This is a genomic window from Paenibacillus sp. 2TAB26 (assembly GCF_052115145.1).
In the GTDB taxonomy this organism is placed as follows: domain Bacteria; phylum Bacillota; class Bacilli; order Paenibacillales; family Paenibacillaceae; genus Pristimantibacillus.
On record NZ_JBFRGC010000021.1, the window covers coordinates 1 to 57,671 of the forward strand.

General features: G+C 44.0%; 35 protein-coding genes and 1 pseudogene (1 of these 36 running past the window's edge). 5 read left to right on the forward strand and 31 right to left on the reverse strand.

The genetic code is table 11. The features are described from left to right. Nucleotides 1-19: 19 nt before the first annotated feature. From AB4Z50_RS22905 to AB4Z50_RS22945, 9 genes are all read right to left on the reverse strand, one after another. A complete protein-coding gene (locus AB4Z50_RS22905; RefSeq protein WP_441882557.1) occupies nucleotides 20-3,148 on the reverse strand; it encodes a hypothetical protein in 3,129 nt (1,042 codons plus the stop codon). Between the two features lie 102 nt (nucleotides 3,149-3,250). Next, entirely contained in the window at nucleotides 3,251-4,309 is a 1,059-nt protein-coding gene (locus tag AB4Z50_RS22910; protein ID WP_441882559.1) for a dienelactone hydrolase family protein, read from the reverse strand. A 13-nt stretch (nucleotides 4,310-4,322) separates the two neighbouring features. Continuing rightward, entirely contained in the window at nucleotides 4,323-6,806 is a 2,484-nt protein-coding gene (locus AB4Z50_RS22915; protein ID WP_441882561.1) for a glycoside hydrolase family 38 C-terminal domain-containing protein, read from the reverse strand. Between the two features lies 1 nt (nucleotide 6,807). Then, nucleotides 6,808-7,806: a zinc-binding dehydrogenase gene (locus tag AB4Z50_RS22920; protein ID WP_441882563.1), complete on the reverse strand. Its 999-nt coding sequence runs from the start codon at nucleotides 7,804-7,806 to the stop codon at nucleotides 6,808-6,810. Nucleotides 7,807-7,837: 31 nt separating this feature from the next. Then, the gene (locus tag AB4Z50_RS22925) at nucleotides 7,838-8,791 is read right to left on the reverse strand and encodes a zinc-dependent alcohol dehydrogenase (RefSeq protein WP_441882565.1); all 954 of its coding nucleotides are present in this window, start codon (nucleotides 8,789-8,791) and stop codon (nucleotides 7,838-7,840) included. Nucleotides 8,792-8,800: 9 nt separating this feature from the next. After that, nucleotides 8,801-9,811: an SGNH/GDSL hydrolase family protein gene (locus tag AB4Z50_RS22930; protein WP_441882567.1), complete on the reverse strand. Its 1,011-nt coding sequence runs from the start codon at nucleotides 9,809-9,811 to the stop codon at nucleotides 8,801-8,803. A gap of 22 nt (nucleotides 9,812-9,833) precedes the next feature. Beyond that, complete coding sequence (locus AB4Z50_RS22935; protein WP_441882569.1) at nucleotides 9,834-10,652, reverse strand: carbohydrate ABC transporter permease; 819 nt, start codon at nucleotides 10,650-10,652, stop codon at nucleotides 9,834-9,836. 5 nt (nucleotides 10,653-10,657) lie between these two features. Further along, on the reverse strand, nucleotides 10,658-11,527 hold the full coding sequence (locus AB4Z50_RS22940; RefSeq protein WP_441882571.1) for a carbohydrate ABC transporter permease: 870 nt from the start codon (nucleotides 11,525-11,527) through the stop codon (nucleotides 10,658-10,660). 89 nt (nucleotides 11,528-11,616) lie between these two features. Next, nucleotides 11,617-12,993: an ABC transporter substrate-binding protein gene (locus tag AB4Z50_RS22945; RefSeq protein ID WP_441882573.1), complete on the reverse strand. Its 1,377-nt coding sequence runs from the start codon at nucleotides 12,991-12,993 to the stop codon at nucleotides 11,617-11,619. Nucleotides 12,994-13,150: 157 nt separating this feature from the next. Between AB4Z50_RS22945 and AB4Z50_RS22950 the strand changes: the two genes are divergently transcribed. Together AB4Z50_RS22950 and AB4Z50_RS22955 are read left to right on the forward strand one after the other, a co-directional pair. Then, a complete protein-coding gene (locus tag AB4Z50_RS22950) occupies nucleotides 13,151-14,956 on the forward strand; it encodes a sensor histidine kinase (protein WP_441882577.1) in 1,806 nt (601 codons plus the stop codon). A gap of 40 nt (nucleotides 14,957-14,996) precedes the next feature. Next, nucleotides 14,997-16,550, forward strand: coding sequence for a response regulator (locus tag AB4Z50_RS22955; RefSeq protein WP_441882579.1), 1,554 nt, complete (start codon nucleotides 14,997-14,999; stop codon nucleotides 16,548-16,550). Nucleotides 16,551-16,692: 142 nt separating this feature from the next. Here AB4Z50_RS22955 and AB4Z50_RS22960 read toward each other — a convergent pair whose 3' ends face one another. The 18 genes from AB4Z50_RS22960 to AB4Z50_RS23045 all read right to left on the reverse strand — a co-directional run bounded on the left by AB4Z50_RS22960 (nucleotide 16,693) and on the right by AB4Z50_RS23045 (nucleotide 47,818). Beyond that, a complete protein-coding gene (locus AB4Z50_RS22960) occupies nucleotides 16,693-21,660 on the reverse strand; it encodes an FN3 associated domain-containing protein (protein ID WP_441882581.1) in 4,968 nt (1,655 codons plus the stop codon). A 5-nt stretch (nucleotides 21,661-21,665) separates the two neighbouring features. Beyond that, nucleotides 21,666-23,981: a helix-turn-helix domain-containing protein gene (locus AB4Z50_RS22965; protein ID WP_441882583.1), complete on the reverse strand. Its 2,316-nt coding sequence runs from the start codon at nucleotides 23,979-23,981 to the stop codon at nucleotides 21,666-21,668. A gap of 64 nt (nucleotides 23,982-24,045) precedes the next feature. Continuing rightward, a complete protein-coding gene (locus AB4Z50_RS22970) occupies nucleotides 24,046-25,602 on the reverse strand; it encodes an extracellular solute-binding protein (RefSeq protein ID WP_441882585.1) in 1,557 nt (518 codons plus the stop codon). Nucleotides 25,603-25,658: 56 nt separating this feature from the next. Then, complete coding sequence (locus AB4Z50_RS22975) at nucleotides 25,659-26,534, reverse strand: carbohydrate ABC transporter permease (RefSeq protein ID WP_441882587.1); 876 nt, start codon at nucleotides 26,532-26,534, stop codon at nucleotides 25,659-25,661. Between the two features lie 19 nt (nucleotides 26,535-26,553). Further along, complete coding sequence (locus AB4Z50_RS22980; protein WP_441882589.1) at nucleotides 26,554-27,447, reverse strand: ABC transporter permease; 894 nt, start codon at nucleotides 27,445-27,447, stop codon at nucleotides 26,554-26,556. After that, nucleotides 27,444-28,505: an alpha/beta hydrolase family protein gene (locus AB4Z50_RS22985; protein ID WP_441882591.1), complete on the reverse strand. Its 1,062-nt coding sequence runs from the start codon at nucleotides 28,503-28,505 to the stop codon at nucleotides 27,444-27,446. Before AB4Z50_RS22985 ends, AB4Z50_RS22980 begins: the two co-directional genes overlap by 4 nt. 495 nt (nucleotides 28,506-29,000) lie before the next feature. After that, nucleotides 29,001-31,391, reverse strand: a complete 2,391-nt coding sequence (locus tag AB4Z50_RS22990; protein WP_441882593.1) for an S-layer homology domain-containing protein — start codon at nucleotides 31,389-31,391, stop codon at nucleotides 29,001-29,003. Nucleotides 31,392-31,435: 44 nt separating this feature from the next. Next, the gene (locus AB4Z50_RS22995) at nucleotides 31,436-33,058 is read right to left on the reverse strand and encodes an extracellular solute-binding protein (protein WP_441882595.1); all 1,623 of its coding nucleotides are present in this window, start codon (nucleotides 33,056-33,058) and stop codon (nucleotides 31,436-31,438) included. A 31-nt stretch (nucleotides 33,059-33,089) separates the two neighbouring features. Beyond that, entirely contained in the window at nucleotides 33,090-33,980 is an 891-nt protein-coding gene (locus tag AB4Z50_RS23000) for a carbohydrate ABC transporter permease (protein ID WP_441882597.1), read from the reverse strand. A gap of 33 nt (nucleotides 33,981-34,013) precedes the next feature. Further along, the gene (locus tag AB4Z50_RS23005; RefSeq protein ID WP_339204838.1) at nucleotides 34,014-34,940 is read right to left on the reverse strand and encodes an ABC transporter permease; all 927 of its coding nucleotides are present in this window, start codon (nucleotides 34,938-34,940) and stop codon (nucleotides 34,014-34,016) included. 256 nt (nucleotides 34,941-35,196) lie between these two features. Beyond that, entirely contained in the window at nucleotides 35,197-36,189 is a 993-nt protein-coding gene (locus AB4Z50_RS23010; protein ID WP_441882599.1) for an N-acetylglucosamine kinase, read from the reverse strand. A gap of 18 nt (nucleotides 36,190-36,207) precedes the next feature. Then, entirely contained in the window at nucleotides 36,208-37,212 is a 1,005-nt protein-coding gene (locus AB4Z50_RS23015; protein ID WP_339204840.1) for a LacI family DNA-binding transcriptional regulator, read from the reverse strand. A 130-nt stretch (nucleotides 37,213-37,342) separates the two neighbouring features. Beyond that, a complete protein-coding gene (locus tag AB4Z50_RS23020) occupies nucleotides 37,343-39,571 on the reverse strand; it encodes a family 10 glycosylhydrolase (protein ID WP_441882602.1) in 2,229 nt (742 codons plus the stop codon). A gap of 503 nt (nucleotides 39,572-40,074) precedes the next feature. Then, entirely contained in the window at nucleotides 40,075-41,289 is a 1,215-nt protein-coding gene (fdhA, locus tag AB4Z50_RS23025) for a formaldehyde dehydrogenase, glutathione-independent (RefSeq protein WP_339204842.1), read from the reverse strand. A 91-nt stretch (nucleotides 41,290-41,380) separates the two neighbouring features. Then, on the reverse strand, nucleotides 41,381-42,313 hold the full coding sequence (locus AB4Z50_RS23030; protein WP_441882604.1) for a hypothetical protein: 933 nt from the start codon (nucleotides 42,311-42,313) through the stop codon (nucleotides 41,381-41,383). A 371-nt stretch (nucleotides 42,314-42,684) separates the two neighbouring features. Beyond that, complete coding sequence (locus AB4Z50_RS23035) at nucleotides 42,685-43,710, reverse strand: S-layer homology domain-containing protein (protein WP_441882606.1); 1,026 nt, start codon at nucleotides 43,708-43,710, stop codon at nucleotides 42,685-42,687. Nucleotides 43,711-43,943: 233 nt separating this feature from the next. Continuing rightward, complete coding sequence (locus AB4Z50_RS23040; protein ID WP_441882608.1) at nucleotides 43,944-45,218, reverse strand: Gfo/Idh/MocA family protein; 1,275 nt, start codon at nucleotides 45,216-45,218, stop codon at nucleotides 43,944-43,946. Between the two features lie 209 nt (nucleotides 45,219-45,427). Next, complete coding sequence (locus tag AB4Z50_RS23045; RefSeq protein ID WP_441882610.1) at nucleotides 45,428-47,818, reverse strand: AraC family transcriptional regulator; 2,391 nt, start codon at nucleotides 47,816-47,818, stop codon at nucleotides 45,428-45,430. Nucleotides 47,819-48,055: 237 nt separating this feature from the next. On the opposite strand from AB4Z50_RS23045, the gene AB4Z50_RS23050 reads away from it, so the two are divergent. From AB4Z50_RS23050 to AB4Z50_RS23060, 3 genes are read left to right on the forward strand one after another with little or no spacing between them, the layout of a single operon-like run. Then, a complete protein-coding gene (locus tag AB4Z50_RS23050) occupies nucleotides 48,056-49,009 on the forward strand; it encodes an ABC transporter permease (RefSeq protein ID WP_441882612.1) in 954 nt (317 codons plus the stop codon). Between the two features lie 52 nt (nucleotides 49,010-49,061). Further along, the gene (locus tag AB4Z50_RS23055; RefSeq protein WP_256710832.1) at nucleotides 49,062-49,928 is read left to right on the forward strand and encodes a carbohydrate ABC transporter permease; all 867 of its coding nucleotides are present in this window, start codon (nucleotides 49,062-49,064) and stop codon (nucleotides 49,926-49,928) included. A 49-nt stretch (nucleotides 49,929-49,977) separates the two neighbouring features. Beyond that, nucleotides 49,978-51,576: an ABC transporter substrate-binding protein gene (locus tag AB4Z50_RS23060; protein WP_441882615.1), complete on the forward strand. Its 1,599-nt coding sequence runs from the start codon at nucleotides 49,978-49,980 to the stop codon at nucleotides 51,574-51,576. A gap of 64 nt (nucleotides 51,577-51,640) precedes the next feature. On the opposite strand, the gene AB4Z50_RS23065 is transcribed toward AB4Z50_RS23060, so the two are convergent. The 4 genes and pseudogenes from AB4Z50_RS23065 to AB4Z50_RS23080 all read right to left on the reverse strand — a co-directional run. Beyond that, nucleotides 51,641-53,131, reverse strand: a complete 1,491-nt coding sequence (locus AB4Z50_RS23065; protein WP_441882617.1) for an arylsulfatase — start codon at nucleotides 53,129-53,131, stop codon at nucleotides 51,641-51,643. Nucleotides 53,132-53,461: 330 nt separating this feature from the next. Continuing rightward, nucleotides 53,462-55,441 (reverse strand): glycoside hydrolase family 2 protein, encoded by a 1,980-nt coding sequence (locus AB4Z50_RS23070; protein WP_441882750.1) that lies wholly within the window; start codon nucleotides 55,439-55,441, stop codon nucleotides 53,462-53,464. 48 nt (nucleotides 55,442-55,489) lie between these two features. Beyond that, nucleotides 55,490-55,879, reverse strand: a pseudogene (locus AB4Z50_RS23075) (sugar-binding domain-containing protein); the annotation flags it as partial. 70 nt (nucleotides 55,880-55,949) lie between these two features. After that, nucleotides 55,950-57,671 carry the 3' portion of a glycoside hydrolase family 35 protein gene (locus tag AB4Z50_RS23080; RefSeq protein ID WP_441882619.1) on the reverse strand. It continues 51 nt past the right edge of the window, so the window shows 1,722 of its 1,773 coding nt (coding positions 52-1,773); its start codon lies off the right edge, out of view — the gene reads right to left on this strand; the stop codon is at nucleotides 55,950-55,952.

The following is a 57,671-nucleotide window of genomic DNA, read 5'->3' on the forward strand; positions in this document are numbered from 1 at the left end:
GGTATAACCCGATCTTTCTCTAGGTATAACCCGATCTTTCTCTAATTAGATATTCATTATCGCCGTAGATCTCGCCTCCAACGCCAGCAAACCCTCCAGTCTGCTTATCATTAATAAAGTATTTCCTTGTAGTTCCAGAAAGCTTAAATACAACGGGTACATCAACGACATTTGTAATCGCATCTGAAAATCTCATGAGATAGTCGTTATAGGAACCCTCTCTGAAATCGACAAAATCATCCCATAAAACGCCGCGATAAGCATCCGCTGCATACGTAGAACCTGGATTTCCCTTGTCTACCAAATACAATTGGTTGTTCCAAGCAGCCGATCCTTCTCCCCGTACAATGGGCACTAAACGCGCCGCTGTTTCATAAGATTCAACAGGACTGCTCATTTTCCAAGCCTCATTTAAGGCATCCAATGTGTTATATTTCTGTTTTAACCAATCTACAAATTGTGAACTATAGATGGGGGAGTCAAACAGATAACCTTCATCTCCGTTGTATATTCCTGATTCGTTCGTAACAGGATCAACAAACAGTCTGAAATTGGGACCCCAGGTGACCTTGCTAAGCGTGTCTACCATACTATTAATAATCAAATCTCCTGCATCCCAAATATTCCTTAAAGTATGGCCAGAGTACTTAACCTTAGGTGTAAAATAAACGGTATAGGCCGTTTGGTTCGCACTCGGAAGAACAACATTTGCATGCAGCTCGAGCGTAGCTGAATCCACTTTGCGAATATTCTCTTCACCGGATTGAATAACCTCGCCTGTCGTCGGATTCATGACCACATACAGCGCCGACATCGCATCCACATAACCTGAAATTTGAAACGTGGGTACCGTTAAGGTGACTTCTCCGCTATCCACGATATTCTCTTTCTTCAGCACGCCCGCTCCTTCATAGGCTCTAGGCATATAAGCGGAAAGGGTCAACCCTTGGGCTCCTTGTACCTGCAGGCCATAAGTAAAGCCTTCCTGGTCTAAGTAATCCAGCATTTTTTGCCATGCCCATGCCGGAACCTCCATGACAGCCGTATTGATATACATATCCATTGCCCCATGTGCCTTCATATATTGCAGTACTTCAACATCCTTATCCCAATTTGCTTTATTGATTGCAGGATCTGTTTTGGAGTAAAAGAGCAAATAATCCGAAGTAAACATACCACCGATCGGTACGAATGGTTTACCATCCCAAATCATCGTATGCGACTGGTTAGCATACCAGAAATGAGATTGTCCCAGCTTTTCATCGGTAAAAGTACCGTGTGTTAATGGCTTGTAGTCCGTATTGGACGCAGCGACTGTCACTTCAACTTGCCCCGCTGTTTCCTGCTCTGCTTGCAATTTGTGGAGACCCCATGCCACAGTATAGCTGTCAGCAGGCACTCCTTCAGGCAGTGTAAAACTAAACGATGCCTGAGCTTCCACATTAGCCTGGAGCTCGGAAGTATTCACAGCTGCAATCTCGGCAACATACCAAAGCACATCGCCCTTATAAAGGCTTAAATATCCCGTCGTATCAAAATCTACGGCTTGATTCAAAGCATACGTTACATTTCCTGCATAGGATCTAGGGCTGGCTTGGTTCGGCTGAACCTGCAGATTAGCTATCGTTGCCTTTAGCATCGGCACCGCAGCATTCGTTTCTTCTTGTTCAATATTCAAATGGCCTACTTTAACCGACTTCTCGCCATTAACTGCATTATCGTAAGAAATATCTACAATGCCGGTACGGATTTCGTTTTTTCCTTTTGGAGCATTAAACGGAACCGTTAATTGAATCGTTTCCGTATGCTCCTCACCAGCCGTCCAAGATGTTTTATTAAACTCTTTAACCGCCCTTGATACAACTTCCCCCTCATATACTAATTCAACGAAGAAGCTAAGGCTTGCATTGACTGGGGCAATGGCTTTATTCGTAACCGTAACGCCTACTTGCTCTTCTCGATTCACCAACGATTTATCTAACGCGCCTGTTACGTATTCATATTTAACGGCTGCCTTATCAAAAGGTTTGCTTAATCCATTCGGCTGCCACCCCCAAAGGGCAGGCACAACGGCGATTGCATCGATGCCATGATTATACAAACCGTCGCTTGCTCCTTGTCTTGGCGTATTCGTTAAAAACGTGAAGTCATGCTGTCCTTGGCTCAGATCCGCGCTGCTTAATTTGTGCCAATAGAAAGGCATGCCCTCAGCAACAAAGATGGAGCCGTCCGTCACAACAGGCGGGGTTGTATAGGAGCCCTCGTCCAGCTTCCAGTTCCAAGGAGACATCCAAATGCTCAGCCCCGTAGCTAACGCCCAGATATCATAGCTTCCTGTTTCTGGTATATCCACTTGATACTGCGCAGTTGCCGAGGTACCTGGTGTATTGGTTTGCAGCAAGAGATAAGTGCCTCCGCTTGCCTGTGACTCAGCCGCTCCATGATAACCCCCTTGTGCAGAATGAGCGTTTTCTCCTTCCATCCATAAATAATTTTCTTCGTCTGACGGTTCAGGTACAATGGGAGCCGTTGGTTTACTCAGACCATCCGGCTGCCATTCCCAATCAACAGGTACGACGGCGATCGCATCGATGCCTTGATTATATAGACTATCGTTCGCCCCCTGCCGAGGAGCGTTTGTTAAAAATGCTAGGTTGTGCTGCCCCTGAGTCAGCTCGGTGCTATCTAGTTGATGCCAATAAAAGGGCATCCCCTCCGAAGCGAAGACAGCTCCCTCCGTGACAACGGGAGGTGAATGATATATGCCTTCGTCCAGCTTCCAGCTATAAGCGGACATCCAAAGACTCATACCTGTCGCCAGCACCCATATATCGTAGCTTCCGGTTTCTGGTATATCGACTTGATACTCCGCAGTCGCTGATGTATCGGGCGTATTCGTATGCAAGGCGAGGTATTTCCCTCCGCTTGCCTGCGATTCATCATTCCGATAATAACCCCCTGGAGAAACAGATAAATAATCTTCCCCTTCTGTCCACAAGTAAGCATCCGCCCCTGAAGAAGTATCCCTTAAAGTACTTTCGTTTGAAGCTGCGCCATTCGATATGACCGGTAAGCTTGAAAATAATAAGAGAAAGACAATCGTCCATGTCATCCCCTTTTTAAAAGCCTTAAACCTCTTGCTCCTCATGATTAAAACCCCTCTCCTTTTATTAAAGCGCTTTCATTAACCATGATATGATTTCAGCCCCATACGGTAAATGGAGGATTCGAAAGTTGCAGGGGGAATATTTCACATTCGGACCGCTTGGCAAAACCACTCCATTGCTCTATCGTTAATATCCAGCTCATGAGCTCCATCAACTACTTCTCTCGACAATCGATGCATGATATTCAGCTGCCCATAAGGCACGGCTAGTTTATCAAGCTCTTTAAGCGCATGTGCATAGTGGAACAGTTCATCCTTTTTACCCACCTCAATATGCAGAAATCGCGGACAAATTAATCCTGCTATTTCTGCGTCTAGAAACTTATTGCCAGCATTAAACCAAGTAAAATCAGACCAATCATACCTAAAGCGATCGTTGAAAAAGCAGGATGAATACGCCGCCTTAATACGAGTATCCGCTGCTGCTGTAAAGAGGGTATAAAACCCGCCATAGGATAAACCAATCATACCGACTTGGTCAGCGGCGATATCATTCCGTGATAATAAATAATCCAAGCTCCGCTGAATTTTATAGATTTCCACCGCAGCAATAGAGCTGCCCACCTGCTTTAATTGTCTATCGATAGACGCCCTGTCATACGGAGGACCGTATTCCCCTTCCTTCCAGAGCAGAAGCTGTGGCGCAAATACAGCGATGTTCCTTTGAAGTACTCTTCGCGTCATATCATGATAGTTCGTGGGACCATAGAAACTGGAACATAATTCCGGCGTGCCTTCTCCTCCATGCTGTGAAATCACGAGAGGAAAAGGCCCCTCCGTCAGTGGCAGGAATAACAGGCCGTACGTCGTCAGACCATATTCCCCTTCAACCATAACCCTGTAAATTTTGCTTAAACGATCTTGGGCAACCCATTCAACCCGAGCAATAGGTATTGATGAATCTAGCGCTGGATCACTCAGCGGCCATCCTAACATCGCTTTGAATTTCTCACGATAGGGTTCTAGTCCCGCTTCGTACGTATCTATCGATGAGGTATCCGGGCGGAAGAACTCCGCCCGATTCTGATTCCCAGTTGCACGCATTCGCTTGATGAGATGATCGAGTTCGATCTTTTGTTTCTCACGATACCAGTTTCCGATATCTGGATCTTCTCCATATAAGTCGTTCTTAGAACCGCTCATTCCATCACAGCTCCTATTCTTCTGACTCCATCATGCTTACTTCTGACAGTATTTTGTCTGTCACGTTTAATTTGAACGTTTTAATTTCAAACTTTCCTAGTGTGATTACCTGCTTCATATTCAATGAAGGAATGTGAAGCTCTGTCGTTCTGCTTTGGCCCGTCGGTTCAAACAAACGAATGATATAATCCTCGGATCGTTCCGCTTTCTTGAATGCCGTTACTAGAATGCTCGAATCACTCAGGATCAGAGATGACTCTGGTCGTTGTCCGGTTCCAGGAGGGAAGAAGGAGAGCGCAAATGGCTTTTCGTTAACCGTAAGCGCATCGCGATCCACAGTCGTCAGAAGCTCTGAAGCTTTTCCCGCGTTAAACCAGAAACGGTACACTCTTTCTCCTTGGTCGATTCGATTGGAATAACGATCCTGCGGCATGATCGTTCGATCATGAATCGGATGCCCTGTGTAGCCTGGAGAGCGAAGCAACGAAAGACGCATCTCCCCATTGGCATAATCAGAACCGTACGTTCCATCATTCATTTCGATCATCACAAAATCATTTTCTTGATCATGGACAGCTGTCCATTTTTGGGCGACAACCTCTTTACCATCTGAAGGCAGATCATCCATACCATACGCCACTTGACCCTGATATTTTGCTTGCTCATAAGGGGTCGGAACGGAAAGCTTCAGCATTTTGCTTTTCTCGTTCCAATGCACGCGGAGCTGCACTTCAATAAGAGTACCGCTCTTAGGCAATTTATAGGTTTGCGCGACAAAAGAATCATGATAGTGAAAGATAGCTTCTATGACTGTCCTCACTTCTCCGTCTTCAATAACACGCACAGACTCCAGCATCTGCTCCGTCACCCCAGAGAACTGTGTCCCTTCACTCGCGGACATTAATGCAAACACGCCTGCCACTTGGCGAAAGCTTTGTACGTTCATTCCCCAAGCATCATCATCGTCTTCGATAACTAAGGGCATGAATGCTCCAGGTTTTACCGCATCAATTCCATGCACCCGATAACGATCTATTAATCCGGTTTTACAGTTAACAATCACCTCCATTTCTTCGTTTTGAAACGTTATGCGATGATTGTGAGTTTTAAGTTCCAGCTCGGGTTTTCTCGGTAAAACTTCCAATTGAACATCAAAACGATTCATTTGGCCTGGAGCGAGAACGGCCTGAAATACGGTACGTTTACGCCAATCCAAATTAAGGTTGCTCTGCTCCTTTTCCGCCTGTGATGGAAGACGAACTCCCTCTTGATAGACAACAGGAAGTGAGAACTCATCGTTCCAGTTCTGATCGGATAATTGAAACTCGCATTCCACGATGGTTGAGATAGGGTACGGGTGCGGATTATAAACCAAAATAGGAATCTCGCCTTCATCCGCTTTGCGTTGTCCCTTGGCAAGCGCAAAGAAGGTTTTGGCTTTCAATCGAGAAATGATTTCGAGTCCATGATCAACTAAACGCAAGGAAGCCTCCTCTACGGGTTGAATAGAAGAACCCGGAAGCACATCATGGAATTCCGTGACCATGAGATCACATAAAGCTTCATGAATGTCATCATAGGGATAGCTCGTTAGACTCAGAAGAGCAGCGTGCGAAGCCATCTTTTCCAACATATAAATTTCATTTTCCAACAGCCGGTGCTTTTGTTTAATCCGGATTTGTGAAGTGTAGCATCCAACCGCCCATGGATTAATATCCGATTTATGATGAAGAAGCTCTATACCACTCTCTTTTAATTCTTGGAAATAAGCTTCCGGGGTGGAATGCAGGATTTGAGTATCCTGGCTGGATGAAATCAACTCCTGCAGTTGAACGAGATCCAATCTGGATGGCCCTCCGCCATGATTGCCAATTCCCCAGAGTAAGGAAGCAACAGGGTTATGCTGTTTTTTCTCCAGCCACTCCTTCACTTTATGATCGGCCTGACCTTTGGGGGAATTGTACATCTCAAGCGCACGATGCCCAATAATCTCTGAACCATCATAGCCAGTCCAAATGAAATCCTCTCCAGGCAGCTCACAGTTAACCGGATCAGGACGACAAAATAGGTAGGAATCGAAGCCCGATTTTTTCATAATTTGTACAAGTCCCCGCGTATGTCCAAACGGATCGAAATTAATTGCGGTCGTGGGGTAGGAATCGAATTTTTCTTTGAAATAGAGTCGACCGAGGAGCATCTGGCGAACAAAAGATTCACCTGATGGCATATTACAATCTGGCTGCAAGTACCACCCGCCCATGATATGCCATTTTCCCTCCCGAACAAGCTTCTGAATACGCACGAATAACTCGGGCTCGTACTCCTCTACCCATTTGTACAGCGTAACCTCGTTATGGTTGAAAATAAATCCATCAAAGATCTCACACAGTTCAGCGGCAACTCGGAAGGTAGAAATAGCCTCTGCGGCTCCCTCCTCCCACTCCCAAAGCCATACCGGGTCCAGATGGGCATTGCAGATGAGATGAAAATTTTGCATGTTAAAGCCCCCTATCCCAGTTCAAAACCACACCCAGACAGGGTTTATTTTTATCCAAAATTAGTTTCCAAGCCTCTGTAGCTTGCTCCGCTGGAAACTGATGCGTGATGAGTGTTTCTGTCTGCAGCCAGCCTTCTTCTATTCCACGAATCGTTGCATTCATTCTTTCGTTATCCCATCCCGAAGGATTGTGAAGAGTAACTTCTTTCTCCCGCAGAGATTGGATATCAATTCTGCCATCTGTCCCTAGGAACCCGGCGGAGACCAGATGTCCGTTATGACGCAAGTAGGGAAGACATTCATAAACCGCGGCGAGCGAGCCTACCGTATCCACAATAATGGAAAGATCGGCATGCAGTGAAGAAAGCTGCCCGCTTACGTCGTTCTTGGACGTATTAATCGCGAGTGCCTCATCCGGGAGAAGCGCTAACCGCTCCTCATGTCGGCCCAGCACGGCAACCTTAGCCCCCCGGTGAATTAAGGTTTGAGCTGCCCACTGGCCGACAAGACCGTCGCCAATAACGACGGCCTGATCCCCTTCCTTCACCGGTGGCCGAGAGCCGCAATTATAGCCAACTTGTGTAAGCACAAGCCCAGCAAACGCCACAGGGCTCATCCCGTCTGGAATTTTCCATACTTGGTTAACGTCCGTTACCGCTGGGCTGACATGGCCTCCTTCACTAAATGCCATTCCCTTTACTTTGCTTACCGTGGCAAATACGCGCTCACCTGCTTGAAACCCCTCTACCTGATCACCCAACGCTCTAATTTTACCGACCTTTTGATAGCCGTTGATCTGTGGAAATGGCAAAGCATCACCCTCAAGGTATGGGACTTCTCCCGCGATTCGTTCGCCCTTTAGGAAGGAAGATTCCGTTCCAATACTAATCCAAGAATGCTCCACGTCGATGACGATATCACGACTCCCTAGCTCAGGAACGGTTACCTCTTGATATTCAACCTTGCCTTTATCAACGAATACAACACCATAGCCTTTCATTGCCAGATCCCCTCCGCCTTGTATATTGGACTTAAATATCGAAATCGGTTTGTGGATAAAAATATACCTTAATCGCTTCCTGCTTATTTAATAAATCAACGGCTTCCTGATACCGATCAAACGTATAATGATGAGTTTGCAAACATTCCATGTTTAATTTCTTATTTCCCACCAGGTCGATTAGCAGCTCATGATCCCTTGGACCAACATTGCGGTATTTATAAGATTCCAGCTTCATTCCCTTGTACCACAGATGCTCCGGATACTTCACTTCTCCGCGAAGAACACCAAATATAACGATATGTTCATCTACGTACTCAATCAGATTTTGCACAGAAGCGGCCGCCCCGACACAATCGTAGCCTAAATCGAATTGTTGACCCTGCAGCTCATCGACAAGGCAAGTCTCGCCAAGTCCAAGCTCTCGAACCTGTCGTACTCGCGTTTCATTAATATCTACTCCGATAACACGTGAAGCCCCCCATAGGCGCGCCACCTGAATGGCCAGCATTCCCGCAGGTCCTAGACCGGACACGACGATAGATTTGCCCCGCAGATCGCCAAATTGCATGATTCCAATTACTACACATTTCAATAGTTCAAGCGATACTGCTTGTTTATCAGAGATATGATCTGGCAGTTTGATGAGCTCCTCTTCACGGAAGCATAAATACTGCGCATAAGCCCCGTTACCATCCAAATGCTCAAGGGCAGCCACACGGTCCCCCACATTCAGCGTACGCACGCTTTTTCCCACCGATTTGACTACGCCAGCCAGCTCATGTCCCGGAAACCCCGGGGGTAATGGGTAATTGGGAGATTCATTATAATTAAACATATTGCGGCCAGCCAGCATATTCATATCCCAGCGAGGACAAGTTGACACCAGTCTTATCTCTACCAATACCTGATCATCAAAAGGTACCGGAATTTCATGTTCTAAGATGGTATACGTATTCGCTCCTGTAATTTGCAAAGCTTTCATAAGACAGCATCACCCTTCTATTAGATGTTCAAATGCCTGATAATAAAGCCAATGCCCATAATCATTCGGATGATTAATATTGTTGAGCAGAAGGCTCTCTGGCGTTTTTCCTGCTCGTAATTCTTGTTTCCAAATCTCATTCACATCTGCAACGCCGATATCATATTCCTTCCCCAAGCGACGAAGAACTTCAGCGTATCCATCCATTAGCCCACTCGTATATTTCCACAAGGGATTTGGCTCGCAAGGCGTAACAAGCACAATATCTGTTTCACAGCTACGCATCTTAGATTCTATAATCGTTCGAATACTACTCTCGTAAATAGCATAAGGTACTGCCACTTCTCCCTCGAATAGATTCTGATCATTCATCCCGTACCCTATCGTTAGAAGATCGGGTTGATTAGACACAATATCCTGCTCTATGCGGGCTGCGCCTCCCGTGCTTGTCTCTCCTCCGATTGCTTTATTAACAACGCGAAGGTTTCCACTCGAGCTTATAGCAGATAGCCGATGCGCAAAACGTTGATAAAAAGTATAGCTATCCTCACTTGCCTCTCCGCCTTCGCTAATGCTGTCACCAAAAACCACATAAACAGCTTCTTGTCCGGCATTAAGCTTTTTCATCGTGTTTTTTAATAAACGACTAGCCCCCAAGCTCATTCCGGCATTTAATTGATGTTGATGTTGCTCCCTCTCATATTCGTAGTCTATAAATACAGTGAAACTGCGATTACTGTATTCCTCAAACAAATGATGATCGAAGTTCAGGTTTTGAAAGAATACATGGTCAGCCCAATCCCGTATACTGCTTGCGACCGTTCTTGCAATCAGCCCAGTTTCATAATCAACAATAAAATCCTTTCCTTCTTTATAACTAACCGACTTCACATGCTCGGAATTCGTATGTGTTCTTAAGCTCAAGCTTCCTTTGACGATCGGGTGGAATCGCAGCTGCTGCTTTTCTTGCCCCACAAAAACGAGTGACTCCGCTGTTTGTTTCACGTTATGCACTGACATTTAGCAAACCTCACCCTCCCATTTAACTTTTCACTGCCCCTGCCGTTAAGCCTTCAACGATGTACTTTTGCAAGAATAGATACAATAGAATGACCGGCATGGATACCATAACCAAGTCAGCAAAAACCAGATTCCAATCCGAGGAATGCTGACCAAAGAAAAAGTATACGGTCAAGCTTAAGGTGAAGCGGCTCGCCGTATTTAAGAAATAAAACGGGGTAGTGAAGTCATTCCATACCGACATAAATGCAATAATTAGGACGCTGGCGCTTACCGGCTTCAGCAATGGGAAAATAATCTTCCAAAACAATCCGTAAGGGCTAACTCCGTCAATCATTGCGGCTTCATCCAATTCTCTTGGAATGCTATGAAAAAAACCGATGTATACGTAGGTTAGAAAAGCATAATTCCCAGCAATATAAAGCAAAATCACGCCTAAATAAGTACGAACCAGATGCAAATCAAACATCAGCATATACGTCGTAATAATGGAGGAAGGCAATATTAAGCCGGCAATAATAACCGTTTGCAGCAGCCTGCTCACCCGGTTATCTCTCCGTTGAATGAAATAAGCGGACAGTGAACAGAAAATAACGATAAAGAATACACTAATGACGGTTAAAATCGTTGTATTCCATAATGCCTGAGGAATCTTGGCATTTACGAACACATCTGAATAGTTATGCCATAGGTTCCATTTCGTCGGGAAGGATAATCCTAAATCTGAAGCCTCCGCCTGTGTTTTGAAGGAGTTCACAACGACCAAGTAGATAGGAATGGCGATGATACAGCTAATGAACACAGATAGAGCTTCCCATAATGTTTTACGCAATACTCGCATTCCACTCACCCTCTGTTGTCTTTATTTAGATATTTGTTCGTTATGGATACAAGGACGAGAATGATCACAAACAATAACAAGCTAGCGGCAGTCGCTTCCCCATTTCTTCCTTGCGAGAAACTTTTGTAGATCATTGTGTTAATTACGCTAGAAGCATTCCCTGGACCGCCTCCAGTAAGCGCATAAACGATATCGAATACTTTTAATCCGCCAATGAGCGAAATAATAATGTTGGTATTCACAACGGGGAGAATCATCGGGAATATAATATGCCTCTTCTGCTCCCAATTTGTTGCTCCGTCAATCTTGGCGGCTTCAATCATCTCTTTCGGAATGGTCTGAAGTGCTGCCAGAAACAAGATGACCGTTAATCCCGTCCACTTCCATATTTCAACAAAGGAGATGGAATACATCACGATATGGCTATTTGTAAGCCATTGTTGGGTTAGAAAACCAAGATGAAGGTTCTCCAATAACACATTGATAAACCCCCGGCTCGGGTGAAATAGGGCTGTAAATGCCAGTGATACTGCAATCGGGCTTAGTATGACGGGAAAGAAAAGGGCAGAGCGCAAGAAATTTGTACTTCTTAGCTTTTGGTTTACAAAGTTAGCTAATATAAACCCAAGTCCGACTTTACCGACTGTTGTGACCACTGTGAAAATAAAAGTATTCTTAAATGCAATAGAATTGCTCGAATCATCAAATAGGGATATGAAATTTTCAAATCCAACGAGCCGTGTGTAATGAAAGGTGGCGTCTAGATTCGTGAAGGCATAGAAAAAATTTGAAATCGCTGGCCACACGAAAAAGATTAAAAATATACAAAGTCCTGGAGCTAGCATTGAGTACCTGTAGTAATGACGCTTCAGCATTTATTTGCCCTCCAAAAAAGAGAGAGAGTTTCTCTATTTCAGAAACACTCTCCAAATTTGCTTTTCATATCGACTATTTCTAGCAAGCTTTACTTGAAGTTCGGATCATCCTTAGCTTTAGCGTTCTTCACTAATTCTTTCTGTTCCGCTTCTTGCACCTGCTCTGGGGTTTTCGCGCCTGCTACTAAATCCTGCAGGAATGCTGGATAATCCCCGTATCCATAGGCAGGGATGCCTTCGCTAGGATTAACGCCGGTTGGAGCAGCTTTTCCTTCCTCTCCAAACTTCTGTGCATCAAGCTCAGCAGGTGTCAGAAGTGTATTCGTAACTCCCTTGATGGCTGGTATACCGCCTTCTGCGCCGAAATAAATATTTTGAGTCTCAACGGATTCAAAGTAGTTGACGAATTTTTGAGCCGCCTCTTGATTGCTTCCTTTCACGACATACATAGCATTAGGCGCATATACCCCAGCAACGTCCTTGCCCCCACCATTAAAGGGAATAAGGAATGCTCCAATATCATTCGTTTGTTCAGGGTATTTGGCCGCAATATCGGTCATGACCCATGTAGCCATTGGATACATAGCTGCACCCCCATTTGCCAATGCCTTCTGTGCATTATCATAAGTATCCGATAAATAATCTTTGTTTACATACTTCTTATCAACAACTTCCTTAAGGAAAGTCATCCCCTGTCTTTGAGCATCAAAATTAGAAAACGTAGCTTTATTGGAAAATACTTTGTTTGTTAATTCCTGAAGGCCAGCCTGCGCCGCACCGGACTGATGGGTTGGAATTTGCAATGTCCAAGCATCTTTGGCGGACAAGTATACTGGGACTTTGCCTGCCTTGCTGATTACTTCAGAAGCAGCCCAGAACTCATCCATCGTCGTTGGAATTTGTAAGCTCAAGCTTTCAAAAACCTTTTTGTTAAACAGCATAACCGCCATATTAGATCCGCCGTAAGGAGCCGCATAAAATGTTCCAGCCGAGTCGAATGCACCTGTCCAAACCTTCTTATCGAAGTTAGCCATCCAAGGCTGATCCTCCTGTGAAACGAACTGCTCTTCCGGTTTCCCTAAGCCGTAGCCCTCATTAACGCCTCCATAGAAGAACAACAGATCTGGCTTATCATTCGTGGCAAACCGGGTTTTGATTAAATTATCCCCATCTGCGCCCTCAGGAAGCTTCTCAATCTCTAAAGTGATTCCGACCTTCTCTGCAGAGTCCTTCAGAACCGCTTCCATACCGCCCTTTAACCAACTCGTATGCATAAGTGCCTTTAGAGTAATCTTTTCTGGCGGTGCTGATGGTGAAACATTTTCCGAGGTTGGAGCTGCACTGGCTTCTGACGGCGTATCCGTTGAATTACTGTTGCTATTCGTTCCTGCACAAGCTGCTAAAACAAGCATGGTAAGAACCGTTACTATCCATAACAGCGTTCTCTTTGTGGTGAGACCCCTCATGTTCATTCCTCCAAATTTGTGATGTAAATGCTTACAAAACCAATGTTATGTTTTTTGCTTCTTATCGTAAATGGCGAATTTGAAAGTACTAGGGGAAATATTTCACACTGGGCAAGGCTGCATTTTTAATGTGTTATACTTAACGGGGAGGTCGTCTATGCTGTCTTTCAAAAATTTACAAACGAAATTATATGTGACTTATTCGCTTGTCCTCATCGTCATTGCACTCATTATCAGCACTCCGATGTATGTATATTTGAAAAATAATATTGAAACCAATTTAAAAGAAAATGTGGACAAGCTTGTAAGCGGTTACTCCAATGCTCTGGATGTTTATTCCACCATTAATAACAACGTAACCACCCAGCTATATATTAATCGTGACAATTCCAGCTATACTGCCGTCCAATATTTAAGCTCTATCGCCTATCTCAAAAATACGAGTCCCACCGAAACGTTACAGTCCGAAAAGGCCATTCAAAACTCCCTTTACTTGAATGCTGCCGTCTATCAAACGATTCATAGGATTAATTTGTTTACGTCAAAAGGTGACTTCTACTCAACTAACGAAGCTGACGTAGATATTATGCAAACCATCCTTGCGAATGATGGATTTAAGAATGTTCAAGCTGCGAAGGGCTCTTCCTTATTGAATTTTTCGGAGAAGGACAGATGGCTATCCCGTGATTCCGAAGCCGTCTTTTCATTTCTGCGTCAGATCAGCTGGGACTCGCATCCCGTTGGTTTTCTTGAAATCCAATTCAAAGCTTCGGATTTATTGCATGTAGAGGAATTAGATTCGAAGCAGGATAAAGAAATTATGATTGTACAAGCGGACCAGGTTCTTTATTCGTCTACACCTCCCTCATCCAACAAACTAGCCTCGATCCTTAAACAGGTTGGCAATGGGAATACAGGGAACGGCTTCATAACGAATGAAAAGGGGACTAATGATTTCTATATGTATCAGACCTCTGAGAAAACAGGCATAACGATTGTAGCCATTATTCCAAAGTCGCAACTTTTTGCGCCATTGCTCTTATTTCGTAATGTCACGATCATAAGCGTTCTACTCCTTATTGCGATCTCGGTTTTTGTTTACTTTATTCTCGCCAAAATTTTAACGCATCCTCTTAAAAAGCTAAAAAAAGCGATTGATTCTATTAATTTAGGTGAGACCAATCAAGCCTTTATTGAAAATAAATTTCATATGGGTGAAATCGAAATTATTAACCGTTCCTTTCTAGCCTTGAACCAGCGTTTACAAGATAGTCTTGAGGAGACTGTTCAATTCCGAACCTTGCAAATGCAAGCTAAATTCGATGTGCTACAAGCTCATATCAATCCTCATTTTTTATTTAATATGTTAGGTGTCATTACTGTTTTATCAGATAGAGGCCAGCAAAAGGCTGTATCGGACACAAGTAGAAAACTATCTCAATTTTTACGATATTCGATTTCTTCCGGCTCGTCGATCACAACCGTAAGTGAGGAGCTAGAATTTGCACAGCATTATTTGGATTTATTAAAATCTCGCTATCAACACCGGCTACATTATGATATAGAAGTTCCTGAATGGCTTTTAAATATTCAAATCCCCAAATTAATGATTCAGCCTATTATAGAAAACGCCATTCAGCATGGTTTATCGGATAGCGATAAGCAATTGAAAATTCAAATTATCGGTAAAATAATCGGAAATAAGTGGGAGATACGAATCAGTGATAATGGTGTCGGGTTTGACCCTGCTTCATTGGAAACGTTGAAGCACAACATTCAAGGCTATCTTGAACGCATTCAAAATAATCAAACATTAAACGAGCCTATTTCAATTGGAGGAATGGGCCTAGTGAATACGATTGCTAGACTTCAGCTCATGTTCAAGGAGCAATATCAATTCTCCTTCGGCAATAACGAGGATTGCGGAGCCTATGTATGTTTCCATGGCTACATCAAACTTTAACATAAGTTCCCTAACGTATCATGTAATGGAGGCGGCTGCCATGAGGATTATGATTGTTGATGATGAACCCTTCTACATGGATCATCTTAAAGAAGTAATTGAAAACAGCGACTTTAGCAAAAGAGAGCAGACCCAGATTGTCGCCCAATGTATTAGCGCTAGCCAGGCACTGGAAGCCATACCGACCGTTCAACCCCATTTAATCTTTACCGACATCAAGATGCAGCTCATGAACGGGATCGAGTTTGCAGCCATCATTCGGCAAAATTGGCCTCATACCATTGTCGTAATCGTGAGCGGTTACTCTTCCTTTGAATATGCCCGGGATGCCATTCGGGCCAATGTGGAGGATTACCTCGTCAAGCCGGTTGATCCTACAATCATCGAACAATTATTAGATAAGACGAATACACGCATTAGCTTGGATACCTATCTTCAGCAGCAATCTTTATTAAATGAATTGCTCGAAAACAAGAGTATAGAGGAAAGTATCCAAACCACTTTACAGCAGTGCTTTCCATTCTCTAGCTATTATGTGTTTTGCTTTAATAAGCCTACATTTTCACAAGATAAAGCTCGTTGTCCCACTCTGACGGAGCAAGAAATCCAAAACAAACTATCTTCGAATCCTTTATTGCTAAAGAAAGAGAAGGCTTGGATCGTTTCAAGAAATGATTTCAAAAGGGGATTTATTATCCTCGGATTATATCAATGCGGCGACCAGAGGATTAAACAACTTGCTGAGGAAATTGTACTGATGATCGGCGGTTCAGGCAGTCACCCTTCCATCGCCGTTAGCAGAAGCTTTAACGATATCAGGCAGCTTCACCAGGTTGCGAACCATCTTCACGATGAGCTGTACCATCAACTGGTCATTGGACAATCCAAGACGATCTTTTTATCTGAGCAACAACCCGCTTTAGAAAAACTCAATCTGCTCCTAAGCAGCACCGATGAGAAGAAAATTGTTATTGCGGTGGATAAAAAGGATTGGAAGCTGTTAAAAAAAATGATCTTCCATTGGTTTGAGCAGTGGGAGGAGCACTCCTGTCCGAACCTCTATATACAAAGAAATGGCAAGCAAATGGTTCAATGGTTAGAAAAGCATTTCCGCACATTAGAACCCCTCACAAGTATCACAACGGAGAAAGAAATGGAGGAAATCATTGAATCCGCCTACTCCTATTCAAATGCTGCTGAGGATATCTGGAACTTGCTATCGCATATTTTCCGATTTGAAGACCATGACCCCGCCAGTAACAAAGGAGTCCGATTAATTGAACAAATCTCCGACTATTTATCCGCGAATTTGAGCGAAACGATTTCAATGACTCATATTATGGATCGATTTCAAATTTCGAGCACCCATTTAGGAAATCTATTTCGAAAGCATCATGGAGAAACCTTTGTCGAATATTTAACTACTCTCCGCATTAATAAAGCGAAGGAGCTCATGCGAATTCATCCTGAGATGCCTCTAAAAGAAATTTCTGAAATTACAGGTTATACAGATCGGCACTATTTCACCAAAGTATTTAAGCTCGTTACAGGTAAATCCCCTACAGATTATAAAGATCAGCTCCTTCAGGAATAGGAGTTCGAGGCTTATTGATTTTTGTCCCTAATGAATTTTATAAATAAATAATAAGAGAGACTCCAAGGCATCTGCTGCCTTGAAGTCTCTCTTCAATAACTATTTATACCTGAATATTCCTGAGGGGGTTTGCTGCCGACATTTAGCTATGAACAACAAGTGAGGTGAGCGCAAGTTCCACCTCCGTATCGCCCACTGCCACTACATGTATTTCTCCATAACCGCTTGTCGGCCTAAACGCAAATGATTTTACCGCCGAGCCTAGTTCCGGTTGTATAAGCTCAACGCTTCCAACAGCCTCAACTCCTTGCAAAAACACCGTATATTCGCCTGGAGTTGGGAATCGGAGTCGCAGGCTCATTTGATCCGACTGAACATCAAGCAGCTCGATATCAGCCAAAGCGCTTATTCGAATATCATGCGTTCCGATTTGTACCTTCTTCGTTACCGGATTTGTACGTTCTCCCATAAGCAGGCTAAGAAGTTCAGCACCTTGGTAATTTGGGTATAGGTAGTCTGAGGTTTCCCATTTCAGCAAACTTGCAGCATCATACAAGTGGGTAGGGTAACGGCTATCGGCTGCAGTCGTTTGTCTTGACCCGCTGACGGATAAGCCTTCGCTAATTTTACGGTAGTCCATTCCGCCCGCTTCCAAATATTCCTCCCATAAATCAGATGCCTTCATAGATTCATAAAGCTCCATTAAGGCTATCCCGTAATCATGACCAGACCACTGGACTGGCCGTCCGAACCAAGTAGAAGGAAGCGGCATACCGTTGCTTCGATATATGGATTGCCCAAAGGAAGCGATCGCCGAATATTCCATAAATGTATGGCTGCCAAAAAAACCTCCGTTGCCGTCAGCCTTCTCTATGCCATAACTTCCGTCACTCCATAGATAAATGAAAGGCAGTCCTCTTCCCGCCCACAGCTTCGCATTTTCCAAGTATTTCTCTTCGCTCGTCAGTGTGTATGCTTCCACATTGGCTCTTACTGCAAGTGCCGCCGTTCCCAGCTCAGGAATCATATTTCTCAGCTCCCATGACTGCGAGCCTCTAGGCATCGTAAAGCTGTCATTCATATAATTCAAGCCGGCAAGGCCATAAGTTGTCGCATTTTCATTGCCAGTCAGCCGAGCATGTCTAAGCATTTTGAACAAAAATTCGGCATTTGATCCCGCCGTTACGTCCGATAATTGGCCGATAAAAGGACTCGTTGGAAATCCTTTGCGTTTAATGAAGGTTTCGTAATCCCAATAGATGCCCTCCGTTACATCAGCGGGATTTACGAGCTTCGCCGTTGAGATCAAGGAATCTACATTGACGCCTTGCATAGCCTCCATCGTTTTTGCGGTTATTCCTTCCAGATAGAAAGGAAGAATGTAGCCATAAGCAGAATAATTGCTGCCTAACCCAACCATTGCTGTTTGAACCCGCTGCTTCGCGATGTTTTGGTAGGAGGCGGCGGCGTATTTATTCAATAGGGCATATGGTGTAATAAATGCAGATGTAATCATTGGCGTCGCCGCAGGCCCGATACGATTCATCCATTTATGATCAGAGGGCGACCATAGATTCTCAAAGCTGGTCAGAATAGCTTCGCTTTCCTGCTGCATCGTTCCATGTGCGTAGGGGAGCGGCTCTGCAAGTCCGTGCTCCTGCGTCCACTCTTCAATGGTCGCGGACATTTCCGTCCCTTCCTTAACAAACAATTGCGATTGGAGCGTTAGTGCTTGGTTAGCGCCTAACAAGTAAGAATGCCGGATCGGATTTTCATTATTGGCGCTAGCTGTTGTTTTATCGTAAAAGGTCGGGATGCCGGTTGCAAACGTCGCATTTTCATTGCCCCCTTTAAAGATCGAAGGAATAAATAAGCTTAGTTTGGTAGAAATCGTGTCTTCGCCTCGTTCAAGGCGATTGGGTATGCCAAAAAATGCGGACGGTTGATCATTTATACCGTCCCATTTTTGCCTGGCATCCCACATTAATCCGAACATCAGCTCACCTTTTCGAACGGCCATTAACGGCACCGTAATTTTGCGCGGATGAGGAACATAACGATAAGCGTCTACATTATCGATGACAGCATCGGTACTCGAGGACTGATTATTATTGATCATATCGTCCAGCCACTCCAGACCAGGAAACAGCGCTTCGTTAATATAATCGCCCTGCACATCCGTCATTGAACGAATGACCCCGTAGTTCGGATCGAGCGCTGGAACACCTGCTTCGCCAAGAAGCAGCGTTGGCCCAATAATGGCTGCAATATTCCTTGCCTGATTCGATTGCAGCATGTGCTCCAATTCCAGATTCCCTGAGGCAGTCTCTTCAACTTGAATCGTTCCTGACCATAATGCCCCATCGGAAGCCTCGAAGGATATTGGGAAGCTGGAGCCCGCAGCACCGCTTGCATAGAGCTCCTTTACTATAAGCTCGTCATCTATTATTTCTTGAACGCTTCCAAGAGAAGGCATAACGGCGATTCTACTCCATACGCCATCGCGTTTCGCCTCCAGCCAGCCGAAGCCGTAGCCCTCCAAACCAGTATGGCTCGGAGCTGGGAAGACCAATCGCCTCTCTCCGTTTCCGATAATGACGTCACTTTGCTGTCCACTGCCGGGCAGTGTTGCTGGCAAGCTGAATATGCGGGATAAGCCTCTCGTCGTTTCGATGCCATTTCCTTTTACCGAAAAAGCGATTGCGCCAGCCCCTGTATCCAGCACATTGACATTATAGACAATTTGTGCGGACTCCCCTGCCGATAGCGCAGTGAGATCAAAACCTGATACTGGCGTTATTTCAAGAAAATCCGGAGCGCTTAGCTGCAAGTCAAGTCCCGCTATGCTGGCGCCAATATTTTCGATTTCAGCTTTTATGACAAACTGATCGCCCGGCGATACGATTTCGTGGACCGAGGTTTGAAACGTAGTCAACCGAATTTCAGGAGAAAGATCTTGCTTGCGCAACAGCTTGATTTCCTTGACTACAATCTCAATGCCGTCCTTCATGCTCGGATAGGTGGCCATCGGATCGATTCGAAGCTTAGTGATGTTCCCCGTCCAGCCTGCATGCTCGCCCATATCTATCAAATAATTTTGGAATTCCGGAATCTCTGCAGCGGTGTTGCGAAACGATATTTTTCTGGATTCGCTCAGCCTGTCTGTATCTGCTCCCGTATCCGTCCCGAAATAAATAGCAGCATTGGCGGTGTGGTTCACCTTCATCGTTATGCTGACATAACGGTATTCAGATGGAATATTTGGATAACCTGCGCTGTTCGGTTCCAAATAGAATGTTGGATTCGATGTAGAAGCCCCGATCGGCTCATCTGTTGTAAATAGATGAACACCCTCCGAATTCCGATAAACTTGATTCACATCAATGTGATTCGCCCAAACGCCTGTATCCGAATTCACATCCCAGCCGAGCAGATTCGACCAAGGGGCAGCCGGCTTGCCATAAAGCCCATCCTGCTCCTCCGCGAACAGCAGGGCGCCGCTTGTGAAATCCCAATCGGTAACCTGATTTGCAAGCAGTGGAACTTTCGTATACTTTGCAGAAGCAGCAGCTCCCGTTATTTTCCCCCTTACTGCCTTTACCTTCATATACGTTGATTCCGTTACGGTCAGCCCGACTGTTGAAGCAGCAACAGCTATTCCATTTAACGCCGTATCCGTAGCCGAATCATAAAGCGGCTCCGTTCCATCCGTTGTGTAGATCAGCGAATCTGCGAACGACGATTGTATAGAAATGGTCTGAGAATTATGAAATATAGCTGAATTCGTTAGAGAAACCGGATTTACTCCTGTTGTATACGTTACTTGCTTCTGGTCTTTGAWCACACCATCTAACAGTGCGATAGCTTTCAACGTGGTGGTAGCATTAATTACGATCGAATCATTAAATATAATATCGCCTTCGATCAAAGTACCGTGGGTAAAGCTTGGCTCCGAACCGTCCAGCGTATATCGGATTTGATCGGCTCCAATGACGGAAATTTCAACCTGCTTGGTTTGTCCGAAAAAAGTATCGCCGCTGGATACCTTCAATTGGGTCTCTAGCGGAGCCCCTACAAAGACGGTTCCGCTTTTGTACATCGTAATCTCCGTATCCACATTCGTTCTGCTGCTCGTATAGACGGGTGTAAGCTTAACTCTGTAATCCTTCCCTGCATGTAAACCGTCAACAAAAATATATTGATCTCTCGGTCCCGTATATTCGACGGACTGCGGGCTTCCATTGTCGGTTACATTTTGATAAGTGATTTTAAACTTGGAAACGCTTTCATTTAAAGCGGGAATAAAGAGATAAAAGCCGTTTGTATCGCCTGCCAGTCCTAAGACCTCACGCTCTGCTTCAGGCGTTAAGCGGTTAAATAGAAAATTATCCATGGTGAATCCGACATTGGCATTGGCAAATACACCAACGAATCCTGGCAGTGCCTCGGAGGATCGAATGACATCGACAATAGGCGTTGCAGAACCATTCAAATAAGTAAGAACACGGTCGCCATCAACAACCTGCTTCACGCGAAACGTTTCCCATGGTAATACATCGCGGTTTAACGACGGTACGCCATAATCCTTTATCGCCCGGAACTTCCCGCTACCCGTATTGGCAATAGAGGTGCTCCCTTCAAAAAAGTTCATTTTTGCATCATAGCTGATATGAGTCTTCAGCTGCGAGTCCCAGCCATCGCTCCAAGCCTGCTTTTGAAACTGGATACCGGCCTGTTTATTCAGCTCCCTATGCGTAACCGTCATATCAAAGGAAATCTCAAAATCGTCGTATTTATGAGTAGGGTTGCCGTTGAAACCATAATCAAATACACCTACGGTTGAAGCTTCTACTGGCCCAACAGCAAGCTGCCCGCCACTCAAGGCTACATGTGCTGTATCTCCTGAGAACTTGAAGGCAGAGCTGCTTCCGTCATGATAAATTCCGTTTTGCAGCATACCGGCTTGAAAATCCAGTAAAAAGGTGGAACCCTCTCGAATGACGGCGTCATTCGAGCTTGCTTCCGCAGTTAAAGGCTTGCTTGCCAAGCCGGCTGGCAATAGCAGAATAACCGTCATAAGGACGGCAAAATACTTCTTAATCCTAATCATATCAATCACTCCTGTCTCTGATTTTTTTCTCGATATTGCCCTGGCGTTATGCCTTCTTGCTTGCGGAAATATCGAATAAAATTTTGCGAATTATTGTATCGCAGCCGTTCGGCAATCTCCAAAATTTTCAAATCGGTATCAACCAGCAGCTTCTTGGCTAACTGCAAACGGAAATTCGATAAATAATCGCTGAAATTGAGACCTACCTCCTTGCGAAATACACCACGGATATAATCCGGATGATAGCCGATTCGAGATGCGCATAATTCTAATGAAAGATCCGTTTCAGCTTCTTCGTGGATCATAGCGAGCATTTGATCGGAAATTTTGGCATATTGATTTCTACGTTTCTTCTCTAGTACATTCATCATCGGATAAATAAGAATTTGGCTAAACCATTGCTCCATTTCCTTAATCGTCTTGAGCTGATACAACTGGTCGATTAATGACTTTTCTCCATCATAGAGAGAGTCTATCGGCTCACCCAGGCTTTGCGCCATTCGAACTAAATCCAACAGGAAGGATGTCAAAGGAACAAAATATTCTCTATGCCCTACCTTCTCATTGAAAATGTCTTGAAGATACTTATGAAGCAGCTGGTCAGCCTGAGCATAATCAGCAAGCTTGATTGCATCCAGCAGCTCTTGTTTAATCCCATCCGGAATATGCGAGAGGATCGTTCCCTCCGGCTCGACATCCATAATATGAATAATGCAGCTAGGACCCATGCGTATCGTATATTTAAGCGCCTCGGTTGCATCCTGATAGGCCCATGGAGCTGATTCAACCGTTGGATAAAAACGGCTAATTCCTACACTTACTTTCAAGCCTAGAAACTGCTCAATCTTTTCTCTAGTCTCATCGGCATACGCATTGATTTTAAGCTTGAATAATTCCTCAGACGTCTCATTACTGCCGATCAGTGTAACCTGTGTGCGCTGCATAACGACAGGCTTCAGCCTTTCGCTTTCATTCAAAACCTCGCCGGCAATATTGTTTATAGCAAATAACAACAGCTCTTCATCTCTATTCTCATACCGGGTTCCCTCAAGCGTATCAATCTGGATCGCCATGACGCCAATATAATGCCAATTACGGTTTGACGTTATCGCATCCATTCGCTCCGTCATTTCTTGGGCCCTCACTTCTCCCTGATAAAGCTTGATCATGAACAGCTCATCAACATAGCGCTGCTGACCTTCGACAATGCCGGAGAGACGATTTTTCGCATACAGCATTTCATAGACCTGGCTGTCAATATATTGGAACTCATCACTGCTGCGCTTGACCGTTGATCCTTCTTCCTTCTCAGCAAGAAAGCGGTAAAGACGGCTGATCGGGCTGTACATTTTTCTAGACCCCAGCAAGGCAACAAACAATGTACCTACAAAAATCAGCAAACATGCCGTGTAGGTATACCATTTAATGACCTTGGAATCCTTCGTAATGAGATTCACCGATGAAATGGATACATAGGTCCAGTTATTATAGGAGGATTTGCGGAAATTGACGCCCATATCGGTATTTATCTTCGCATGGTTATCGCCAACCGCCTCTGCCGTGGCAAACATAAACTGCAGCTCTTTCTTATCGCGAAAATCCTGCCCGATTTGTTCTTCATTGCTGTGTGCGATGACAATCCCGTCATGATCGAGAATCATCACCTCGCCAAGCTCATTGTTATTGGTCAACAATTTCGTAATCTCTTTATTCATAAATTTGATGATGATTAATCCCGAGGGGCTTTGTGCATGCAGCGGCAGCTTTTTGACCAAATGAACCTGCTTTCCCCCGTCAGCAGTCGTCCAAAAGCTTGACTTGTCAACCTTGGCGTAGTTATGAATCATTTCCTTTTGATTAAGTGCTTCCAGCCGCAGAACCTCCGTGCTGTTGTCGATCACCCATCCGTTGTTGAAGCTGACGAGCCATATGTCATTTATACCGAGCTCGAAGCTTTGCAGCTTATGTAAGCCTTGAAGCAAATCATTCACAGTTTCGAATTGATTAGCAGTCAACGGCATATTTAAAGCTGAGCTCACAAGAGATGAATTCATAAATTGAACAGCAGATAAGTCCGCCATCTTCAAAAGCTGCTCAACACTTTGCTGTGTTTGTTCCAAATTCAGACGATTGGCCTTGGTTACTTTATCTTGAATAATCTCGGAGGACTTATAATAAGAAAGAACGCCAAGAACGATGACAGGAAGAGTTCCCAGCAGCATGTTGAATAGAAATAATCTCGTTAAAAATTTCGGCAGCCGGTTTCCTAAAATAAGTAAAACCTCCATATTTTCAAATAACTTAAGGAATTCACCCTTCATAAAGCGGTGAACCCCCATCTCGTTATTGTAGATTAACTATTCAGGAATGGCTACGAATCTACCATTATTTCTGTACAGCGCTGTATTGCTCTGTCAATTCCTGAATAGCTTGGTCTCCCCCGCTTTTACGCCATGACTCTACCGCTTTTTGCCAAGCGCTCTCATCGATTTCGCCCATAATGAATTTCACTCTGGCATCGGTAAGAATTTTGGTCATTTCGGGTCCCTTCTCAGCCAAGGTCGTCGATTGAAAGGCTTCTACTGGATTCGGAACTACAATTTCAACATTGTCTTTAAACATTTGTTTGTATTTTTTTACGATTGGCGCATCCTCGCCTGCTGTCACTAAAGCACCGTCATCGTAACGAATTTGGTTAATCGAATTGATATCTGTCTCATAGGCTTTGCCATCGGTACGAACCGGTACTCCGTTATCTTGCTTGTAGTGCTTGCCCTCAATTCCCCATTCAAATAAATTTTGAATTTTCTCATCAGACAGCTTATCCAGGAAAGCAAGAATGTTTTTAAGCTCTTCCTCGGTTTTTACGCTCGTTTTCGGGAACATATACAAACCGTTATATCCGCCGTTGAACAGCATCTGACGTTCGCCCGCTGGACCGCTGATTCTGCTAATTACATCAAGCTCTGCATTTGGATTTACTTTGATTAAATCATTAAAACCACTGTTCACATCATCTAGTGCGCTAATAATCAACCCGGCATTTCCTTGATTCATCGCTTCTACGCGCTTTGTACCCGGAGTAATCGCAAAGTCCTGATTGATCAGCTTCTCCTCATACAACCGTTTATAAAACTTGAGCACATCCAAGTATTCACTCTTGAAAAAATCAGGAACAACCTTGCCGTCCTCAATGCCATACATATTGTATCCGCCATGCCAAGCGAGCAGCGCTTGGAAACCGTTCATGCCTCTGCCCTCGTACATCCCAAACGTATCGTTTTTGCCATTCTTATCAGGATCTTGCGTAGCAAAAGCTTTAATCACATTGTAGAAATCATCGATTGTTTTAGGAGCTTCCAATCCTACCGCATCCAGCCAATCCTTGCGCAAAATGATGCCTTCGCGCGCCACGGGACGGCTGCGGAATACACCGTATGTCTTGCCTTCTATGGCGATGTTGTCAAGCACAAGCGGATTCAGCTTGCTCAAATTTGGATAATCTTTAAGGTACGAACCAATTTCCCAGAACATGCCAGACTTTGCTGCGTTAATGATGCTTGGGCTTTTGTTACCCGTTATCATCATAATTTGCGGCAGCTCGCCGCCGGCAATGGTCGCATTGATTTTATCCGTATAAGCAGAGTTAGGAACCCATGTAATATCAAGCTTCGTCCCGGTATATTCCTCAATGAACTTAATCGCTTCATTATCCGCTTTTGGCGGCTCAACCGAATAATATTGATTAATCATGGACAGTTTGATCGGTGCAGCAGGCTTAGCCGTTTCCTCTGGTACCGATGTAGATGCCTCCGATAATGACTCCTTCGCACTGTTTGTGCCTTTGCCGGCTCCCTGACTGCAACCAGCCAATAGGACCGCTGATAGAATGATAGCACCACCAAAACTCATAGCAACTTGTAAGCGATTCCAACCCTTCATTTAAAAATCCTCCCCTTGCTCTCATAGTTTTATATTAAATGACGACGCATCATACGTCATCCTTTAACCGAACCCAATAGAACCCCTTTGGCAAAATGCTTCTGTAAAAATGGATAGACTATTAGAATCGGAAGCGTCGATACCGTTATCACAGCCATCTTGACGGACTGCGCCGGAATCGCAAGCGATTCGCTCATCTGGCTTGCGTCGCCAATGCCGCCTTCCGCCATAATAACGACCTGTCTTAACAAAATCTGAATCGGCCATTTAGCCGTATCATTAATGTAGAGAATGGCCGTGAAAAAGGAGTTCCAATGCCCTACCGCGTAAAACAACGAGAAGGTAGCAATTGCCGGCAATGAAAGCGGAAGCACGATTTTAATTAATATTCCTATATCATTGCATCCATCGATTTTTGCTGCTTCCTCAATTCCATCAGGCATCTGCTGGAAAAAGTTTTTTAGTATAATGAGATTGAATGCGCTGATCGCACCCGGAAGCAGTAAAGCCCACAGCGAGTTCATTAAGCCTAATGCCTTCACAACCAGAAAGGCTGGAATCATCCCTCCGCTAAACAGCATCGAGAAAATGATCAACAGCATAATCGATTTTCTTCCATGCAGTTCTTTTCGCGATAGCGGATAGGCCATTAAAGACGTAAATATGATGTTGATCGCTGTCCCCGCCAATGTAATGAAGATCGTATTGAGCAAGCTGCGTACAATTGTATTTGTCGAGAAGATGTACATGTACGCATCTAATGAAAATTTCTTTGGAAAAAACACGACACCGCGCCTGGCAAATTCCTCTGATGATAGAAAGGAATTAAAAACAATATATAAAAACGGCAGCATAGCGAGTACGGCAAACAAAATCAAAGCCGTAATATTGACAATATCAAATAACCGCCCGCCAACAGTTCGATCTTTCATGCTAATTCACATCCTTCTTCTAATAAATGCCTTCTTCCCCAGCCTTCTTAGCGAGGGCATTTGTTCCAAGCACAAGAATCAACCCAATGACGGATTTAAACAGTCCTACAGCCGTGCTGTAGCTGAATTGTCCTTGATTAATGCCGGTCGTATAGACATAAGTATCGAATACCTCGCCAACCTCTCGATTTAAAGCATTAAGCATTAATATAATTTGTTCGAAGCCCGTATCCATAAAGTCTCCCAGCCGCAAAATCAACAAAATGATGATCGTGCCGCGTATAGCTGGCAACGTAATATGCCATAGCTGTCGAATGCGTCCTGCTCCATCGATTTTTGCCGCTTCATACAATCCGGGATCAACCCCTGCCAATGCAGCCAAAAATATGATTGTCCCCCAGCCCGTTTCTTTCCAGATAATCTCCGTCATGATCATCGAGCGGAACCACTCAGCGCTAAGAAGGAAATTGATTTTCTCTCCGCCCATTTTCACGATAAGCTCATTGATCACGCCACCCTCAACCGTAAATAAAATGTAGAAAACACCGACTACAACTACCCACGAAAAAAAATGGGGAATATAAATCAAAGTTTGTACAAACCGCTTGAAAAATTCCTTTCTAACCTCATTCAGCATGAGTGCTACAATAATCGGCAGCGGAAAGAAAAACAGTAGATTATACATAGCCAGCACAACTGTATTCCAAAATAGCAGACCAAAGGTTGGTTCGTTGAACAGTCGGATAAAATGCTTCAGTCCGACCCATTCGCTTTTCCAAAAGCCCAGATAAGGCTGGTAGTCTTGAAATGAGATCAACACACCCCACATTGGAAAATATTTAAACAAAATAAAATAAACAAGCCCAGGCAACAACATGAGATATAGCCAGCGATCACGAATTAATATTTTCATGCCAATCCTCCCCAAAAATCCTTCTTGCGCTTAGAGTCATCCCGATGGTAGATCGAATAACCTGACTTTGCTCCCGCAACATCGAACACCTTACTATTCAAGTCATATTGCAAGACCGCCACCTCGTTCAAATCTTGCAGCACTACTGCGAATTTTTTCGTGACGAGATATCCCGCTACGATGAATAAACCCTTATCCGGAATCTCAATTGGGACAGCATTACGTATACGGTTAACCTCGCTTTGCTCCTGCATTTGAACAAGCTGATCGCTTGAAGCATTTCCCCAGTGCTCCCTTGTGCCTACCCCCGCCAGTTCCAAATAATGAACCTTCCTTGATAGTCCGAGCTCTTGAATCCGTTTCATATAGATCCGCGCATGCTCCACCGGCACACGAATATCTTTATCGCCATGAGCAATAAACAACGGGGTAAGCAAATTTTCGGCCAGCGCCAAGCCGCTACGTGATTGATAAGCCTCCGGATTATGCTTGGGAGGAAACCCTATCCATACATCCAATTCATCGCGGAATTCTCCAATCTCATCCTGCTCATACCAAAGCGCATAATCCGAAATGCCGCACATTGCCGTAGCTGCGGCAAAAAAATCCGGAAACTTTGCGATTATAGCATAAGCGTTCCCGCCTCCGCCGCTTCCACCCTCGAAATAGACCAACTGAGAATTACTAATGTATTCTTGATAATGGTCTTGCACAAACCGGACTGCATCTATTACATCGAGCAGCTCCCACCCATTGCAGTCAGGGCGGCCATCAGAGAAAGCTCTCCCTCGCATATCAACCTCGACCACAAGATAGTTACCACCCCCGTAAGGCTCTTCCCTATGTTCGAAGGGTGGGATGCTCATATGCCATCCATGTGTCGTGACTAAAATAGGCGAAGGCTCTGTAGGCTTTAATATTCTCATCGCCAGGCGAAGACCAGGCTCCTTGGATGACGGGTAATAAATAAAATCACAATAGGGTGAATATTTATTAAAGCGTTCATCATGGCTTTGGCGTTTTTCTATAATCCGATCCTCATACTTCTCTAAGGTCATGCTGCTTGTGCTCCCTTCAAATGCGGTTTAATTATTCCAAGCTTATCGAGCTGTACAATTACCGTCTATAATCATCGCCGAGCGAGTTGGCTTAACCTTGCACACATAATCTTTAGCGAGTCACCATAATCATTGACGGAGATAGCCGAGAAAGGGCAGCTACATCAGTCATTTCAATATTTTCGAGCCCCCCGCTTTGCATGTAAAATCAAAAAAAATAAGCCTCGGATTCCACTTTGATTGTGGTTTCTGAGGCTTATTCTTTCAGCTCCTTGCGACCGAACAGGCATTGTTTTCCCATTTTCGTCAGAGCCTCACTATTTATAAGGAATAAGGCAGTCATTCCATACTAAAAAACCGACTGCTCTATGTCGGTTTCTTAGTCGTAGCGAAGCGAATACTCGACTAGCTGCAGATTTTCACCAATTTTATTTTGAGTGATACCGTTGTAAAGGGCTTGCCAAGATACTCGCAAACCCTTTTTGCAAAATTATACTAATTCTTACTTTCTTCATCACCGGCGATAACCTGAACATTAGTGTATACTGCCTTATTATCACTTGTACTAGCTGGATTGCTTAGTGCCAAGCCTATATAGACAACATCATTCATAATCGTTTCAAAACTGCTGACTACCGTCCAGTCCACTCCATTATTTGAAATTGAACCGGTAAATACATTGCCGCTGCGATTCAGCTTAAGCCACAATGGCGGACTACCAACCATCGTCTGATCGACGGTGCCTCCCCCCTCATTTTCCCGATATTGAAAGGTGGCTCCATTAACTGGCGTAACCATCATGTCTACATGCTTAGCGTCCACGTCCAGCGTCTCACGAATCATCAAGCCTGCTTTGGCCCACTCACTCATTTCTTCCATCACAGTCACTTGCGCTATAATCCATCCATCCCCATGCAGTGGCTTATAAATATAATTTAATAGATCGTTATTTCCCCAAATATCGGTTGAACTTCCTGTTAAGGTGAATGTCTCGTCCGCCGCATCATAGGATGCATCGCCAGACTTCAAACCGATATTTCTAGCTTTCCAAGGCTGTGGAAGAACAGCATCATAATCATGCTCCACAGGCGGCTCCCAGCCTGCAGTTGGCCAAGCTCTTCTCGCATCGATTGCCTTAAGCACATTCCAATCCCAAGCGCCATAATTAAAGTAAGAGAGATGTGTAATAGCAGGAAAGTTCTCTCGAATTCCGCCATACACCGCTTGATATTCGTCATCCGTCCAATTGTCATCGAGCGTCGGCACGATAGCTACTCCAGAACCAACAAGGAACGATGTATCGGATAAAATTCCGTTCTCGTCATACACCCATTCCTCATTGAATCCCCAATCATCGAAATAAGCCATCGGAGCGACAAAATTTACTGCATCCTTGAACTTCGAAGCATTCTGGCCAACCTCAACGAATTCCGGAGGCAAAATGAAAACGCCCAGCTCCATACCCGCTTTAATCTCATCGATATCCTCACGAACATCCTGCACATAGCCGCCGATTTGATCCGTTCTCCATTCATTCCATTCATTCCTGCGAGTAGAATCTTCATCAAAGTTAATATCCAGCGGCGAATATCCGTATATGCTCTCGTATAGGTTAACCGTGTAGCTGCTTACATCCATATTGTAATTATCGAATCTCAACCAATCGAGAACCACGCCATCTATATCATAATTGCTTACGACCTCTTCAATAATCGAGCGCTCATAAGCTTGAACATCGGGATGGATCGGGTTGACGAAATACTCGCTGCCATTCGAGCCTGTATAAGGAACTACAATACCGTCAACTAAAGCGTGCATCTGCCAGCTTGGATCCTTATGAAAAGCTGCCTGATCATGGAACTGAGGAATCCATGCACGAACCTCGATACCCTTCTGATGCGCCTGCGTGATCACTTGCGAAAGAGCATCAAAGCTCTCATAGCCATCGGCTATGGGGGCGATCGCACTGTTGTAAAATACATGGCCTGAAGGCACTTCATCGTCTTCGTCTTGCTTGACACTCATATTAATAATATCCACATTGTACTTAACGGCTTGCTCAACAAAGTCCGCTACATCACTTGCACTCCGAAACTGGTTAACCGTTCGTACCGTAATCTCGGTTTTGAACGGCGTGTTCTCTTCTTCAACTGGCGAGGTTACTCCCCCGTTGCCGTTGCCTCCATTATTGCCGCCGCTATTGCCGCTTCCGTTATTGCCGTTTCCACCAACATTCCCGTTTTCCGGTTTGATGGGAAGCTGGCTTAATTTAACTTGCAGCGAGCGATCCAGGATAACCACCAACTCCGCACGTGTCAATGGATTCAAAGGCTTAAATGTGTTTGCAGAATTATAGCCGCGCATTATACCTTGAATGACCACATTGCCAATTGCTTCCTTGGCCCATTCGGCAAATTGTTCACTATCCGAAAACTCCATCATCGCAGCATTTTTATCCACTTGCAATTGAAGCAGCCGATTTATAACAACAGCCGCTTGCTGCCTTGTAATGAACTCTCTCGGCGCGAATTGCTTTGCACTCTTGCCGCTGATATAACCAGCTGCGACAGCCTTTGCAACATCTTGATAAAACCAACTATGCTTAGGCACATCCTGGAAGGTCAGCTCGGATTCATTCGTGAATTGAAAGGATCGATTAACAAGCGCTACAAATTCGGCTCTTGTTAAAAGCTGATCCGGCTGAATTGAACCATCCCCGTAGCCTTTCAACCAACCCTTATCCATCCATTCTGTTAATTCCTTATTAGCCCAATGATCGACAATATCCCGTTCCGATTCTGCCTCCGCTGCAAAGCTAAATGAAGTGAATAACATACTAAAAATAAGCATTAATGCAACGATCCTATATGATTTTAAATGACTCATACTCCGGCCCCCCTATTGTAGAACTGGGTTACACCTTGCTCCACTCAATATTCGGCATTAATTTTCTTAACATTCGCCTGCCATTTCTCGGTTTTAAATTCGAGCAGCCGCTTCAGTCCTGCTTTTTCTGCGTCATTTGATGTTTTCTCTAAGATGGATGCGACCTCATCATCAGATTTAGCAAACACCATATTTGCAAAGGCTACTGTGAAAATATCAGAGATTTGCTGTGAGATAATGCCGAGCTCTGAATCAGGCAGCGGATCCACATTGACGAATTCGGTAATGTCCTTTGATGTCTCCCAAGTGACAGAGCTTTGCGCTATCGTCTCCCATGATCTTAGCTTCTCCGACAAGGCCATCTCCAAGCTTACCTTGGCTTTATCGATGAAGGTCGTGTTGCCCGCCCAGTTGAAATCTTCAAATTTCCTCATCGTTTCCGAACGCTTATTGACGTCCCCATTTTTATAGTTTTCATTCGGAATTGGAGATCCATCCTCATTTTGCTCATCCCAATAAAGGCCTTGCGGTCCGAAGAATAGAACCTTCTGTCCTTCAGGTCCTGTAAGCCAGTCATAATAAGCGAAGATTGCTTCGGGATCTTTGGCTTCAGTCGTAATAACGTTGACATTCCATCCTAAGCTTTCAAATCCACTCACAAAAATATTCTTTTTGTCCAATCCAGCTTTATGAATCGGCCAAATAATTTCGTAACCACCGTCTGGTTTAACCTTAGTCAATTCACGATGCCCTTCTGCTCCGTAAGTTGTAATATTCGATTCGACCATAACAGCCACTCGGCCTGTGTTTACTTTTTCTTTGACTGCATCCTGGGTTTGTGTAATAGCATCTTGGGTAATCACTCTCTCTCGGAATAGCTTGCTAATATACTTCATCGTTTCCTGAAATGCAGAGTCCTCATAGATCGAGACTAGCTTGTCGCCTTCCGGATAACCCCTCATACCGATGAATTTGCTAGTTACACCTTCTTTGAAGCCTCCGTACAACAATTCCAAGCCGGCGCCCTTCTCCCCAACTTCAAGCGGTACAACATCTGGGTACGTGTCTCTGACTTTAATTAAGTAATTGTATAGATCATCGAATGTTTCCAGCTTCGGTCTGCCAAGTTCATTATAAATTTCTATGTTTACCATCCATCCGCCGTTCCCAAAGGTTCCCGATGTATACCAATTTGGAATTTGATAGATTTTCCCATCCTCGGAACGAAGTAGATTGAGCGTAGATTCCTTCACATACTTTTTGAAATTGGGATACTTATCGTAATACTCATCAAGCGCCACAAGCTTTCGTGCTTGAACCAAGCGGTCAACTGTCGCACCGCGATCAGTAAATATGACATCTGGCAAATCGTCAGAGACAATCATCGTGTTCAGCTTCTCCACCGATGCGCCGCCAGATTGAATCGGCTTAACGGTAACTTTCTTGTTGTCCAAAATCCATTTGGTCGCTTCGTTATCCGCCCAAGGTGCCGTCGTTAACCAATCATAATGACCATAAAATGAAAACGTTACCGGCTTTGGACCGTCGTTTCCTCCGGAATTATCCGGGTTGTTCGATACTTGCGGCCCATTGTTGTTGTTTGAACAAGCAGCCAGAAAAACCATCAGGACAATCAATAACGACACCCATCTCAATCTTGTATTCATTTTTTCCCCTACCTTCTTTTTTTTATTGGGACTATCCCTTTATCGAACCGATCAATACCCCTTTGACAAAATATTTCTGCAGGAAAGGGTAGGTCAGAATGATGGGAATAGTAGCAACCATCATCGTAGCCATCAGAAGAGACTTTGTCGTTATGCTTCGGTTTCTGTTGATATGTTCCATTGCGATTGCATTGCCGGACGACATTTCTGTCATAATATTCGAATTCATAATTTGCCTTAATAAGGTCTGAATGGGCAATAGCTCATCCTTGGAAATATAAATGGCTCCGGTAAACCAATCATTCCAATGCCCCACCGCCGTAAATAATCCAATGGTAGCTATAATTGGACCCGAAATAGGCACAACAATTCGAAAGAAGATTCCGTAATTGCTGCATCCATCGATCTTCGCGGATTCTTCCAGTCCGTCGGGAAGCGCGGAGAAAAAGGTACGGAAAATGATCATATGATAAACACTGATCAATCCCGGAATAATCATGACCCAGAACGTGTTCATCAATCCAAGGTTTCGCACCAGCAGGAAGGTCGGAATTAATCCGCCGCTGAAAAACATCGTCACAATGAAGAAAATCATATAGTAATTCCTTAGCTGTAGATCTCTCTTAGACATCCCGTATGCCAGCAGCGACGTAACGAATACGGACAGAATCGTGCCGATCACTGTACGCATCACCGAGATCCAGAAGGAATTCAACAATCGAGTATCCTTGAATACAACATTATAATTTTCAAGTGTAAATGCCCTCGGCCAGATCGTAACTCCGCCAAGTGCCGTATCTCTTCCTTCATTAAAGGAAATAACTAGAGAGTTCCAGAAAGGATAGAACATCACGATCCCCAAAATGACCAGGCTCGCATATATCAAACTCTGAAATACTTTATCACCCGTGCTTAGCCTCATGCTTGCATTCCCCCCTTTATATTGCAAAATGAATTACCAAAGACTAACTCCCGCCCTGCGTGCCACTCTATTGGCTATTAGCAGTAAAACTACACTAATAATAGATTTGAACAAACCAACAGCTGTCGCGTAAGAGAACCGTGAATTTTGAATGCCTACTCGATAAACATAGGTATCTATGACATCTGAATATTCTCTGAGAATTGGATTGGAGGCTAGCAATAGAATATCTTCAAATCCAGCACTAAGGATCCCGCCAATGGCCAAAATCATGAAGATGATAATAACCGGGGTTATACATGGAAGCGTCACTAAATACATTTGCTTAAATCGGCTTGCTCCATCAATAGATGCAGCTTCATACAGCGTCGGATCTACTCCTGCAATGGCGGCTAGGTATACAATGCTTGCAAACCCAACCTCCTTCCACACGTTGACGCTTACTAGAATCGACCAGAAGTACTCAGGGATGGATAGAAAATTTATGGGATGCTCTATGAGATCCAGTTTTGCGAGAAGAATGTTCACTGTACCGTTATCAACCGATAACAATGAGACGACGAATCCGGATACGATGACCCAGGATAAAAAATAAGGCAGGTAACTGACCGTTTGAATGATGCGCTTAAACGCCATATTTCGAATCTCATTAAGCATGAGAGCCAAAATAATCGGTGCTGGGAAAGAAATGAGCAGCTTTAAAAAACTGATAGCTATCGTGTTGCGCAGCACATTAAAAAATTCCGGAGCATTAAAAAATAGCCGAAAATTAGTCCATCCCACCCACCGACTATCCCAAATCCCTGCGAAAATGTCATATTGCTGAAAAGCCATTAATACCCCATACATCGGAATATAACTGAATACAAATACGAAAATGATTCCGGGCAAAACCATAGATTGAAGATCCCATTGTTTCATAAATAGGCTGCGTCTAGTTGGCTTTGAGTTGATTTTCATTCGCCTTTTGCTCCTTTGCCAAGATTAAATAAATCAGATAACATAGGTATTTAATATCTCTTGAGTTGCTAGTTTGAACCGCTGCTACCTGCTGCTGTAGCAACTCATCCTTCCTATAGGAATAGTTCTAACAATGGAATGGAACCGCTTTCAGTATACGAAAAATTCAATGACACCAATTCTGATAAAGAGCATAACTGGCATGATGCGATTACAGATAATTCCCACTCACTATAATTATTTTTTACATCGTTTTTTAAACATTTTGAATATTTCGAATATTTTTTAGCTTAAATTCGGTTAAGTTATTCATAATATCGGGTGATACCTCCTCACCACTGCTCTCCATGGCTAGAATGAGAGCACCAACCGCCGGCTCCGTATGTAAAATAGTAATCGAACAACGCGGCGCTGCTTGCTTAACCTTTCGTTCAATAATACTCCGCAGCAGCCCGTCCTGATCGCCGCGTGTCAATATACTGCCTGCCAAGACAATATCGAATTTCTCCTCGTTCATGGCTAATCGATTGATAGTTGCTGCGGCCGCTAAACCCAATTCTTCGCCCTGCTTTATCAAGATACGCCTAGCTACTTCATCCCCTTGCTGCACGGCATCGAACAACAATTTTGCAACTTCGACAGGCAAATAGTTGGAGTAATCAAGGAAATTATCCCTTAACGCCTCAACGCTTTCATACCCTAATTTATTTATCAGCAAATTCGATAAGCTCGTTTCTTCCTCTCTTCCCTCCCAGGCACGCATTACACTGCGGAATACCTCTATACTCAAATCTTGCCCTCCGCCAAAGTCACCGAACATATAGCCGAATCCCCCGCATTGAAAGGATTCGCCTTTTCTGTTCATTCCCGAGCAATTCACCCCTGTTCCACAGATGAGAACAACACCAAATGGCTGATTCGTTCCTGCTCGAAGCGCTATTGTTGTATCACACGAAATATTTGTATTCGGAAGATTCATCTTCTGAATGATTGGCCTTAAGATGCGATAGTCGCTTTCTCTGTCCGCACCAGCTAAGCCAAACCAAGCAAATTCGATTTGATCAACGGTTAATTGGGCTTGCCGTAATGCATCTGAGACTGCACTACGCAGGCTTTCTTCCGCTTGATCACGATTTGTTTGGTGATTGCCGTTTCCCCCTCTTCCTACACTCAGAATGGTTCCCTCAGAATTAGCGACGAGGGCATAGGTTTTACTTCCCCCTGCATCAATACCCATATAATATTTCAAGTAAATCGTCACTCCTATTTATATCGAGTTATTTTTTCTCAAGTAGGCCGTTGATTCTCTAATTAATAATTGGGGTGTAAGCTTGGTGATCGTTGTTTCCTGAATCGTGCCGTTAATATGCTTCAGGAGCAGTTCAACACCGATAGTGCCTAATTGTGCTTCAGGTTGCCTGACGGTCGTTAATCTTGGGAAAAACCCAGCAGCCAGCACCTGATCATCATAACCTACGACTGAAATATCATGAGGAACACTTAGCCCTTCTTCGCTTAGAGCATGGATAACCCCAAGTGCAATGAAGTCATCTGCTGCGAATATGGCCGTCGGCAGGCTGTCATCTCTGATCCATTTCTTAGCTACCTTGTAACCATCACTTACCGTAAACTGACTATACTCAATAGCAAATGGGGTTAGCCCTGCTTCGGACAAGGCTTGCAAGTACCCCCTTCTTCGCTCCTTAACACTCAAGAACAGCGTTGGTCCCCCAATATGGGCAATCTCCGTATGACCTAGATCTATCAAGTGCTTCGTAGCCTCATACCCACCTAAATAATTGTCTACAACCACACTCGATACATCCTCATGCTCTTCTTGATTATCCAGTAGAACGAAAGGAATATTCTTTCTTTTCAACTCGGCGATATAGCTTTCTTCTTCAATCGGGGAGAGGACAATAATGCCATCCACCCTGTCCTTCTGAAATAAGAAATTGCTGGTGTCCCCTTCCCCCTCATTTTCCGAAATTGACAAGGTTAGAAAGTATCCTTGCTCTGCTAATTTCCGATTGGCTGCCTTAATCACTCTATCGTAAAAAGAATCGTTAAGATTCATAATGGTCATGCCAATAATTCCGGTCTTTCCTCGAATTAGGCTTTGGGCAGCGGAGTTGGGCTGATAATTCAATTCTTCCATCGCCTTTAATACCTTCTCCCTGTTCTTTTCACGAACAGACGGTGCATTATTGATGACTCGAGAAACCGTTACAACAGATAAACCGGATTTTTTTGCCACATCATGTATATTCACTGTAATGTTGTTCTCCTTTTAGTAAGTATTAAAGTTAAATCCTTTTAATTTCAATGTGATGCTAGCATCCATCCAGCATTGTGTCAATCCTGGATGGATGCTAGGCGTTGTGTACCCTATAAATAGCTGCTTAACGCACAATCTTGACCTCATTGAACAAGGCCTGATTGGAGGTAGAACTGCCTGGATTGCTTAGAGCGAGCCCAATGTAAGCTCCGCTGTTCATGGTCAACGTGCGTCTGCCAACCTCTGTCCAGCTGACCCCGTTGGAGGAGATATAGCCAATGAATTGATTGTTTATTCGCTCCAGCTTAACCCAGCGCGGCAAGGATGCGGCAGTTACGGTGTCCGTTGTTACGCCTCCAGCTGCCTGCCTGTATTGAAATGATGCTCCATTGCTAGGGGTGATAAGCATGTCGACATGCTTCGCATTGGCACCCAAAGTCTCACGAATCATGACTCCCGCTTTTGCCCATCCGTTCATATTTGTCATATTGGAAACCTTAGCGATAATCGATCCATTACCGGTTAACGGAAGATAAGCATATCGCATTTTGTCTGCGGTTCCCCATATATCAGTGTCTCTGCTCGATAAAGTATAAGTTCCTGACTGAAAATGGGCAGCTCCTGTAGTCGAGTTAATATCCGTGGTTTTCCACAGTACAGGCAAAGCGCCGCTAAGCGAGACATGATCGATTATGGCTTGACTATTGGCCGAGCTGCTAGAATTGCTCAGTGCCAAACCTATATACACATTACTGCCCATTGCAATTGATGCGCTGCTCACTGCGGTCCAGTTTTCCCCGTCTGTAGATATCGAGCCTGTGAACTGATTGCCACTGCGCTCCAGCATTAACCACGACGGAGGAGCTTCAGCTATAATATGATCGACTGTGTTCCCTTGGTTAGCTGCTCGGTATTGAAATGCGGCTCCATTCACAGGAGTTACGATCATGTCCGCATGTTTAGCATCCACAGCAAGCGATTCACGGATCATTAAGCCCGCTTTCGCCCAACCATCCATATTATTCATTCCTGCAACCCGAGCAACAATCGCTCCATCCCCTTGCAGAGATTGATAGATGTAGTTTAATTGATCCTCATTGCCCCATATATCCGATGAGTTGCCTGACAATGTGAAGACCCCGCCGCTATAGCTAGCACTACCTGGCTTAAAGCCAATATTTCTTGCCTTCCATTCCGTTGGAATATTCGCTGCATAGTCTTGTGCCACAGGCCAGGTCCTTCGCGAATTAATATCGCTTAGCACGTTCTCATCCCAAGCTCCATAGGAGAAGAAGGAGAGATGAGTCACTTGTGGAAAGTGATCTCTAATACCGCCATATACCTCCTGATATTCATTCACTGTCCAATCGTTATCCAGTGTTGGAACAATCGTTACTCCAGAGCCAGCAAGCGACGATGTATCTGACAAAATCCCATTGGCGCCATAGACCCATTCCGTGTCAAATTCCCAATCATCAAAATAAGCCATTGGTGCAACAAAATCAATCGCATCCTTGAACTTCGCAACATTCTGACCAACCTCTGTGAATTCCGGCGGCAAAATATAAACACCGAGCTCCATATCTGCTTTTATCTGATCGATGTCTTCACGAACGTCCTGCACATAGCCGCCGATTTGATCCGTTCTCCATTCATTCCATTCATTCCTGCGATTAGAATCCACATTAAAGTTAATATCGAGCGGAGAATATCCGTAAATACTCTCGTATAGGTTAACCGTGTAGCTGCTTACATCCATGTTGTAATCGTCAAATCTCAACCAATCGAGTACCACGCCATCTATATCATAGTTGCTTACAACCTCTTCAATTATCGAGCGCTGATAGGCTTGAACATCGGGATGGATCGGGTTGACGAAATATTCACTGCCATTCGAGCCTGTAAAAGGGACTACATTACCGTCAACGAAAGCGTGCATTTGCCAGCTTGGATCCTTAACAAATGCTGCCTGATCATGGAACTGGGGAATCCATGCACGAACCTTGATACCATACTGATGCGCCTGTGTAATCACATGCGAAAGCGCGTCGAAATTCTCATAACCGGCGGCAATCGGGGCAATCGCACTGTCATAGAATACATGACCAGAAGGCACCTCATCGTCTTCATCCTGCTTTACGTTCATGCTAATAATATCGACATTGTACTGAACAGCTTTTTGAATGAATGCCGTTACGTCAGCGACATTTCTAAATTGGTTAACGGTCCGCACAATGATCTCGGTTCCGAACGGTGCTTGTTGGCTTGCCTGAACTCCCAATGAATGAGTAGGAAATAGGACACTGACAAATAACACAAATACCAGCAATTTCAAACCTTTAGTTTTAATCACCCTAACATCTCCACCTTTTTCGTTAAAAGTTTAAAGCATTTAACTTTCAGGCTAAAAAAAATGTTAAAAACGTGAGATCACATATCGAGCGACTAACTGTTTGATGACTAAGTCCTAACAATGGTTTGTTTTTTCAAGTTGTTATTCAATCCACTGCAAGCGCTTCAAAAGTTTAAAGCTTTTAACTTTAGCTAGATATTATCACTCAATCGGAAATACGTCAATAACTGGAAGAAAAATATTGTTCTTCAGTGCTAAGCGATTCAGTACTGTACTGACAAGAGGAACACTACATTCAGGAGGAGAACTAGATGCCTCGCATTTATCCGATCACGTTCGCAGTGGACACAAAGGGAATAAGGGGGTAGAAAAAGGAAAAGAACTCCTTACACCCGTCCCCAAGCGGAGCGTGCAAGAAGTTCCTATCGAAATATTGGAGTTATAGCGTCTACTTGTTCTACCTAAGCTTCTTCGACATACTCCCAAACTGGATAAAAACTACATTATTTAACGACGCCATGGGGATCTATAACAAATTTCCGGGAAACGCCGCGATCAAAATCTTGATAAGCTTTTGGAGCGTCATTTAATGATATAAGCGTGGCATTCACGGCTTTAGCAATTTGTGCACGTCCGCTCATGATCGCCATCATTAATTCTCTGTTGTATTTCATAACTGGCGTTTGGCCTGTCACAAACGTGTGGGACTTCGCCCAACCGAGACCAAAACGAATTTTCAATGTTCCAATTTTCGAATCCTCATCCACAGCACCCGGATCTCCTGTTACATAAAGTCCCGGAATTCCTAAGCTGCCGCCTGCACGAGTAACTTCCATAATGGAGTTCAATACCGTTGCTGGCGCTTCGCCATGCCCCTCCCCATGCCCATGCGCTTCAAAACCAACACAATCTATCGCCGAATCTACTTCAGGAGATCCCAAAATTTGATCAATTTGTCCGGCCAAATCACCATTCTCGCGAAGATTAATCGTCTCACAACCAAAGCTTTTCGCTTGGGCAAGACGCTCTGCATTTAAATCACCGACGATAACAACCGCTGCCCCTAGCAATTGAGCAGAATGCGCTGCAGCAAGACCTACCGGACCTGCACCGGCAACATATACCGTTGAACCTGGGCGAACCCCAGCACTAACCGCACCATGGTAACCTGTTGGGAAAATATCGGAGAGCATCGTTAAATCCAGAATTTTTTCCATTGCTTTCTCTTTATCTGGGAACTTCAATAACTGAAAGTCTGCATAGGGAACCATGACATATTCCGATTGCCCGCCCACCCATCCGCCCATATCCACATAACCATAAGCAGAACCAGGACGGTCTGGATTTACATTTAAACATATATTTGTATTACGTTCTTTACAACTCCGACAACGTCCGCAGGCAATATTAAATGGAACAGAGACCAAGTCACCCTTTTTGATAAACTCGACATCACGACCTACTTCAATAACTTCACCTGTTATCTCATGGCCTAAGATAAGACCGGATGGAGCCGTTGTCCTTCCTCTAACCATGTGCTGATCGCTTCCGCAAATATTCGTTGTAATCACTTTCAGAATAACCCCATGCTCACATTTACGTCCTACATTCAATGGATTGACACCCGGCCCATCCTTCAATACCAAGTCTGGATAAGCGGTGTCTCGTACCTCAACACTTCCTGGTTTACTATAAACAACTGCTTTATTTCCAGACATGTTCTCATCTCCATTTACTAGATTATTTAATTACAGTTTAGATGCTTTATCAGCCTGTATGCCTAAATAATGAAGATCCTTTACCACGAAATTATGCAAGTGTAAGCTTAGTTATACGTCCATCGAAAATCCATTCCGCAACATAGACAGAACCTTTGGAATCAACACAAATACCATGTGGTGAACTAAATTTATTATCCCTGTAGTAAGACTTAGGCAAATTCGGCCAGCCTGCTTGTTTGTAAGCCTGCTGATCTTCACCTAAATGACAGATCAACCGATCATTTTTGTCGAAGATCGTAATCCGACTGTTTAAGTCTGGGAAAAAGAGATCGTCCCCGTGATAATAGAAGCTGCAGGGCTGATCCATATCATCGACGATGGCTCTTTTGAAATCGCCCTGTAGAGTGAAGACTTGAATCCGATGATTGCCACGATCAGCTACATAAACTTCTTCTATACCGCTGCGAATATCAATGGAAATACCATGCGGGCAGTTCAATTGTCCTAATTCTGTACCTTTCCCACCCCACGAACGGATATATTCTCCTGCGGCTGTATATTGATGAATCCAGCTTTGTCCATAACCATCGGATACATAAATATCACCATTTGCCGAAACGGCTACATCTGTAGGGACATATTTAAGCTCCTCGTTATAAATATCAGGACGATCAGGTGTTCCCAATGTCAATAAGTGCTTTCCGCTCAAATCCATTTTCACAACATTACCGCGAGCTGTGTCTGTGATATAAAGGTATTCGCTATTTTGCTCCTTATGAAGATAAAATCCGTGTGCGCCACCCTCGAACTCTTCGCCCCAAGCCGCTTGAAACTCCCCGTTCTGATCAAATTTGAAAATGGAGGGTTTTCCTGTATGAAAGACATAGACATTATCCTGTTGATCTACGACGATTCCATGTGTATAGCCAAACTCCAAGTGAGCAGGAAGCTGTGCCCAGCCTTGAACAAGATCATAGCTGCGTGCGGTATTTCCTAATTGCGGTGTTTTGTTTGTGATCATATTTAAATCCTCTTTTCCTTAGTTGAGTGATTAACTTTTTTGTTAGCAAACGCTATCATGAATTGGCTCATCATTTGATTTAAGATCAGCTTCTACCCGCCCGCGAATCAACAAATGATAGTGTTGTCTGATATGATAAACTCCCAAACTAAATTAGTCTTTGAACAAACGAGACTTAATTTTGCACTATGTGGACATTTTGATAAAAAAACGGAGATTTTGATCATTGGCTTCTTCGATAAAAAAGAAGGGAAGGCTTTTTTGCCTCCCCCTCTTCTTAGTTAACCCAGTATCAATCTAGCAACAACTTCAAGATCCGACCGCTTTGGCCCTGAATTAATCCTTCACCGTTTCACTATTAATTCGCCTTATTATTTATGTTCCAACATGCCTAAGATCATGACCACCGCTTCCGCTCTCGTGGCGTTCTCATTCGGTGCGAAGAGATTCTTCCCGCGCCCCTTAATGAGCTTCGCTTCATACGCTGCGGCCACAGAGGGTCTTGCCCACTCAGCTACCTTGTCTGCATCAGCAAAAGATAACTTCGCATTCGGATCGACCTTCAGCCCCAGTGCACGAACGATCATTACCGTCATTTCCGTGCGGGTAATATTACGTGTCGGACGGAAGGTGTTATCATCATAGCCCTTCAAAATTCCTGCTGTTATCGTTCGTGAAATGGAAGGTCTAGCCCAAGCGGGAATCTTATTAAGATCCGTGAAAGGCAGCTCTTTTTCTACGCCTTCCAGTTTCAATGCACGGCTCAACATGACTGCGAATTCACTTCGTGTTGTTTGTGCATTCGGTCGGAATGTACCATCTGTATACCCCGTAATGAATCCAAGCTTCACCGCTTCTTCGATAGACAATTTCGCCCAGTGACTAGAAATGTCAGTTAATCCGCTGCCAGAAGAACCGTCGCTTTTCACATCAACTTTCACACTGCCAAGGCTTGAAACAACCTTCGACTCTAACTCGGAATCCACGAGCTTCATACTTGAAAGTGTAATTTCGGCCGATCCCGCAGTAATTGCCTTAAAGGTTAGTGTAGCCAGAGTCACATTCCCCTTCTTGCCTGCTGTGTTTCCTATTTGTGTATGCGCTAACTGAATCGTATTCTCTTTCAAAATCGGACTTACTCCGAACCCTTCTTTTCCAAAGTCCGCGCTCACAAACTGCAGTCGTTTCGAATCGTAAGTTAGATTAATTTCGTAGGCGTACAAATCGATAACATTTGTTCCATTCACTTTGACTTGAAAGGTTTGGTTCGCCTTTGAACCGGTATCTTCGATGGATAGCGAAAATGCTTGATCATTCGCAGCAAACGTAGTTCTCGGAGGCAAGCAGGATATACACAGAAATAATGCCAAGCTGCATAAAAGTAATTTACGGATCATCATTGAACCATCCCTTCGGTAAACAAAGATAAGAGTGCGAGAGTAGCCTATTAATGTTTGACCACTCTCTCACCGTTTACTACTATCAGTATATGTTGATAATCCTACATAACTAAACTATAAAAATCGGAGAAAACAACAAAATCTATGCATTCGTAGCAACAAAAAACAAAGTACTTCATTGAAAGCTTGTTATTGTTGACTGCCTAATTATTCTTCGCATCAGGGTATAATCATTTATTATTCTTTAACTCATTGATATAATCTTCCATCAAAATAACTCGGCTTTCCAAACGTGATTTTTCAGCGGCGAAAGCAATCAGATGGCTCTTTACAGAGACACCTGCACCTGTAAGCCCTTCTTCCTTCCCATCACTTCGAACAAGACGTACAAAATCGCTCATTATACCTGTATCACCGCCGCCATGACCTGCCAAGTCCGTATCCAAAGTGATAGTCTCCGTCTCCCGAGTAACGAAGCTCGTCACTTCAATTACATTCTTCTCCATATCGCCTCTGATCTGACCATGAGTGCCCATTAGCTTCACCGAGCGTCCGCCTTCATAAGTAAATGCGCTCATTGTGAACGCAACCGTCACTTCATTTGCAAATTCCATGTTCACTACCTGATGATCGACCACATTGTTATCGCAATGATACACGCATCTTCCATATGGCCCATTTTTCAGTGCTCGAAGCACTCCCTCATCACTTGTATCGTTGCTAACAACCGTGCGAAGCACTTCACCCACCCAATCATCTCGTTCAATATACATTTTAGGTGCATAATAAGGGCAGCTGTCCTGTACCGGGCAACCGTCCAAACAGTACTTAGGCGCGCCTTCCGGCGCACTTTCTTTGCGGAAATGAGTTAATGAGCCGAAAGATGAAACCTTAGTACAATCTGCATCAACAAGCCATTGTAATATATCCATGTCATGGCAGCTTTTTGCCAGAATCATTGGACTCGAAACCTCTGAATCACTCCAGTTACCTCTTACAAAGCTATGTGCTTGGTGACGATGTTCTACATTTTCAGTATGTTGAATTGAAACGAGTTTGCCGATTTTTCCCTCCGTAATAATCTGCTTGATTGTTGAAAAAAAGTCCGTATACCTAAGTACATGACATATCGAAAATACCCGATTATATTTCTCAGCATATTCCCCCATGACAATACATTCTCTTGGATCGGGTGACATCGGCTTTTCCATTAGCACATGGTACCCTTTCTCCAATGCTTTCAGCGCAGGCTCATAGTGCATTTTATCCTGAGTACAGATGAGAATCGCATCGGCTAGCTTCGGCCCTGCAAGCAGATCCTCCCAGTTCGAGTAACAATTCTCATTCAGAACACCATGGTCTTTTTGGAATCGCTCTATTCGCTCAGGATCGATATCCGCAACGGCAACGAATTGAATGTCGTCTGGATGTTGCAAGGCATATGGAGCGTAAGCACCTCCCCCTCTTTGTCCAGCTCCAATTAATACAGCAGTAATTTTTTTCATTCCTGTGCTCCACTCCATCTCTATTGTTAGTTAATATCAGCTTAAATAGGTTCGTCCATTTTGAAAATAATAAAAAGTTTGTATTTCTTCGAAAAGTAATACAAATCGACTACTATTTAATATCATTTCTCTGAATTCAATCTGATAACTTTCAAGTTAATAAAAAAAAGCCCAATATCCGCAATGGAATCAGGCTCTTCAGAACGATACTAATATTGAAATGGCATATCATTTTCATGATCTATCTCTTGCCCAAGCTGCAGTCTGTAATCACTCAAAGACATGCCAAAATGCTTTTTAAATCGCGTGTAAAAATAATTATTTCTCTCTAGTCCCACCTTTTCAATAATGGATATTAAAGGAAGCTGCGTATTGCGCATATATTCGTCCAGTTTTTGCATTCGCGTGTCGAAAATATACTGCGCAATAGACTGCCCATGTGCAGTTTTGAATATATGGCCGACATAGTTAGATGATAACCGTAATTTTTCGGCGATAGAGCTCAGGCATAATTCTGTGTTGGAATATTCTTGCTCGACAATTGCGACAATACGTTGGATCAGATGATCATTACTATTGGAAGTGTTCCTGAGAACCTCCACTTTATTACACAGCTTCTGTAAAAATGAATCCATTACGCTGTCCATATCTGTACTCACTTCTGCATTTTGAATCCCGCGCAAAAACTTTTGTAGTGTTAAATCCTGACTATCCTTTACTGCAGGCATCTTGCTTAGCACACTGGAGTAAACACTGTAAATCAAATGAACAATGCAATACAAAATTTCGTCGTAAGTGTATTGATATAACTTTGGACTAATACTTTGATAGATTGCGGCAGCAGATTCATAATTGCCCTCGAGTACTTTCTCAACCAACTGCTCTTCTTTCTTGACGGGTATATGAAAATTATCTGTGTTGATTTCATCCATCATGTAAGGAGTAATAATACAACCATGTCCGTAGCGCATCTTCAACAGAATGGAGCCCTTCATATTATTGTACATGCTAGGTAAATGCTCAATCCCCTGAAACATCGTGCTGTACGCCATAGATAAAGAAATACGAAGATACTTAAGTGTATTACTGTGTACCTCGAGCAAGTAACGCTCTATTTTCTCCTGCAGCACTTTATATTGGGTTACTGTGGAACAATCCATAATCACTACGAATTTATCGGGCTCACTGCTGAAAATTTCGCACACACCATAGTCCGCTGCCAGTTCTGTTGCAATATTCACAATAGCATAGCGTAGTGCCCATCGTTCCTTCTGGCTATTCACAGATACAAATTGGCTGTAATTATCGATTTTAATGAGACACATGCACAACTGACTGGTGGCGATATAATCCAGTTTGATGTCATGTAGTTTCTCCTGCACTTGGTCTATAGAGTGTGTAGTACTATCACTTAATAGTGCATTAAGAAAGTCTTGTTTGACCGCATAGCCTGCTTCATGGATTATTTTATCAAGCTGTTGATTTCTCTCCTTCATAGACTCGAATACAGACAAAATAAATTGAAATTCTTCCATTCTCGAAATGACTACATCGTTTTTCTCAGAAGCTTCGCCGTTAATAATTTTCGTAATCGTTTGAATCGGATGATTCAGTCTGCGAGCCAAGTACAGACAAATTATTGCGCAAATGATAAATACAACAACTACGATACCCGCAGACACCATTGATGCTTGAATTACATCCTTAAACGTTTCTTTTACAGGAGTAAGGCCCATAATGTACCAATTGTTTGCGTTGCTTTTACTGCTGGATACCAAATAGCTGATACCCCCAATTTCTCGTATCTGATTATTGCTTCCAACAAGTTCATTTACTTGCTGGCTTAATCCGCCTACTTCACTCATATTATGCTCAAACTCCGGTGTGAGCGTCTTACTTAGAATAGAGCCGTTTGAATCAACGACTAAAAAAGAAGATTTCGTTTCAGGGTCATTGCCATTGATCGCTTGAATAGATTCCGTAAGCGCTTTCGTGCGAATGTTGACGACAATAGCATTTTTCAAGCCCGATAATGTCTCCCCCGGTTCAAATAAGATATAGGAACATGTATCGGCCGATTGCGTTGCTTCTTCTACAGATGTCACAATAGGCCGACCACGATACTCCGCTATAAAATTTTTATCGGTTAGCAGCGCTACAATCGCTTGATCTGAGAAGGTAGAGGCTGATTGGCGTTCACCGCTCCTTGAAGAATAAAACAAATCCGCCCCCGCATTGTAAAGATAAACGCTATCGATATCTTTTAGTGTCAGAAAGTGCTTGTCAATGACCTTGCTTGCTAAAATCGCCACGATCTCATCATTTTTCTTCATATTAATAAATTGGATGATATCTTTATCGCTGTACAGTGCATTTCCTAATTTTTTTGCAGTCTCATCTAGGTAGGTAATACTGTAATTGTAATGTTCAATCAGCTCATGATTGAAGCGGTTAATCATCGAGATACTCGTGCGTAAATAAGTAATGGTCAAGAAAACAGTAAGCAATACAGTGATGAGGATCGTAATAATCAGAAAGGAGAAGAATGATTTGCGAAAAAAGCTCGTACTGTTTTTTTCCAATATCCTCGGTAGCTTCATTGTGATCCCCCAGTTCATACGACTTCGATTTTCTATGTATTTACAATTATCATCATAATAGCATAAGTATCCATTTAGCATCACAACGATTAAAGCTCTTTGTAGATTTCATTATTTTTTAGAGATGCCATCTGTCGAAAAACTAAGAGAATGATGGTTTTGATTGTTGTGGATAAAAGTACCACTAAATACAATGAGGGAAGTAAAAGATTATTTGCAAGGAAGGGGGTGAACTCAATGAAACTAACTACAAGACCAATTCATAACAGAACATTGCGCAGCGTACGTAAACAGTTTCCTTTCTATTTAATGATGTCACCTGGTCTACTATTCATTGCAATCATGTGTTATATCCCAATGGGCGGTGTCATAGTCGCCTTCAAAGATTACAATGCACGCGATGGTATATTCGGAAGCGCATGGATGGATCCACTGTTCAAAAACTTCGAATTTTTCTTTAAATCCGAAACAGCGAGAATTGTTACGTTCAATACACTTTTCTACAATATCATAGAGATGGTTACCGTTACGCTCGGTGCACTAATATTGGCCATTCTATTGAGCGAAGTGAAAAATAAAAAGCTCTCAGCCACCTATAAAGGTGCTTTATTGCTGCCAGTTTTCCTTTCATGGATTGTAGTTCAGTATATTGTGTTCGGTATGCTTAGTGTAGACCGAGGTATTGTCAACAATGTTATCGAATCAAATGGTGGAGAAGCTATTTACTGGTACAGTGAGCCTTCACATTGGCACTATATTCTTCCCTTAGCCTATCTGTGGAAGAATATCGGTTACTATTCGGTATTGTATGTAGCAGCGATCGCGGGGATTAATACGGACTATTATGAAGCTGCTCAATTGGATGGCGCTTCGAAGTGGCAGCAAGTCAAATATGTTACACTGCCGCTGCTGAAACCAATAATTATCGTCCTTATGTTGTTATGGGTAGGTAAGTTGTTCAATGGCGGATTGGGCGACTGGAATGGATTCTATACCCTTTCCAATGATTCAGGAGCACTATATGGTGCAACAGATGTTATAGACACCCTTGTATTCCGCTCTCTGAAAAAGCTGAACGACTATGGCATGTCGTCTGCAATTGGTCTATATCAGGCAGTGATTGGTCTCGTTCTTGTCCTGATTTCTAACTATATTATTAAAAAAACAGACCCCGACAGCGCCTTATTTTAATCGATCAGCGTAGAGAAAGGGAGGGATTTTCATTTTAGCAAGAAACTTTCACATGTCAAAGATCGTGATTCATCTCATATTCATTGTATCAGCACTAGCCTGTATCATTCCGTTGCTATTAGTTGTATCGATATCGTTTACAGCTGAAAAGTCGCTTATGGTCGACGGATATAATTTTTGGCCCAAAGTGTTTGATATTTCAGCTTATCGATACGTATTTAGCGGAGCAGGCTCGATTGCCAATGCATACGCAGTAACGATCTTTGTAACCGTTGTTGGTACGCTGCTGCATTTACTTGTTACTTCGATGCTGTCCTATTCGTTGACGCGACCTGAAGTTACCTATCGAAATGCACTCACTTTATTCGTGTACCTTCCCGTGCTGTTCAATGGCGGACTTGTTCCATCCTACATTTTAATAACACGATATTTGCATCTTAAGAATACCATCTGGGTTCTCATTGTCGTCTTCCTTGTGTCAGCGATCAACGTGCTCATTATGAAAAACTTTTTCAAATCGATTCCTAGTTCCTTGTTCGAGTCTGCACGCATAGACGGCTCAGGTGAAATTCGTACTTTTTTCAGTATTGCACTTCCACTTTCAAAACCGTCACTGGCGACTATCGGTCTGTTCACAGCGATTTCCTACTGGAATGACTGGACGACCACTGCCTTGTATATCGAAAAGCCGAAGCTGTACACATTGCAATATTTACTGCAATCTTTAATGAACAATATCGGCTATTTGCAAGCCAATGAAGCAGCATCTAAATCTATGGAAGCCGCTATCGGCATGCTTCCTAGTGAAGGAGCACGGATGGCGACCTGTGTACTTGCCATCGGTCCGATTATATTACTGTATCCTTTTCTACAGAAGTATTTCGAGAAAGGCTTAACAATAGGTGCTGTAAAAGAGTAATTTTACAAGAATCTAGTTGAGAATAAAATTAGTTTTTAGGGGGATATCAATGAAAAGAATTTCTATGTTGTTGATCAGCGTAACTCTGCTTCTCACCATGATCCTGTCTGGCTGCTCAAAGGTTTCACCAAACGCTAACGGCGATTCTACGACTCCAGCACCTGATACTAAAAATGCTGAAAAAGAAAAGGAAAAAGAAAAAGAAGAACTCGTTACCCTTAACTTCTATATGTCGAACAGCCCTGTCAATGACTTTGACCGCATCATGAACAAAGCTAATAAAATTATTGCTGAAAAAATCAATGCCAAATTGAATTTAGTACTTGTAGACGGCAGTACTTATGCAGATAAAATGAATCTGATGATCAATTCGGGCGACGACTGGGATCTTGCTTTCACTGCATTCTGGGGTGGAATTAATTACTTTGGAAACGCTGCAAAGGGAGCGTATGCTGACTTAACTGACCTTCTTCCTGTACATGCGCCTGAAACGTTTTCCCGCATCCCTCAAGGTCTATGGGATGGTGTGAAAATAAATGATCGTATTTATGCAGTTGTCAATTATCAGCAATGGGGCGTTGCCAAGCGCAGTGGCTTTATCTTCCGCGAAGATGTTCTTAAAGAAACGGGGTTTGACTGGAAAGCTGTTAAAGGCAAGCCAACCATAGAAGCTCTCGAAATGGTAGGACCATTCCTTGGCGAAGCGTTAGCTAAGCATCCTGATATGATCGGATTTGAAACTAGCGCTAATCATAGTTTTTTTGCCAATGAGCCGCTTTACTGGGATATGGAGCCTGTAGGTGATTTGCTAACTCCTGGCTGGGTCAATCTCAATGCGCCAGACAAAGTTATCAACCAGTTTGAAACTCCTGAGTTCGCTAAATACGCTGAAATTATGCGTGACTGGTTCAATAAAGGCTATGTGCGCAAAGATGGTGCAACGGTAAAAGATACAACTCCTGATCGTAAAGCTGGCAAAATTGTTTTTGCGATGCACTATGGCTGGCCTGACAGCATCGATCTTCCAGGTCAAGAGCAAGCTATGTCCATGACAGAATACAAAGATTTCCCTGCTCTATCCGTATCTACTACTCGTACATTGATTTCAGCTGGAGCTGCCTCCAATGCAGCTATTGCTATCAATTCAGGTTCAAAAAACGTTGAAAAGGCTTTGCAATTAATTGAGTTGCTAAACACTGATGATGATCTATACAAACTCATTACATTAGGAGAAAAAGACGTTGACTACACCTACAACGAAAAAGGTGACTTCACTCAAATTGAAGGCAAATATAATTTCAACTGGAATGAATGGCAAATCGGTCAATCCTTCAGCCCAACATTCAACCGTGCCGATCATGCCGAAAATGCGGCTGGCGAAATGAAGAGAAAAGCTCAGTCAATCGTTTTTGAAAATGATCAAACAGCAGATGTTTCGCCATTATCAGGCTTTGTATTTGACCCAACTCCTGTAAAAACGCAAGTTGCCAACGTAGCTTCCGTTATGACTGAGATGATCCCAGCTATCAGCTCTGGTTCGATTGACCCGACTACAGCCGTGCCTAAATTCCTCGAGCGTTTGAAAACTGCTGGCGTAGATGACATCATCAAAGAAAAACAAGCTCAATATGACACTTGGAAAAAATAAAAATCTATCACTCAGTAATGAAATCCGGTGTATCGCTTACACCGGATTTCTATTTTGCAAACCACTATCTGCCTGCGACAGGATGGGATGCCGCTGCCGTCCTGAGATGCTGAAGGCAGCTTTGTGGCGTCATCCCCACGATGAGGCTGACTCCGTCCGTATAACCCTCTTCTCGTCCGGTAAGTTCTAGAATCAATCGGTCTTTCCAACAGTTCAACAACTCTGCGCGCTCCGCAGACTTTACAAGGTTGCACAGCTCTTGCGGGTCAACCTGAAGATCAAACAATTGCTCCTCGCCCGTCTGGGAATACCAAAAATATTTGACCTTGCCATCGGTTAAGTAGTGATAGGAAAGCTCACCGTAGGCATGCTCACCGTGGATGTAAGTCCTCCATTCGGATGTGCCGGCATGCGTCCCCAAAGGAATGATGCTGCTTCCGTCTACCGTGGTTGGGATCGGGACATCTGACGCCTCCAATAAGGTTGGCATAATATCACGCAACTCGACGATTCGATCCACTTGTTTGCCTCGGACGAGGCCTAACTTGCCTGTAGGGTCATTCAAAATGAGCGGCACTTTGGCGCTTCCTTCGTAAGCTAATATTTTCTTATAGAGAAGATGGTCCCCCATCAGGTCCCCGTGATCCGACGTGAAGAGGATGATCGTATCGTTGCTTACACCGAATTCATATAGGGCGTTCATCAATCGGCCGATCTGGTTGTCGATATGAGTAATTAAAGCATAGTAGGCCGCCAACGATTTTTGGCGCATACGCTTATTCACGATTCCTCTGCCAGTCGTCGGATTCAGCCCGTCACGGTCGGGATCATCGAGGCGCGCCCAATCGCCAATCGGAGGTTCCGGCAAATCGATTCCATCATACAGATCAAGAAACGCTTGCGGAGGATCCAAAGGCGCATGTGGCCTTACGAATGAAGTCCAAAGAAAGAACGGCTTGCTCGGATCCCTCCGCCGCAAGAAATCAATAGACTGAGTAACCGCCCAGTTGGTCGGATGTAACGCTTCTTCCAAATGCCAAGGTCTCGCGACAGTCGAAGCGTTACAATCAAGACCGTGATCCATAATATCCTGTTGTGATCCGGCTCTCTCTTTCAACCAGCTGATATAATCGTCCGTTTGATCCCACCACTCATTCGCCGTCGATCGGGAGCGATCACGGTTATAATGCATATAGCCGTCATGCAGTACGATGTTGTGAAATCCGCACAGATTGCGCGTGGGATACACATGCATCTTGCCTACGCATTGTGTATGGTACCCGGCCTTCGCAAACTCTCCAGGCATCGTATGCTCATAGCTCCAGGGCACTTTGTCCTCATACCCAACTCTTCCATGGTTTTGCTGGCTCATTCCTGTTAAAATGGCGGCTCTTGCCGGAACGCAGGATGGAGTTGCTGTGTAAGCGCTTGTATACGCAACGCCGGTTCTCGCCAAGTTGTCCAAATTTGGTGTTTCGATAACGGGATGGCCCAAGAAATGAAGACAATCCGCCCTCATCTGATCAACGGTGATTAAAAGTACGTTTGGTCTCATGCGACGCCTCCTTCTCGCTTGCTATATGAAATCCTTCTCCTCTACTCCTAATACTTCTTCAAACGTAGGCGTTATCCTTTTGCAGCAAATGCGAGCTTCTCGTTACTAGAGTCACTGAGTCACTGATATGCATCGAAAGGGTATACAAAAAGGTCCCCAGACGCTAAACACTTCTAAGTGTCCAGTGTATGGGGACCAGTTTGGGCTCTTTTTTGTATGTGGAGCGATGTCGCGCCTTTCCATCGCTTCACTTAAATCTATTTTATTTTTGGAGATTTAGAAATAGCACTCTTAAGACAATGTTAGTCAACAATAAAAGTTTCTTGTTCTTTATACACTTGCAAGCTTGACCGAGGAAGGCTTTAAACCTTTAGAATAAGCCTTCACTTTGATTTCCCCAGGCGTCTCCCGCGACTGAAGCAGCACAGTTGCGATGCCAGCTTCCGCCCTTACGGGGTTCTCGCCGACGATGACTGCAGGACCGTCAATTTCAAACCAAACCTCATGGCAGGCGGGGGACACCACGGTCCCGTTCGCGTCTTTGATTTCGGCGTAGACAAAGATAAAGTCGCATCCGTCGGCTGTAAGCTTTCTCCCGCTCTCGTCAATGCGGATGGAAAGCATCTCAGGCTCCAGTGGAGTATGCACGACGCATACAGCAGCTTCCCTGCCGTCTATTCGCCCGATTGCCTTTAATTCTCCGGGCTCGTACGCTACATTGGTAAATGTGAACGGAGCTTGCGTCAAATTTCGGCAGTTTCCTCCGTCATGCGGATAAACCTTCATGTCACCAGCATCCGTTTTCCCATGCACGCCTGCTTGATTCCCTTTATGCTGTTCTTCATCCGTAAGCCAATAGTCCACTTCGTAGCCTGTCACACGTTCTCCGTATTCCGTATCCGGACCATGATCAGCTTTTCTCACACTGACTGATTTCCCGTTTACAAATAACTCGACCTCGCTGCAATTTGAAAATACGACAACCTTCGTCGGCGAGATGCGTTCCGTCCAATAATTCGCAATGTAGACCATCGGTCCGCTTTCCACATGTTCATGAGCGATTTCCGCTCTTCGTTGACTCTGGTAAAAATAGTAAACCATTTTAGGCAGACGGAACGTGTCGAGGGCCCCGCATTCCGCCAGCCTTGGATAACAACCGCGGTTATGGTCGATGCCAACCCACGAGGCGTCCCCGAGCGACCATCGGTTACCGCGGTTCCGGTTCAGCGACCATTGATAATTCCAGGCTTGCAATAGCAGCTTCTGTTCTCCGGCGCCGCGCGGTACCCTGCTTGTACTCTCATGGCCGCCGAACTCGTAATCTCCGTATTCTCTATCGAACCCCCCTTTCTCGGGCAGCACCTCTTCCAGTGGACGCGACAATGTTTCGTCTTTCCATAGTGTATAGGGCACATCAAAGTTGACGTAAGCCGGATTTATTCGTCCGATCGTGTCTCCAGAAGTAAACATTTGATCTCCCGGATATTCTTCATGGGCAATCAGATGGCATTCGTGAAAAAATTCGTCCGTCGCCCCTTTCCTGCCGGGATACGTTTCATTCAGGCTGACCTCCCACATGATCACGCACGGACGGTTCCGGTCGCGGCGGATCATATCACGTATGTTTTGCCGGACAAGATCCAGAAACTCTCCTTCCTCGCAGTACTGCCAGCCCGGCACCGGTTCGACGACCATCAGCCCGAGTTCGTCGCAGGCGTCAAGAAAAGCAGGCGCCTGGGGGTAATGGCCAAGCCTGACGAAATTGAATCCCGCCTCCTTCAGCTTCTTCGCATCGCGGTAATGTGCGTTATTCGAAGCTGCATTTCCGATATATGGATATTGCTGGTGGCGGTTCGTCCCCCTGATGACCAGCCTTTCATCATTTATTACAAAGCCGCCTTCTTTACTGAACGAAATCTTGCGTATTCCGGTTCGGGTGCGAATCTCATCCACCGTTTGGCCGTTTTCGAGGATTTCCGTTTGCAGGGTATACAAATAAGGGTTGTCCGGATGCCAGAGATGAGGCCTCGTTATCGTTAGCATTTGAACGAACGTATGCGCTCCGCCGGCTAAAACGGTCTCCACCGAACTTTCTTCCGATTCTACTTGCCGCCCCTGTTTATCCAAGAGTGTTGTCACGATTTTCACTTTCTTCATCGCTTCATGCTCATTAATCACATGGGTCAGAACTTCGACCGTCGCCGATGCTTGCGAGACGTCGGCGTATTTGACGAAGATCCCGCCTCCCGCAGGTTTTCCGGTATAAACGGCATCCGTGACATGGAGCTTATCCGTGACATGAAGGTGCACGTTGCGGTAAAGTCCGCCGAAATAGGAAAAATCCAGACTTTCCAGCGGCTTTCCCGGAGGTATGGCTCCGTTGTTCCGGTTGTCGAGTCGTACGGCAATTACATTGACCGCCTCGAAATCGACATCGTCGGTGATGTCGATCGTAAACGGCAAATAACCGCCTTTATGATTCAGCTTGAGCCTGCCATTGACCCATACAGATGCCTCATGCATGGCCGCTTCGAATTCCACAAAGAGCTTCTTTCCCCTGTCTGCTTCGTCCAAAGCAAATTGCTTGCGATACCAGCATATCCCTTGAAAATGCAAGTCCGCATGTAGCGTTTCAATTTTTGGCGTATGAGGCAGATAGACGGTTTCCCAGCTTTCGTCTGAATGACGCTTCTGCTGTGCTCCACATACGTCCTCACGAATAAACTTCCAGTTCCTATTGAAATTCATTGTTTTTCTGCAGCCATTCAAATGTCTCAATGATCAATAAGCCTCCCAAATTTGATTATAAAAAATTTGTTTAACCTAACTCGGCATAATCTTGCAGGGTAACGATTGTGTTTTTCGTTCCATGCAGTTCAAATATGATGAGTTCATTGTCACCGATACGCAAGAGCGGAGCAGGGATATATAATGTTTTTTGCGGACCAATCTCCCAATAACGGCCGAGATTGAACCCATTGATATAAGCAACTCCCTTCGTCCATCCTTCCATATTCAAAAAAGTATCACCGATTTCATCCAAGTGAATTACACCTTTATAGAAGGTAGGGGTAAAGGCCTCGTTTGTCTGTACTTCCCGGAATATTAGCTCCGATACATTGTTCAGAGGAAGCGTATGAATCGTCCAGTCATAAAGGAACTGCTGGCCCAGGCGAACGCCTTCCGTAATTCCTTTTGGATCCTTCATCCCGTAACCATAATTAATTCGTCCTAGGTTTTCCACTAGGATGCTGAGTGTTGCACCTTCTGAAGGAATGTCTAAAACGATATCGATATCTGATATATTCGGTGTTATATCATGTGTGTTTCGTTCAATCACTCCTTGATAAATACCGTCAAGGAAGATCAATGCGCGATCACGTACCTCCTGTATCGTTAATTTCATTTGCGATATAGGACCAACAATGTTAGTCGTATATAAAATGAAGCCATAGTCCTGATCAAGCCGCTCCATTGTTTCCGGACATGTGCTTTGAACCGGAGTCGACAACAAATTAAGCGAATCAAACAACCGCACATGTTCCATTAAGCGGACTTCACCGTAATGCTTCTTCGGCACAGGACGTGGTAGTTCAATCTCAGCAATTTCGGTATATTTCGATAAAACTTCACGAACTGCAATATATTTGTCCGTGATATCTCCTGATTCATCCAATAACACATCGTAATCATAGCTAGTCACCGTCGAATCATATTTACCCGAATAATTCGCACCGTTATAGAATCCGAAATTCGTCCCGCCGTGGAACATATAAAAGTTAACAGAAGCTCCTACCTTCAACATTTGATCCAGTACTTCCGCAACATCTTCATGCTTTCGCAAATGGTGTTCATGGCCCCAAGAATCAAACCATCCGTTCCAAAATTCCATACATACAAGCGGTTTATCCGGTTGATATTCCTGCAGCTTTCCAAAAGCCTCTTCAGGCCGCGACCCAAAGTTGACTGTGGCTAACACGTCTGGAAGGAGAGTCCCCCCTTGTAGATTGCTGTCGGTATACCCGTCCGATGTGAATAATAAGACATCCATTCCACGTTTAATCATCGCTTGCTCCAAATATTTCAAATACTTCTTATCATTGCCGTAACTTCCGTATTCATTTTCGATTTGCATCGCAATAATCGGCCCGCCATTCGTACATAGAAGTGGCAAGAATTTAGCCAATAGCTCATTGTAATAAGCATCGATTTTTTCCAAATAGGGTTGATGAAAACAACGTAAGCGCATATTTTCTTCCTTAAGCAGCCAAGATGGCAATCCTCCGAATTCCCACTCCGCACATATATACGGACTTGGGCGTACGATAACGAATAATCCCTGCTCATCCGCTATCTGTATAAAACGAACGACGTCAGCAATGCCACTAAAGTTGAATTCCCCTTCCCTTGGCTCGTGTAAATTCCATGGAATGTAAATTTCTACTGTATTAAATCCACAAGCTTTTAATTTAATTAGTCTGTCCTGCCAATATTCCGGCACAATACGAAAATAATGTATGGCTCCAGATAGAATACGAAT

What these genes read in the sequence shown, in the direction of transcription:
- AB4Z50_RS23000 (WP_441882597.1), bottom strand. Translation starts at nt 33,980, where the DNA reads ATGAGGCTAAGCACGGGTGATAAAGTATTTCAGAGTTTGATATATGCG.
- AB4Z50_RS22975 (WP_441882587.1), bottom strand. Translation starts at nt 26,534, where the DNA reads ATGAAAGATCGAACTGTTGGCGGGCGGTTATTTGATATTGTCAATATT.
- AB4Z50_RS23045 (WP_441882610.1), bottom strand. Translation starts at nt 47,818, where the DNA reads ATGAAGCTACCGAGGATATTGGAAAAAAACAGTACGAGCTTTTTTCGC.
- AB4Z50_RS22945 (WP_441882573.1), bottom strand. Translation starts at nt 12,993, where the DNA reads ATGAGGGGTCTCACCACAAAGAGAACGCTGTTATGGATAGTAACGGTT.
- AB4Z50_RS22925 (WP_441882565.1), bottom strand. Translation starts at nt 8,791, where the DNA reads ATGAAAGCTTTGCAAATTACAGGAGCGAATACGTATACCATCTTAGAA.
- AB4Z50_RS22910 (WP_441882559.1), bottom strand. Translation starts at nt 4,309, where the DNA reads ATGAGCGGTTCTAAGAACGACTTATATGGAGAAGATCCAGATATCGGA.
- AB4Z50_RS22995 (WP_441882595.1), bottom strand. Translation starts at nt 33,058, where the DNA reads ATGAATACAAGATTGAGATGGGTGTCGTTATTGATTGTCCTGATGGTT.
- AB4Z50_RS22980 (WP_441882589.1), bottom strand. Translation starts at nt 27,447, where the DNA reads ATGAAAATATTAATTCGTGATCGCTGGCTATATCTCATGTTGTTGCCT.
- AB4Z50_RS22965 (WP_441882583.1), bottom strand. Translation starts at nt 23,981, where the DNA reads ATGAAGGGTGAATTCCTTAAGTTATTTGAAAATATGGAGGTTTTACTT.
- AB4Z50_RS22930 (WP_441882567.1), bottom strand. Translation starts at nt 9,811, where the DNA reads ATGTCAGTGCATAACGTGAAACAAACAGCGGAGTCACTCGTTTTTGTG.
- AB4Z50_RS23035 (WP_441882606.1), bottom strand. Translation starts at nt 43,710, where the DNA reads ATGATCCGTAAATTACTTTTATGCAGCTTGGCATTATTTCTGTGTATA.
- AB4Z50_RS23040 (WP_441882608.1), bottom strand. Translation starts at nt 45,218, where the DNA reads ATGAAAAAAATTACTGCTGTATTAATTGGAGCTGGACAAAGAGGGGGA.
- AB4Z50_RS23030 (WP_441882604.1), bottom strand. Translation starts at nt 42,313, where the DNA reads ATGATCACAAACAAAACACCGCAATTAGGAAATACCGCACGCAGCTAT.
- AB4Z50_RS22990 (WP_441882593.1), bottom strand. Translation starts at nt 31,391, where the DNA reads ATGAGTCATTTAAAATCATATAGGATCGTTGCATTAATGCTTATTTTT.
- AB4Z50_RS23055 (WP_256710832.1), top strand. Translation starts at nt 49,062, where the DNA reads ATGTCAAAGATCGTGATTCATCTCATATTCATTGTATCAGCACTAGCC.
- fdhA (WP_339204842.1), bottom strand. Translation starts at nt 41,289, where the DNA reads ATGTCTGGAAATAAAGCAGTTGTTTATAGTAAACCAGGAAGTGTTGAG.
- AB4Z50_RS23050 (WP_441882612.1), top strand. Translation starts at nt 48,056, where the DNA reads ATGAAACTAACTACAAGACCAATTCATAACAGAACATTGCGCAGCGTA.
- AB4Z50_RS22985 (WP_441882591.1), bottom strand. Translation starts at nt 28,505, where the DNA reads ATGACCTTAGAGAAGTATGAGGATCGGATTATAGAAAAACGCCAAAGC.
- AB4Z50_RS23005 (WP_339204838.1), bottom strand. Translation starts at nt 34,940, where the DNA reads ATGAAAATCAACTCAAAGCCAACTAGACGCAGCCTATTTATGAAACAA.
- AB4Z50_RS22905 (WP_441882557.1), bottom strand. Translation starts at nt 3,148, where the DNA reads ATGAGGAGCAAGAGGTTTAAGGCTTTTAAAAAGGGGATGACATGGACG.
- AB4Z50_RS22935 (WP_441882569.1), bottom strand. Translation starts at nt 10,652, where the DNA reads ATGCGAGTATTGCGTAAAACATTATGGGAAGCTCTATCTGTGTTCATT.
- AB4Z50_RS22970 (WP_441882585.1), bottom strand. Translation starts at nt 25,602, where the DNA reads ATGAAGGGTTGGAATCGCTTACAAGTTGCTATGAGTTTTGGTGGTGCT.
- AB4Z50_RS22940 (WP_441882571.1), bottom strand. Translation starts at nt 11,527, where the DNA reads ATGCTGAAGCGTCATTACTACAGGTACTCAATGCTAGCTCCAGGACTT.
- AB4Z50_RS22915 (WP_441882561.1), bottom strand. Translation starts at nt 6,806, where the DNA reads ATGCAAAATTTTCATCTCATCTGCAATGCCCATCTGGACCCGGTATGG.
- AB4Z50_RS22950 (WP_441882577.1), top strand. Translation starts at nt 13,151, where the DNA reads ATGCTGTCTTTCAAAAATTTACAAACGAAATTATATGTGACTTATTCG.
- AB4Z50_RS23065 (WP_441882617.1), bottom strand. Translation starts at nt 53,131, where the DNA reads ATGAGACCAAACGTACTTTTAATCACCGTTGATCAGATGAGGGCGGAT.
- AB4Z50_RS22955 (WP_441882579.1), top strand. Translation starts at nt 14,997, where the DNA reads ATGAGGATTATGATTGTTGATGATGAACCCTTCTACATGGATCATCTT.
- AB4Z50_RS23060 (WP_441882615.1), top strand. Translation starts at nt 49,978, where the DNA reads ATGAAAAGAATTTCTATGTTGTTGATCAGCGTAACTCTGCTTCTCACC.
- AB4Z50_RS22920 (WP_441882563.1), bottom strand. Translation starts at nt 7,806, where the DNA reads ATGAAAGGCTATGGTGTTGTATTCGTTGATAAAGGCAAGGTTGAATAT.